Annotated in this window: 52 protein-coding genes; 19 read left to right on the forward strand and 33 right to left on the reverse strand. The window is 40.7% G+C overall.

Translation table 11 applies throughout. From position 1 onward, the window contains the following. The coding region (locus M23134_RS20390; RefSeq protein WP_157558566.1) for a hypothetical protein at positions 1-691 on the reverse strand (691 nt) is incomplete at its 3' end. A gap of 601 nt (positions 692-1,292) precedes the next feature. Between M23134_RS20390 and M23134_RS20395 the strand changes: the two genes are divergently transcribed. The 3 genes from M23134_RS20395 to M23134_RS20405 all read left to right on the forward strand — a co-directional run bounded on the left by M23134_RS20395 (position 1,293) and on the right by M23134_RS20405 (position 3,724). Continuing rightward, positions 1,293-1,772, forward strand: coding sequence for a nuclear transport factor 2 family protein (locus tag M23134_RS20395; RefSeq protein WP_002699365.1), 480 nt, complete (start codon positions 1,293-1,295; stop codon positions 1,770-1,772). Between the two features lie 207 nt (positions 1,773-1,979). After that, positions 1,980-2,780, forward strand: coding sequence for a hypothetical protein (locus M23134_RS20400; protein ID WP_045113989.1), 801 nt, complete (start codon positions 1,980-1,982; stop codon positions 2,778-2,780). Positions 2,781-2,962: 182 nt separating this feature from the next. Continuing rightward, entirely contained in the window at positions 2,963-3,724 is a 762-nt protein-coding gene (locus tag M23134_RS20405) for an enoyl-CoA hydratase/isomerase family protein (protein ID WP_002699370.1), read from the forward strand. Positions 3,725-4,274: 550 nt separating this feature from the next. Here the strand turns inward: M23134_RS20405 and modB are convergent. The 4 genes from modB to M23134_RS38560 all read right to left on the reverse strand — a co-directional run bounded on the left by modB (position 4,275) and on the right by M23134_RS38560 (position 7,590). Then, positions 4,275-4,937, reverse strand: coding sequence for a molybdate ABC transporter permease subunit (gene modB, locus M23134_RS20410; RefSeq protein WP_002699374.1), 663 nt, complete (start codon positions 4,935-4,937; stop codon positions 4,275-4,277). Continuing rightward, positions 4,934-5,335 carry a TOBE domain-containing protein gene (locus tag M23134_RS20415; protein WP_002699375.1) on the reverse strand — a complete coding sequence of 134 codons (402 nt, stop codon included), beginning with the start codon at positions 5,333-5,335 and terminating at the stop codon, positions 4,934-4,936. Before M23134_RS20415 ends, modB begins: the two co-directional genes overlap by 4 nt. Next, positions 5,332-6,117: a molybdate ABC transporter substrate-binding protein gene (gene modA / locus M23134_RS20420; protein ID WP_002699376.1), complete on the reverse strand. Its 786-nt coding sequence runs from the start codon at positions 6,115-6,117 to the stop codon at positions 5,332-5,334. Before modA ends, M23134_RS20415 begins: the two co-directional genes overlap by 4 nt. Before the next feature lie 618 nt (positions 6,118-6,735). After that, on the reverse strand, positions 6,736-7,590 hold the full coding sequence (locus tag M23134_RS38560; RefSeq protein WP_198145060.1) for a response regulator: 855 nt from the start codon (positions 7,588-7,590) through the stop codon (positions 6,736-6,738). 559 nt (positions 7,591-8,149) lie between these two features. Between M23134_RS38560 and M23134_RS20430 the strand changes: the two genes are divergently transcribed. Next, complete coding sequence (locus M23134_RS20430) at positions 8,150-8,470, forward strand: hypothetical protein (RefSeq protein ID WP_045113990.1); 321 nt, start codon at positions 8,150-8,152, stop codon at positions 8,468-8,470. A 174-nt stretch (positions 8,471-8,644) separates the two neighbouring features. Here M23134_RS20430 and typA read toward each other — a convergent pair whose 3' ends face one another. Beyond that, the gene (typA, locus tag M23134_RS20435) at positions 8,645-10,447 is read right to left on the reverse strand and encodes a translational GTPase TypA (RefSeq protein ID WP_002699383.1); all 1,803 of its coding nucleotides are present in this window, start codon (positions 10,445-10,447) and stop codon (positions 8,645-8,647) included. 592 nt (positions 10,448-11,039) lie between these two features. Here typA and M23134_RS20440 point away from each other — a divergent pair. Then, complete coding sequence (locus tag M23134_RS20440; protein WP_002699386.1) at positions 11,040-13,457, forward strand: TonB-dependent receptor domain-containing protein; 2,418 nt, start codon at positions 11,040-11,042, stop codon at positions 13,455-13,457. Between the two features lie 500 nt (positions 13,458-13,957). On the opposite strand, the gene M23134_RS20450 is transcribed toward M23134_RS20440, so the two are convergent. The 3 genes from M23134_RS20450 to M23134_RS42180 all read right to left on the reverse strand — a co-directional run bounded on the left by M23134_RS20450 (position 13,958) and on the right by M23134_RS42180 (position 17,512). Continuing rightward, positions 13,958-14,401 (reverse strand): hypothetical protein, encoded by a 444-nt coding sequence (locus M23134_RS20450; RefSeq protein ID WP_002699388.1) that lies wholly within the window; start codon positions 14,399-14,401, stop codon positions 13,958-13,960. A gap of 321 nt (positions 14,402-14,722) precedes the next feature. Continuing rightward, positions 14,723-15,436 carry a tetratricopeptide repeat protein gene (locus tag M23134_RS20455; protein WP_045113993.1) on the reverse strand — a complete coding sequence of 238 codons (714 nt, stop codon included), beginning with the start codon at positions 15,434-15,436 and terminating at the stop codon, positions 14,723-14,725. Between the two features lie 6 nt (positions 15,437-15,442). Next, positions 15,443-17,512 (reverse strand): sodium:solute symporter family protein, encoded by a 2,070-nt coding sequence (locus tag M23134_RS42180; RefSeq protein WP_002699392.1) that lies wholly within the window; start codon positions 17,510-17,512, stop codon positions 15,443-15,445. Positions 17,513-17,855: 343 nt separating this feature from the next. On the opposite strand from M23134_RS42180, the gene M23134_RS38565 reads away from it, so the two are divergent. From M23134_RS38565 to M23134_RS20480, 4 genes are all read left to right on the forward strand, one after another. Next, positions 17,856-20,876, forward strand: coding sequence for a sensor histidine kinase (locus tag M23134_RS38565; protein WP_198145061.1), 3,021 nt, complete (start codon positions 17,856-17,858; stop codon positions 20,874-20,876). Between the two features lie 133 nt (positions 20,877-21,009). Then, entirely contained in the window at positions 21,010-21,756 is a 747-nt protein-coding gene (locus tag M23134_RS20470; protein ID WP_002699396.1) for a LytR/AlgR family response regulator transcription factor, read from the forward strand. Between the two features lie 520 nt (positions 21,757-22,276). Continuing rightward, positions 22,277-22,624: a hypothetical protein gene (locus M23134_RS20475; protein ID WP_045113994.1), complete on the forward strand. Its 348-nt coding sequence runs from the start codon at positions 22,277-22,279 to the stop codon at positions 22,622-22,624. A 37-nt stretch (positions 22,625-22,661) separates the two neighbouring features. Then, a complete protein-coding gene (locus tag M23134_RS20480; RefSeq protein WP_002699400.1) occupies positions 22,662-23,144 on the forward strand; it encodes a hypothetical protein in 483 nt (160 codons plus the stop codon). Positions 23,145-23,291: 147 nt separating this feature from the next. On the opposite strand, the gene M23134_RS20485 is transcribed toward M23134_RS20480, so the two are convergent. Continuing rightward, on the reverse strand, positions 23,292-24,155 hold the full coding sequence (locus tag M23134_RS20485; RefSeq protein ID WP_002699402.1) for a hypothetical protein: 864 nt from the start codon (positions 24,153-24,155) through the stop codon (positions 23,292-23,294). Positions 24,156-24,246: 91 nt separating this feature from the next. Between M23134_RS20485 and M23134_RS20490 the strand changes: the two genes are divergently transcribed. The 7 genes from M23134_RS20490 (at position 24,247) to M23134_RS20520 (ending at position 33,126) form a co-directional block, all read left to right on the forward strand. After that, positions 24,247-25,227 carry a radical SAM protein gene (locus M23134_RS20490; protein ID WP_002699404.1) on the forward strand — a complete coding sequence of 327 codons (981 nt, stop codon included), beginning with the start codon at positions 24,247-24,249 and terminating at the stop codon, positions 25,225-25,227. A 1,504-nt stretch (positions 25,228-26,731) separates the two neighbouring features. Continuing rightward, positions 26,732-28,063 carry a tetratricopeptide repeat protein gene (locus tag M23134_RS20495; RefSeq protein WP_002699406.1) on the forward strand — a complete coding sequence of 444 codons (1,332 nt, stop codon included), beginning with the start codon at positions 26,732-26,734 and terminating at the stop codon, positions 28,061-28,063. A 197-nt stretch (positions 28,064-28,260) separates the two neighbouring features. Next, on the forward strand, positions 28,261-28,662 hold the full coding sequence (locus M23134_RS20500) for a hypothetical protein (protein WP_045113996.1): 402 nt from the start codon (positions 28,261-28,263) through the stop codon (positions 28,660-28,662). 13 nt (positions 28,663-28,675) lie between these two features. Next, the gene (locus M23134_RS20505) at positions 28,676-29,266 is read left to right on the forward strand and encodes a hypothetical protein (protein WP_002699410.1); all 591 of its coding nucleotides are present in this window, start codon (positions 28,676-28,678) and stop codon (positions 29,264-29,266) included. A 145-nt stretch (positions 29,267-29,411) separates the two neighbouring features. Then, positions 29,412-31,550: a methylmalonyl-CoA mutase gene (gene scpA / locus M23134_RS20510; RefSeq protein WP_002699412.1), complete on the forward strand. Its 2,139-nt coding sequence runs from the start codon at positions 29,412-29,414 to the stop codon at positions 31,548-31,550. Between the two features lie 232 nt (positions 31,551-31,782). Next, positions 31,783-32,598, forward strand: a complete 816-nt coding sequence (locus tag M23134_RS20515; protein ID WP_002699414.1) for a crotonase/enoyl-CoA hydratase family protein — start codon at positions 31,783-31,785, stop codon at positions 32,596-32,598. 138 nt (positions 32,599-32,736) lie between these two features. Continuing rightward, positions 32,737-33,126: a DUF1987 domain-containing protein gene (locus M23134_RS20520; protein ID WP_002699416.1), complete on the forward strand. Its 390-nt coding sequence runs from the start codon at positions 32,737-32,739 to the stop codon at positions 33,124-33,126. Between the two features lie 143 nt (positions 33,127-33,269). Here the strand turns inward: M23134_RS20520 and M23134_RS20525 are convergent, their stop codons facing one another. Together M23134_RS20525 and M23134_RS20530 are read right to left on the reverse strand one after the other, a co-directional pair. Next, entirely contained in the window at positions 33,270-34,703 is a 1,434-nt protein-coding gene (locus M23134_RS20525) for an outer membrane beta-barrel protein (protein ID WP_002699418.1), read from the reverse strand. Beyond that, positions 34,687-35,250, reverse strand: a complete 564-nt coding sequence (locus M23134_RS20530; protein WP_002699420.1) for an RNA polymerase sigma factor — start codon at positions 35,248-35,250, stop codon at positions 34,687-34,689. The genes M23134_RS20525 and M23134_RS20530 overlap by 17 nt, the downstream gene beginning before the upstream one ends. Positions 35,251-36,428: 1,178 nt before the next feature. Between M23134_RS20530 and M23134_RS20540 the strand changes: the two genes are divergently transcribed. Continuing rightward, the gene (locus tag M23134_RS20540; RefSeq protein ID WP_002699423.1) at positions 36,429-37,793 is read left to right on the forward strand and encodes a Gfo/Idh/MocA family protein; all 1,365 of its coding nucleotides are present in this window, start codon (positions 36,429-36,431) and stop codon (positions 37,791-37,793) included. A gap of 255 nt (positions 37,794-38,048) precedes the next feature. On the opposite strand, the gene M23134_RS20545 is transcribed toward M23134_RS20540, so the two are convergent. The 14 genes from M23134_RS20545 to M23134_RS20580 form a co-directional block, all read right to left on the reverse strand. Further along, positions 38,049-39,236, reverse strand: a complete 1,188-nt coding sequence (locus tag M23134_RS20545) for an anhydro-N-acetylmuramic acid kinase (RefSeq protein WP_002699425.1) — start codon at positions 39,234-39,236, stop codon at positions 38,049-38,051. Between the two features lie 265 nt (positions 39,237-39,501). Beyond that, complete coding sequence (gene gwsS, locus M23134_RS20550; RefSeq protein ID WP_045113997.1) at positions 39,502-40,542, reverse strand: grasp-with-spasm system SPASM domain peptide maturase; 1,041 nt, start codon at positions 40,540-40,542, stop codon at positions 39,502-39,504. Beyond that, on the reverse strand, positions 40,529-40,771 hold the full coding sequence (locus M23134_RS20555; RefSeq protein ID WP_002699429.1) for a hypothetical protein: 243 nt from the start codon (positions 40,769-40,771) through the stop codon (positions 40,529-40,531). Before M23134_RS20555 ends, gwsS begins: the two co-directional genes overlap by 14 nt. Positions 40,772-40,971: 200 nt before the next feature. Next, positions 40,972-41,952 (reverse strand): grasp-with-spasm system ATP-grasp peptide maturase, encoded by a 981-nt coding sequence (gene gwsG / locus M23134_RS38570; RefSeq protein ID WP_002699432.1) that lies wholly within the window; start codon positions 41,950-41,952, stop codon positions 40,972-40,974. Between the two features lie 244 nt (positions 41,953-42,196). Beyond that, positions 42,197-42,358 (reverse strand): grasp-with-spasm system A modified peptide, encoded by a 162-nt coding sequence (locus M23134_RS39975; RefSeq protein WP_002699434.1) that lies wholly within the window; start codon positions 42,356-42,358, stop codon positions 42,197-42,199. A 51-nt stretch (positions 42,359-42,409) separates the two neighbouring features. Then, positions 42,410-42,559, reverse strand: coding sequence for a grasp-with-spasm system A modified peptide (locus M23134_RS39980; RefSeq protein WP_002699435.1), 150 nt, complete (start codon positions 42,557-42,559; stop codon positions 42,410-42,412). Between the two features lie 53 nt (positions 42,560-42,612). After that, positions 42,613-42,762 carry a grasp-with-spasm system A modified peptide gene (locus M23134_RS39985; protein ID WP_002699436.1) on the reverse strand — a complete coding sequence of 50 codons (150 nt, stop codon included), beginning with the start codon at positions 42,760-42,762 and terminating at the stop codon, positions 42,613-42,615. A 51-nt stretch (positions 42,763-42,813) separates the two neighbouring features. Then, positions 42,814-42,963, reverse strand: coding sequence for a grasp-with-spasm system A modified peptide (locus tag M23134_RS39990; RefSeq protein WP_002699437.1), 150 nt, complete (start codon positions 42,961-42,963; stop codon positions 42,814-42,816). A gap of 52 nt (positions 42,964-43,015) precedes the next feature. After that, positions 43,016-43,165: a grasp-with-spasm system A modified peptide gene (locus M23134_RS39995; RefSeq protein WP_002699438.1), complete on the reverse strand. Its 150-nt coding sequence runs from the start codon at positions 43,163-43,165 to the stop codon at positions 43,016-43,018. A gap of 50 nt (positions 43,166-43,215) precedes the next feature. Then, entirely contained in the window at positions 43,216-43,377 is a 162-nt protein-coding gene (locus M23134_RS40000; RefSeq protein WP_002699441.1) for a grasp-with-spasm system A modified peptide, read from the reverse strand. A gap of 692 nt (positions 43,378-44,069) precedes the next feature. Further along, entirely contained in the window at positions 44,070-45,617 is a 1,548-nt protein-coding gene (locus M23134_RS20565) for a glycoside hydrolase family 10 protein (RefSeq protein WP_157558569.1), read from the reverse strand. Between the two features lie 260 nt (positions 45,618-45,877). Continuing rightward, a complete protein-coding gene (locus M23134_RS20570) occupies positions 45,878-46,342 on the reverse strand; it encodes a hypothetical protein (protein WP_002699445.1) in 465 nt (154 codons plus the stop codon). A gap of 247 nt (positions 46,343-46,589) precedes the next feature. Beyond that, positions 46,590-47,198, reverse strand: a complete 609-nt coding sequence (locus M23134_RS20575; RefSeq protein ID WP_002699446.1) for an aminotransferase class IV — start codon at positions 47,196-47,198, stop codon at positions 46,590-46,592. Continuing rightward, positions 47,167-48,159, reverse strand: a complete 993-nt coding sequence (locus M23134_RS20580) for an aminodeoxychorismate synthase component I (protein ID WP_002699447.1) — start codon at positions 48,157-48,159, stop codon at positions 47,167-47,169. The genes M23134_RS20575 and M23134_RS20580 overlap by 32 nt, the downstream gene beginning before the upstream one ends. Positions 48,160-48,197: 38 nt before the next feature. On the opposite strand from M23134_RS20580, the gene M23134_RS20585 reads away from it, so the two are divergent. Then, on the forward strand, positions 48,198-48,824 hold the full coding sequence (locus tag M23134_RS20585; RefSeq protein WP_002699448.1) for an anthranilate synthase component II: 627 nt from the start codon (positions 48,198-48,200) through the stop codon (positions 48,822-48,824). A gap of 1,883 nt (positions 48,825-50,707) precedes the next feature. Next, positions 50,708-50,956 (forward strand): hypothetical protein, encoded by a 249-nt coding sequence (locus tag M23134_RS20590; RefSeq protein WP_002699451.1) that lies wholly within the window; start codon positions 50,708-50,710, stop codon positions 50,954-50,956. 276 nt (positions 50,957-51,232) lie between these two features. Here M23134_RS20590 and M23134_RS20595 read toward each other — a convergent pair whose 3' ends face one another. The 7 genes from M23134_RS20595 to M23134_RS20625 all read right to left on the reverse strand — a co-directional run bounded on the left by M23134_RS20595 (position 51,233) and on the right by M23134_RS20625 (position 56,215). Next, complete coding sequence (locus M23134_RS20595; protein WP_053337340.1) at positions 51,233-52,081, reverse strand: peptidoglycan DD-metalloendopeptidase family protein; 849 nt, start codon at positions 52,079-52,081, stop codon at positions 51,233-51,235. Positions 52,082-52,118: 37 nt separating this feature from the next. After that, a complete protein-coding gene (locus tag M23134_RS20600; RefSeq protein ID WP_198145062.1) occupies positions 52,119-53,222 on the reverse strand; it encodes a M28 family peptidase in 1,104 nt (367 codons plus the stop codon). A gap of 91 nt (positions 53,223-53,313) precedes the next feature. Further along, positions 53,314-53,667 (reverse strand): hypothetical protein, encoded by a 354-nt coding sequence (locus tag M23134_RS20605; RefSeq protein WP_045113999.1) that lies wholly within the window; start codon positions 53,665-53,667, stop codon positions 53,314-53,316. 17 nt (positions 53,668-53,684) lie between these two features. Continuing rightward, complete coding sequence (locus M23134_RS20610; protein WP_045114000.1) at positions 53,685-54,044, reverse strand: hypothetical protein; 360 nt, start codon at positions 54,042-54,044, stop codon at positions 53,685-53,687. A gap of 7 nt (positions 54,045-54,051) precedes the next feature. Beyond that, complete coding sequence (locus M23134_RS20615) at positions 54,052-54,408, reverse strand: hypothetical protein (RefSeq protein ID WP_002699467.1); 357 nt, start codon at positions 54,406-54,408, stop codon at positions 54,052-54,054. A 7-nt stretch (positions 54,409-54,415) separates the two neighbouring features. Next, positions 54,416-54,775 (reverse strand): hypothetical protein, encoded by a 360-nt coding sequence (locus M23134_RS20620; RefSeq protein ID WP_002699468.1) that lies wholly within the window; start codon positions 54,773-54,775, stop codon positions 54,416-54,418. A gap of 138 nt (positions 54,776-54,913) precedes the next feature. Further along, positions 54,914-56,215 carry an AAA family ATPase gene (locus tag M23134_RS20625; protein ID WP_002699472.1) on the reverse strand — a complete coding sequence of 434 codons (1,302 nt, stop codon included), beginning with the start codon at positions 56,213-56,215 and terminating at the stop codon, positions 54,914-54,916. Positions 56,216-57,671: the final 1,456 nt, after the last annotated feature.

The following is a 57,671-nucleotide window of genomic DNA, read 5'->3' on the forward strand; positions in this document are numbered from 1 at the left end:
GTTTCTTGCAGGTAGTACACTCACTGTCCAATACAATTTTCATTGATTCATATTTCTGCGCAGGTCTGATCAACACAATGTCTTTGTTGATTGATTGCACCTCTTGCTCTTTGGCAAAACGACGGTTAGGCGCAGCCATTTGAGCTGCTTCTTCGGCCGCAATAAATTTATACAAATCTTTTATTTTGTCAGCGTTTACTACAAAAACCCCCTCTACAGTGTACTTGTATACTTTGTTGCCTACTTGTACTTCGCGTTGCTCATTAAGCACAGAAGCAAAGAAAGGGTCAGCAATCAAAGCATCCTCATCGTCTATGCCTTGAGGATTGCTCAATGCACGTGCTGTAGGGTACATTTTGTTGAGCTTATCGTGTTCAGTGATTTTACGTTGTTCGGTACGGCTGACATAAGCCGATGAGTTTTGTCCACGTTCAGGCTGTAGTGAGCGAAATCCCTTTTGCTCCATAGCGTTGATTTGGCTTAAGTACTCGCTATTAAAGTTGGCTTTTTTGGCATAAGCCATAAATTGTTTAAAGGCATCTTCGTTGGCAAATACTGCTCTGCCATTTTTTACATTCACTTGTGCACCGCCAGCAACTGGGGCAAGTGCGTTGTCTTTTTTGGCGCAAGCCACCATTACAAGCCCTAGTACCAAGGCTAGTAATACTTTGTTAAGGTTCATTAAATTCATGTTTAAACTATGTTTTTGCAGGTAAGTGATCTGGAAAAAATAAGATGTGCCAATTCAAGAAAATATACTGTTCTCAAACGATTCAAAAAAAACGGTGCATAGCCAAAGCTATGAAACTTTTTTTTGAGAAGAATGAAGGCAATAGATACACTTTAACAGCTCAAATTATTTATGAAAGATCACTAATTAAAAATATAACTTTATTTAGGTAGAGGTATACTCATATACTGACCTAAACAAGCGGCGCGAAACTATCAAAGCTTTTTAAAAATCCTTACCAAGAACGTTTTTCTGCTATTTAAATCCGAATTTTTTTTCTGACTTTATGACTATTTTTATATGGTTTTGAATGATTAAAGCTATTGTAATATACAAATACTGTGAGTGTATAAACTAAAAGGCTTAGATGCACCAGATTTTGAGTTGGTGCGCATGATTTAGGAATGGGTCAAAATTGAGGTGCTATTTGGGTGATGGGATAAGATAGCTTGTCCAGTACCTTGAAAAATATTCATAATTGTATTAATTAGCAGGGTCAATATTGACACAAAGCCATGGTTGGGTCACAACCAGAGCGCTAAAGTATAACCATTGAAAATATATGAAAAACCAACTTTTAAACCTCAGTTACCTGCTAGGTATACTGATGTTGTCGCAATTAAGCTTTGCCCAATCTAACCCACCGGTTAGCCACCATAAAGACTCGTTGGTTGCATTGACCAAAAAATATTACCAACTCAACATTAAGGTGTTTCAAACCGGGTCTACCTTGGCAGACATAGAGGCTATTTTTGAGCTATTTAGCCCTGATTTTACCTACGTGCACCCCAAGTATGGAGGAGTATATACCCGTAAGAGTCTCTACAATGGTTATGTAAATAATCAGAAAAAAGGCAACTACAATGGCAGAGAAGCCGATGTAAAGGTGACGAAAATGATTGTGGGGCTCAATGCAGTAGCCGTAAAAAGAGCCTTTATTATCAGAGATGCAAAAACGGGCAAGTTAAGCGAAGGCGAGCGCAAAATGACCTTGTTTGAGTTTAAGGATGGAAAAATTAGCCGGATTTATGAGTATTGGTAAGCCGGTATTCAGGCGTACCATTGCTTGACAATTCTACAAGGTTACAGTTAAAAAGGGGAGCGTTCAAAAAATTGTGTCTAAAAATTTTAACCCGCTGATTATCAGTATTTATTTTTCAAAAAGCACAATTTAAATGAACGCTCCCTTAAAAAGCGCCACCCTTGCTTGCACTTATGGCTGTAGTCTTGTAGCTTGTCGCCCAAAAAAATGCCCCGTCTACACTTATTCGAAATAGAAGATTTTCCCTGGTATCCAGCTGTCATTCGCGAAGGCCAAACCGATTTTTTACGGTTTATGATGCAGACCTTTGACGTGTTTCGTGCCGTGATTCCGCATTTGCGCGAAGCCCAGCAAAAAAGTGACCGTCATCACCTGGTAGATTTTTGTTCGGGTGGGGGTGGCTCTATGCTCCTCATTAGAAAACACCTCAAACAAGATTCTAAAACACCTTTTCGGGCAACCCTCAGTGATTTGTATCCCAATATCAAAGCTTTTGAATATGTACAGAAAGCTTCTAATGGTGACATTGATTTTAAAACCACGCCTGTAGATGCTGCCAACCCCCCAGCAGATACTCCCCAAGGCTTTTGGACGATCTTTAATGGGTTTCATCACTTTCGCCCTGCCCAAGCCCAGCAAATACTTGCCACTGCCGTGGAACGAAAAACTCCCATTGGCATTTTTGAACCTATAGACAAGTCCTTATTTCAAATCATTATCAACACTATAGTGTTATTGGTATTGATGTTAGTACTCACCCCTTTTGTGCGTCCTTTTAAGTGGAGTCGATTATTATTTACCTACCTTGTTCCTGTCATCCCCTTATGCACTATTTGGGACGGGTTTGTGTCGGTGTTGCGGCTGTACACGCCCAAAGACTTGAGGCAAATGGTGAGCGCCATTCCGGAAACAGAAGCGTATGAATGGAAAATAGGCAAAGCCCGCCACATGTTTGGTACTGTGATTTACCTTATTGGCTATAGCAAGCCTGCCAAATTACCCATGTAAAGTGCGAAGTTTCGATCGGGCGTGGAGACACTGCCCTCCGAGGGCAAGCTCGGAGCAGGCGAGGCGGAATACCAAGCGAAAATAGTATATTTGCAAATGTGAGAATATAAAGCGAGTTGCCCTGCTTAAGTCTACAGTAAGGAAGGGCTAATTGCTGCGATAAAGAACTAAAAATAAATAATATGGAAACACTACAAACAACCCTGAAAAACGGTTATGCCATTGTAACTTTAGACAGGGGAAGAGCCAATGCAATGAATGCCCAAATGGTGACTGAGTTACGCCAAATAATCAAAGAGTATAGCGAAGACACCAAGGTAGGAGGGGTGATTTTAAACGGCAAAGAAAACTTCTTTTCGGCAGGTTTAGACGTGATAGAGTTGTACAACTATGACAGCGAAGAGATCAAAGCCTTTTGGGAGAGTTTTTTTGGTATGATTTACGAAATGGCCGCTTTTCGTAAGCCCCTGGTGGCAGCTATTACCGGGCACAGTCCGGCGGGTGGTTGTGTGCTGGCGGTTTGTTGTGACTATAGAGTAATGGCAGAAGGCAAATACCAAATCGGCTTGAACGAGGTACCAGTAGGCATTCTTATCAACGAAAGTATATCGAGCCTGTATGCCATGTGGTTAGGCGAACGCCGGGCTTATCAGTTTTTGATGGAAGGCAAACTCCTGAACGTGCAAGAGGCTGCCGAGTATGGGTTGGTCGACGAGGTGGTTGCACCAGAGAAAGTGTTGGAGACTGCCGAAGCCAAAATGCAGCAATACCTACAGTTTGGCAAAGATGTATGGCAAACCAGCAAGTTATTGTTACGCTACGAGGTATTAGATAGAATAAAACGTCAGGAAGAGGCCAAACTGGAAGCTACTCTTAACCAATGGTGGAATCCTGCCACCAGGCAGGTATTAGAGCAGATGATTGCCCGCTTGACTAAGAAATAGTGGGTTGAGTTTTGCACCATAAGACTCCAACAACAAGCGGCAAGTATCAAGCGTATTTGCCGTTTGTTGTTTTCACAACTCACCTGTTTTCATCTATCATCATTGCCTGGCAAAGCCTGGATAGAAAAAGTGCTTGGGAACACCTTCCGCCTCGCCTGCTCCGAGCTTGCCCTCGGAGGGCAGTGTCTCCACGCCCGAACGAAACCTCGTGTTTTTGCAAGCTTCAGAGAGGTTGCTCATTTTTTATAAGAAAGCCCTACCATCATTATTGCCTGGCAAAGCCTGGATATGAAAATGTATCTGTGAGCATCTCAGTACTCAAGTTACCTAATGCTTCCCCTTTACAATACTCCGCAGTGATTTTAGTCAAAGTTGTTTGCTGGTTCTCAGTTATTTACGAATTTAAAAACTATTTAATTGGGTGTTTGGGCGTAAAACCGACACACTTTTAAAAATAAAGTGAGTAAGCAGTCTTAATATAAAATACTGGCTTACAGCATTTAACAAGGTAAACATTTACTCGAATCAGCTATCGACTAAATACTATGGACTATTGCTTTAAATACCCCCCGTTGATGGTATATACTGCCAGCAAAATAAGAAATGCTACCACCAGCAAAAACAAGGAGTAGGCATTGGCTGTGGCATAGTTGAGGGCTTCTACCTCGTCGTAAATGGCAATAGATGCCACCTTGGTTTTGCCCGGAATGTTGCCCCCAATCATTAACACTACCCCAAACTCGCCAATGGTGTGGGCAAAAGCCAACACAACACCTGTAAGCAACGAAGGGCGCAAGTTGGGGAGCAATACCCTCAATAAAGTGGTACGCTTTGACTTGCCCATAGTGTAGGCGGCTTCGGTAAGCGACAGAGGCAAGTTGCTAAAGCCTGCCTGAATAGGTTGCACCATAAACGGTAAACTGTACAGCATAGAAGCAATGACTAATCCCTCGAAAGAGAAAATAAGCCGTAGCCCGACGCCTTCCAGCAGCCCCCCTAAAGCGGACTGAGGGCTGAGCGCCAACAGCAAATAAAACCCCAATACAGTGGGGGGGAGTACCAGGGGCATGCTTACCAGGGTTTCTATCACTGGCTTAAGTCGCGAGCGGGTAGTTGCCAGCCAGTATGCCAGGGGCAACGATACCAACAGCAGCAAAACAGTAGTAACCAGCGCCAACTGAAACGTCAATATGATGGGAGTCCAGTCGATCATGAGGCCAACATGATTTCGTTTGCTTTGACCATAGCCACCACTTGTTGCCCCAAGGCTAGTTGCATTTGTTGTAGGGCAGGGGTGGTTACTACCGAGGTAATGCGGTATCCGGCAAAATCAAGTGATACTTTGCTCAATAAGGTATCTTCTACTATAGCTTGTACGGTACACGGCAATTGATTAGGCACGCTTATATTTCCCGAAAGGGGCGCCAAAGCAAGCAATACTTCGGTTTCTTTAAACAATAACTCGATGTTTTGTCCCGTTTGCAGGTACTCTGCAGTTTGTGGAGTGTCTATCAGCAACACCTGCAAAGTGTGTTGAGCTACCAGTACTTGCACTAACGACAGGTGCGCTTGACTGTTGATGGAGGTGATATTTCCGGTAAGTTGGTTCATTTGACTAATGAGCGAGTGGTATATCCGTACTGTTGTAAAATATGTTGGGCAGCAGGAGTAAACAAAAATTTTTCAAAGGCTTTGGCATTCTCCAGGTTGCGTTGTACCTCGACTTTGTGTTGCTTGCCTTTAGGTAAGATTACAGCAATGCCTTGGGCTATAGGCGGGTACAAAGTAGGGGCGATATCAATCCATTTGCCCTTGTTTTTGAGCCGAGGCGACAACACCACCGCTTTGGCGGTAAACCCAACGTCGGCAGTTTGAGAAATAATAAATTGATTGGTTTGGGCAATGCTTTCGCCGTATACCAGCTTCGGTTTTATTTGGTCATACACGCCTTGTTGTTTGAGCACTGCCACAGCCGCTGCTCCATAAGGGGCTGTTTTGGGGTTGGCTATTGCCAAATGGCGAATGCCTTGCTGTGTGAGCGTACCCAGGTGGAGCTTAAGGTCAGGTTTTTGAGTCCAAAGCACCAGTTTGCCCCAGGCATAAGTTTTGGGGGCACTACTCAAGCCTGCTTTATACAAAGTCTGAGGGTATTTCATGTCTGCAGATACCAATACTTGATAAGGAGCTCCCTCTTTTATTTGTGCGGTGAGCTTTCCTGAAGACCCCACCACTACCCTGCAGTCAATTTTAAACTTCTGTTTGAACGCTTTGGTAAGTGCTTGCATAGCAAACTGCATATTGGCAGCCGTGGCAATGGTGATGCCCTCGTAAGGCTTGGTTTGGCAACCAGTAAAACATACCCAAAGCAGGCTTATGAAAGTGATTTTCTTCATCTATTATTCTCTTCTTGGTGATAGGCTTAGGAATGGTGTAAAAATAAAGTTCTATAGTAACGCCAAAATATTTTGTTGTCAGGAGAGGCAGGGCAATATCCAGTGGATATTGAGCCAGCCCTGCGGGACGGCGTCATAGCAGCGCTACGTCAAGTTTTTTTAACGAATTCTGTCAGCGAAAGATGACGTTAAAAATGTAAATTTATTTTGGTACTATTCCTTATAATCGCTTGCCATCACGAGCCCGTTGCTTATAGTATCAATACTATGCAGTGATTTTAGTCAAAGTTGTTTGCTGGTTCTCAGTTATTTACGAATTTAAAAACTATTTAATTGGGTGTTTGGGCGTAAAACCGACACACTTTTAAAAATAAATTGAGTAAGCAATCTTAATATAAAATACTGGTTTACAGTATTTAACAAGGTAAACATTTACTCGAATCAGCTATCGACTATCGACTAAATACTATGGACTATTGAGTATAATATACACCGCAACAATCGCTTTCTTATGACAAAGCACTTGCAAAACTACAAATATCAAGTAGATAAAAAATAGCTTGGGCTTAAGCAATAGCAATGAGCGGCTCTCTCATTCGTAATTTAAAACGCTTCGTCCTAACCCATTTGAAGAATAAAATCCACCAACTTTTGTTCACCTGTCATGCCAATTTTTTTCTTGATTCTATAATGATGGGTAATCACACTGGACGCCGAAATATTAAAAATATGGGCAATTTCTTTGTTCGACAAACCAATTTTCAAATAAGCACAATGCCTTTGGTCATTCAGGCTCAAGCCAGGGTAACGTTGCTGTAAATCTTCAAAAAAATGAGGGTGTACATTCTCAAAATGCAAGCGAAAAACATCCCATTCATTGTCGAGACTCAAGTTACTTTTAATCAATTTTTCTATTTGTCTTACTTCTTGTTTGAGCTCTCCCCGGAGCTTATAAGCCACTGTTTGTACCTTCTCTTGAATCGCATGGAGCAATTGATTCTTTTGTGTAAGCTGAATTGTTTGTGTACTTAGCTCCCGGTTTTTTTGGTCTTCAATAATGACCTGTTGCCGTTTGATGGTGCGCATTGCCTTATAGGTACTCAATGCTGAACCAATGCGGGCATATAGCTCCAGGTGGTTTACTGGCTTACGAATATAATCCACTGCACCAGCTTCAAAAGCTATCTGAAGGTTTTGATGGTCAGTGTTTACTCCAGTAATAATAATTACCGGAATATCGGCAGTACTGGGCTGGGTTTTTAACTGTCTTATCAGCTCAATGCCATTCATTAAAGGCATGTCCCAATCGGTAATGATCAGGTCGGGCAATCGCTTTTGTAGCACCCGCATAGCCACCAGGCCATTGGGTGCACTTAAAAAATGGTAATGCTTGTTTTTGCTTTCCAAATAGTGGATCACAACCTGCAAATTATCCTTATCATCGTCTACCACCAAAATAGTGTCTTCGTTCATAGGCATTATGGGTACTAAAACATCATTTAAATGGCTGTGTTTTTTTGGGGCGACATATTTCAAAACAGCCTCCCCTTGAATCAAACCCAGGTTTTTGGATAAAGTTTTAACAATGTAACAGTGAAGCAAAAAAATAGATAAAACCAGCGTTTAGTAACAGTTAATTTACATGTTTTTGGGGAGTTTTGTACTCTCCCCAGCTTTTAACTTCGTTGAGCTCAGCATAGTAAAACTGTAGCTTCGGTTTTTCAAAAGTACTGTCATCGCCTCAGCTCGTGTCTCCACCATAGCCGTCAGGTTAAGAGAAGTATAATAAAAAATGTAGAAAATTCACTCAAAAATACCGTCACCGCCTCAGCGAGTGTCCCCACGCGCTGATCGAATCGCCAAAACTTGGTCACTGAAAGATGTTTTACGGAGTGAAAAAAAAATTAGCCTGACGGCTATGGTGTCTCCACGAGCTGACTGGAACTCTGAAAAACACTATTTACAGGCGCTACGACGAGGCGATTTGTGAAGACACAAACCGAGGCGAAAAAATAGTAGGGTAGAGTAAGCCATGTTACTAACACCTATTATTTATGCGCAGAAAAACAGTTATACTCTTGAAGAGTACATGCAGCAAACCAATTTTAGTGGGCTCACTGTGTCTCCTAATGGACGTTACATAGTGGTAGTTACTCGAAAAAATAACCTGAAAAAAGATAAAGTAGCCTATCAGATGTGGAGGGTTACCTTAGATAAGGCAGGAAATAAGCAAGAGATGACTCCTTTGACTAAAGTGTCTTTTAGTTCTTTTTATTCATTGAAATGGGCACCCAATTGTTCCCCAAAGAAGGTCATTTCTGGCAGTCACCAGCCAACCAGTTTACAAAAATAAAAATAGAGATGAACTGGTTGAATCATTATTTGAAAGGCAAGCCGTTGGTAAAATAAAGCTGGTAAACATTCAAGGCTATGTAGCACTAGCACTTGAAAAGCAAAACCCCGTTGAATCATCTGCTCAACGGGGTTTTTAAATTTATATAATTTGAAGGTATTGATACCTTATTTTTTACATTTTTTGCGCCATTTTTTTACGCTCGTGTTCGTTGAGGTAAATCTTACGCAAACGAATATTTTCAGGAGTAATCTCTACATATTCGTCTTTTTGGATGTACTCAAGCGACTCTTCCAGCGAGAAAGTTTTCTTAGGAGCAATCTTGGTATTGTCGTCAGTACCCGATGCACGCATGTTGGTCAATTTCTTACCCTTCTGTACGTTTACCATCAAGTCGTTCATTCGGCTATGCTCACCAATTACTTGTCCAGTATATACTACATCGCCTGGCTCAATAAAGAAAATACCACGATCTTGCAGTTTGTCGAGCGAGTAACCTTTTGTCATACCGTCTTCCATAGAGATCAACGAACCATTGATTCGTGTTTCTATTTCACCTTTATAAGGCTTGTATTCGTCAAAGCGGTGGTTCATTACTGCCTCACCTGCAGTTGCCGTTAAAATGTCATTACGCAAACCGATCAGACCACGGGCAGGAATACTAAACTCAAGATGTTGCCAGCTGCCTTTGCTTTCCATAATCAACAACTCACCTTTACGTTTGGTAGCAAGCTCAATGGCTTTTCCGGAAGATACTTCAGGAACATCAATTACCAAAGTCTCAAACGGCTCGTGTTTTTTACCGTCTACTTCTTTGAACAATACCTGGGGCTGTCCTACCTGAAACTCGTATCCTTCGCGACGCATAGTTTCAATCAATACCGACAAGTGCAGGATACCACGTCCATACACCAAAAACTTATCTTCGCTGTCGGTTGCCTCAATCTTAAGTGCCAGGTTTTTTTCAGTTTCTTTATACAAACGGTCACGCAAGTGACGAGAAGTTACAAACTTACCTTCTTTGCCAAAAAACGGAGAGTTGTTAATTGTAAACAACATACTCATGGTAGGCTCATCGATGGCAATACGTGGCAATGGTTCTGGGTTTTCCCAGTCGGTGATGGTGTCACCAATGTCAAAACCTTCGATACCAGTAATGGCACAGATTTCGCCAGATTTTACTTCTTGAACTTTGGCTTTGCCTAAACCTTCAAATACGTGTAGCTCCTTGATACGTACCTTCTTTACCTCGCCGTTGTTTTTGCACAACGCCATAAACTCACCTTCCTTCAAAGTACCTCTAAACACACGTCCGATAGCAATACGCCCTACAAACGAAGAAAAGTCTAAAGAAGTAATTTGCATTTGAGGGGTACCTTCGTTGCTTGGGGCAGGAGGTATAATATCTACAATTGCCCCAAGCAATGGCTCGATAGTATCAGTTGGTTTTTCCCATTGTGTATCCATCCAACCCATTTTAGCCGAACCATAAATAGTATGGAAGTCTAACTGTTCTTCGGTGGCATCCAGGCTAAACATCAAGTCAAATACCATCTCGTGCACCTCATCGGGGCGACAGTTTTCTTTGTCTACTTTGTTTACTACCACAATTGGCTTAAGCCCCAACGCCAAAGCTTTGCTCAACACAAAACGGGTTTGTGGCATAGGCCCTTCAAATGCATCAACCAAAAGTAATACACCATCTGCCATTTTAAGCACACGTTCAACTTCTCCTCCAAAGTCGGCGTGACCAGGAGTATCAATAATGTTGATTTTGGTGTCTTTATAACGTACAGACACGTTTTTGGAAACAATGGTAATTCCACGTTCACGTTCCAGGTCGTTGTTATCAAGAATAAGCTCTCCAAATTCCTGATTCTCGCGGAAAAGTTGAGAGAAGTGAATAATTTTATCTACCAACGTAGTTTTACCGTGGTCTACGTGGGCAATGATGGCAATATTTCTAATGTTTTGCATGAGTACTTTTCGTAATAAAGTACAAAAGTATAGAAAAGGACTGTAGGAAAGAACAAAATAGTTAAGAAATCAATCATTCTTAACTTTGACTTAAAAAAAAGTACAATGAAACAAAGGTAGTGATAAGTATATAGAGCCTTTATATGCCAGAATTAAGTATTAGGGAATGCTTTTTATGTGAAATATAATTTGCTGAAAAAGCTTTTTGTTAATATCGTTGTGCTAACTTACCAAGCGGTGTTTTCTAGGAATAGTTATAAAGTATCAGTGTATTGTTTTAAATGATAATGGAAAGTTTAAAAACTTTTTGGAAACATTGTAATAAAAACCTGCCCAAGACGACTCATACCACAAATACCATGAAAATTTGACAAAGAAAATTGAAAAAAATACCCAAGGGTACAACTAATAACGAACTATAAACATCCAAATAAAAAAATCTGACTTTTTCTGTAACGAAAATTGCTTTAGCAAGTCTATATCTTGAGCGAAGCTGACATAAAAAATAGCAAAGTAAGCCAGATAATCTCACCCAGCAGCACTTTGCCATGTACTGAATACAATAATTTTAATTATAAAACCATATAACCAAATGTTTAGGAATTTACTATTACTTTTTATGGGCGTACTGCTCATGGCAAACCAGGCTATTGCCCAGGCTGATGTAACGGGCAAAATCAAAGATAAAGATGGAGAACCTGTAATTGCAGCAGTAGTAGCACTGTTAACTTCGCCAGGCGACAAAATGGTGAAGGCAGCCGTGGCTAAAAATGACGGAACTTTTACCATAAAAATGGTGAAAGCAGGTAGCTATAAGTTGCAAATAAGGGTGTTGGGTTACAAAGATTATAGCTCTAAGGCCTTTACCGTAAGCGGCAATGCTACCAAAGCATTGGATGCCATAACTTTAGAAAACGATATAGAGTCGCTGGGCGAGGTAGTAGTAAAAGCCGAAAAGCCCCTGGTACAGGTATTGGCTGACAAAACGGTGTTTAATGTAGACAATACAGTAGGTACTACGGGTAGCTCAGGGTTTGACCTTTTGCGCAAAGCACCAGGGGTAATCGTAGATAACAACGACAATGTAATGGTAGAAGGCAAGTCAGGGGTATTGTTTTATATCAATGGCAAACCATCGGTATTGCGGGGCGAAGACTTGGTCAACTACCTCAAAACCTTGCAAGCAACCGATATAGAAGCCATTGAAATTATCACCCAACCATCGTCTAAATACGATGCAGAAGGCAATGCTGGAATCATAAACATTAAGTTAAAGCGTGATAAGTCATTAGGAACCAATGGTACGGTATCATTGGGGCTGATTGCCGGACAGTATAATCGCTATACAAGCTCTTTGTCTTTTAACAACCGTACCAAAAAAACAAGTTTGTATGGCGCTTATAGCAACCGTATAGGCAGAAGCTTCAATTTCATCAACTTTTATCGTATCCAAAACGGAACTACTTTTGATTCTCGCTCCAGAACAGTGCGTGACCGAAATGGGCATAACCTGCGTTTGGGTTTTGACTATTACTTGAGCAAAAAATCAACTTTGGGTGCCATCGTGACCGGAAGCTTTAACGAAATGTTTGCCAACAACGACTCTCGCACTCCTATTATCCCCAATGGTGCTACTACGCCCTCGCAGGTCTTGGTAGCCGAAAGCGATGCCCACAACAAAACATTTAATGGGTATGCCAATGTAAACTACAAATATGAAGGTGACAAGGGGCGTTCGTTAAACATAGACGTAGACTATGGGCAGTACATTAGCGACCGCACCAACCTGCAACCCAACCGCTTTTTTGATGGCGACGAAGCAATCATCGTGAGCGAAAACATCACTTTCTTTGACACACCAGTAAATATTGGGGTGTTTTCGGCACAGTTAAATTATACCCAAAACTTTTTGAAAGGTGTGCTTGGGATAGGAGGGAAGTATGCACTGGTTAGTACTGATAATAATTTTCAGTTTTATGATCGAGTAGGAGGGGTAGATATATTGAATATTGCTCAAACCAATGAGTTTTTTTATGATGAGCAAGTCACTGCTGCTTACTTTAACTATAACCGAAAGTTTAAAAAACTGAATATACAATTTGGGTTGCGAATGGAGCACACCGCCTCTGACGGACGCTTGGAAAGTATGCAGGCAAACGCCGACAATCAGGTAAAACGCGACTATGTAAACTGGTTTCCGAGCGGTGGACTTACTTACAACCTCAACCGAACAAATACCTTGGCACTGAACTACAGCCGTCGTATTCGCCGACCCAATTATCAGGTATTAAATCCATTTGAGTACAGAATAGATGGACTGTCTTTTCGCAAAGGGAACCCGTTTTTACAACCTCAATATACCGATAATGTGAAGTTGTCGCATACTTATAAATACACCTTGACTACTTCGTTGAGCTACAGCTTTACTTCAGACTATTTTGCGCAAGTAACCGAGGCTTTGCCAGATAATCGTAACTTTTTGATGACCCGTAATGTAGCAAATCGCAGGGTAATTAACCTGGGCATTGCTTATCCTACCCGTTTGACCAAATGGTGGAGCATCTACTTTAGTTTAAACGCCTACCGTAGTATTTTTGAAGCAACTAATCCCGCCTTTATTGGTATTTCTCAAAATGCCATGAGCCTTTATGCGCAAAATACTTTCAAGTTGCCTGGTGGGCTTACTGCCGAAATATCGGGTTGGTATAGCTCTCCTTCATTGTGGGGAGGAACTTACCAGGTCAAGAGTTTAGGTGCGTTGAATTTTGCTTTCCAGAAAAAACTTTTGGGCAATAAAATAACGGCAAGGCTTGCCTTTAACGACGTTTTGTATACTTCTCCGTGGAGAGGCGATACTTTTTTTCCAAACCTTAGTATTTATGGCAGTGGTGGTTGGGACAGCCGTCAGGTGCGTTTCTCGTTGTCTTATAACTTTGGTCGTAAAGAAATCAAGCGGGCAAGAAAGCGTAAAACCAGTATTGAAAATGAAAAAGGACGAATGGGGAATTAGTTGGTAGCCCTGACAAGGGTTTTAGGTACTAGGTACCCCCTGTTCTATGAGTAGTTCACAAACTTATAGTATGTTTATTTTCAGTAACTTATGAGTTTTTTGGGTTGGAGGTTTCGGCGCCCTTAAGTCCTTAGATACCAATAACTATAAATTATACACTCCATCAGAGTAGGGCAACAGCCTGGGCTTTGGTGGAGTTTTTTTGTGTTATAAAATGTGGGTGGGTTGGGGAAGGAGTAAATCAATTGCCAAAAATCACTTCATTAATCTTCTTACGAATTTCCATTGCCTCGGGCAGTGTCTGCACGCCCGATCGAAAACCTCGAACCTTTCAAGTTTCAGAGGTTTTTTTTTATAAGAAAGTCCTATTGCTAGATAATAAATCTCTTCAGTATTGTATATTTCTTCTTGCGATATGATTAAAGATGGGTGTGGTTTAAACAATCCATTGGGCAACTCAAAGTTTACTTCTACAATATCTCTTTGCTGGTATTTCATTATTATAGATTCTCTAAACGTTTAGCAGTTCTTCTTTTACTTTTGCGGCTTTGCCCTTTGTGTAGCATTTTGAGCATGTAATGTTCGGCTTCTGTTGAAGACATTTCACCAGCCGCAATTTTTGGCAGTATATCGAGGTATGGGCTGGCTTGTAAACTTAGTTGATTTAATGTACTCAAAAGCTCGTTCTTTTCATTGGCATTATATGGAGTAAAAGGAAGCCTCAAAAGCGAGGTAAAAGCCAGCAGGTGCAGTAAAAGTTGGGCGTCTTCTTGGGTAAGTTGGGCTATGTCAAGCTTAAACGCCTTTACTTCTTCCAAGCTTATTTCTTTTAAGTCATCGAGCAGCTCAAAAAGGTTAGAAGGAGTTGAAGAAAAACGATGTAAATACCTTGTCGAAGATTTTTCAAACTTGGTGTTGTTAAATATCAATTGTAGGCTACTCATAACTCTTTTTTAATAAAGATAACGAAAATATCAGCCACGTGTATGTGTCAAATCATCGTTTTACTATCCATCAATATTTTAAAGAACTAAAAAACACAAATGAAAATTGCTATCGCAACCAATTACATCCATTGCAAGTTTTTTAATCAAGCGCTCTACCTCGTTTTTAATTTCCCAAAAATTTTAAATAAACCAATTCCTCTACCTTGGGAAGCGTCCTTACTTTCCGACCAGTACCCTTAGCCTCTTATGTTTTAGGGCTGTTAATTGAATAAGGTAAGTTTAGAAGTTTTCCGCAGGCTGTTACGAATGATATATTCCTTAATCTTTACAAACAGATTTAAGGCTTTTAGGTATTTGTTCACCCAGCTTTCTTGCTGTATTGAGGTCTTGACATGCCTTATTTTTTTTGCCTATATCTAAGTAAATATAACCACGTAAAAAATAAGCAATGGCATGTTTAGGGTTTAGTCGAATAGTCTTTGTATAGTCATCTATTGCAAGTTGGTGGGCTTTTGTTTCTTCAAAGGAAGCTGCACGACTCATATACAAGGAAGGTAGTGAGTCATTTAATTTTATAGCTTTGGAATAGTTTACGATGGATTGACCTGTTTGTCCAATAGTAGCTTGCAATTGACCAAGATTAAAAAAAACTCGGTAGTCTTTTTTATTAAGCTCTATAGTTTCTAAAAAAAGTTTTTCTGACCTAGTATAGTCCTTTAAATGAAAATAAGTAATTCCTAGTAACAAATAGTTTTCGTAGTTCTTAGGGTTCACTTTGATGGCTGTTTTGAGGTATTTTTGTGCTTTCGAATAATTTTCAAGGTTTGACTCAATCATTCCTAACATTTCGTTGGCAAAAATATCGCGCTCATTTTTTAAGAGCATCTGTCTACAAATTTTACTCGCCTCACCATACTTTTGATGATTATATAGCTCAATAACTTCATTTTTTTCTTTGATATCTGACGCCTTATTATCTGCGCAAGCAGAAACCAGCATAATAATAAATATTAGTACAAAGCCTTGTCTCATAATGCTCTACCTTGTTCTTAATTTCCCCCAAATTTTAAATAAACCAATTCCTCCGGCAATGGCTACCAAAGTAAGCACCAGGGCAGGGGTGGTTTGACTGTATAGCCAAAAACCAGTGGCAAACAAGGCACTGTATACGGTAAAACATCCCACTACCATTCCCAAAATTTCAAGTGGCAACTGCCAATCATTAGAGGAGCTATCCAGAGTTGTTTCGGCGCTTTTTATTTGTTGACGTACCTTTTTCCAACCTGGTCCCCCCGGAGTAGTAAGTAAGTAAAAGCTTTGCAGCGTTTTGGCGTCAGTGGGGCGGGTGATAAGCGTAGTAACCACCCAGGCAACTGTAGTCAATGCCACGCCCAGTACCAGCTGAATATGCGAAGGAATGGGGGCAAAACCCAAAGCAGTATGGACAATTTGGAAGTAAATGGCAAGAAAGAAAGAAAAGAACATCGCCACTATTTCGGTGTAGGCATTGATGCGCCACCAAAACCAACGTAGGATGAAAATAAGCCCGGTACCTGCCCCAATTTGTAGTAAAATATTGAAGGCTTGCAAGGCATTTTCGAGCAAAAGGGCAAATACCGCTGCAAATACCATGAGCACTACTGTAGACACTCGCCCTACTGAAACCAGTTCTTTGTCTTTGGCTTCGGGTTTTACAAAACGTTTGTAAAAATCATTGACAATATAAGAAGACCCCCAGTTGAGGTGGGTAGAAATGGTAGACATAAACGCGGCAATGAGCGAGGCAATGACCAAACCCAATAAGCCCGTGGGCAAAAAAGTAAGCATGCCAGAGTAAGACAAGTCTTGCCCTAATTTATTGATAGGAACGTGGGGGAATTTTAGCTGTAAAGCTACCAAAGAATTGAATTTGAGCGGGTCGGAATTTTCTTTGTTTGTCCTGTAGTCTACCTTATTGAGGTAGGCAAGTGACTTTACCTTAAGGTCATTGCGGTGAGCTGCTACATATTGCCCCAGTTGGGCGTAGCTTTGAGCGTTTTTGTTGTTATCTTCCTGGGCTTTTCTTTGTTTAACCGCAATGCGGTTGATCAAAAAATCTACGTCTTTTGCCTGCACCTCCTTGTCGAGCATTTTGACCGCCAATGGGCTTACTTTCATTTTTTGGTCATTGTCAATACTCATCGGGAAAATGACCAACGAAGCCAACGCAATGATGATCCAAGGCCAGGGGCGTAAAGCATAATGGGCAAGGTTAAAAAACAAGGTGGCTCCCATGGCGTGTTTTTCTGACTTAGCCGAAAGCATGCGTTGGGCAATATAGCCACCCCCTCCCGGCTCAGCCCCTGGGTACCACACGCTCCACCATTGTACCGCCAAAGGCAAAATCAACACTGGGATGAGCACGTTCATATCTGAGAAATCGGGTAAAACATTCAATTTACCCTTGACATTCTCGTGGGCAAGCAATTGGTCGAGCCCGCCTACTTCGGGCATACTGAGCACTACATAAGCAGCCCAAATGGCGCCAATCATAGCAATCGCAAATTGTACAAAATCGGTAATGATGACCCCTCGCAAGCCCCCCAGTGAGCTATAAGCTACTGTTACCACTGAGGCAATGAGTAGGGTTTGTACCGGTGTAAGCCCCAGCATTACCCCACCTATTTTGATGGCAGCAAGCGAAACCGCTGCCATAATCATAATATTGAAAAATACCCCCAGGTAAATGGCACGAAAGCCCCGCAAAAACGCCGCTGCCTTGCCACTATAGCGTAGCTCATAAAACTCGAGGTCGGTCATTACCTTTGAGCGCCGCCAAAGCTTGGCGTACACAAATACGGTGAGCATACCTGTAAGCAAAAACGCCCACCAAACCCAGTTACCCGAAACTCCATTTTGGCGTACAATGTCGGTGACCAGATTGGGTGTATCAGCCGAAAAAGTAGTAGCTACCATAGACACCCCCAACAACCACCAGGGCATATTTCTGCCTGACAGAAAAAACTCTGTGGCACTCGACCCGGCTTTGCGCGATACCCACATACCTATGGCAAGCGTGACTACAAAAAAAGCGACTATAATTGCCCAATCTATTTGGTCTAAGATCATTGTGTAATAAATTTGATTGATTGCTGTGAAATTTCGAGGTTGAAATATCTACAAAAAGGAGGGTTTTAACAAATACACAGCTACTTTAAGCAAGGGCAGGGCAAGAAGATAGTGGATACATACTTGCTGTATGGTGCCATTTTCGGTTGTTTAAGAGGTGGTTTTGGGCGGTGGTATTTCTTAGAAGCTAAACATATAGGTCTGCTGATTTTTATTATATTTGATCAAATCAACTCTGTGGTAGGTTCAAACTGTTTGGCCACCTATCAATTTATTTAAATGTAACAATACTTTGTTAAACTACTGCCTTAAAATTATATGCTGTGGATTGTGGATGTTTGCAGTGCACACTCAATTATATGCCCAACACCCTCCTGCCTGGCAAATCACTGATGAAGATGGCTTGCCCAGTATGGAGGTGTATGGAGTATACCAAGATACCAAAGGGTACATTTGGTTTGCTACCGAGCTCGGGGTATGCCGCTACGATGGCAACTCATTCAAAACCTACCCAACTCCTACTGCCCGAAGCAAAGGAATGTCTAATTTGCGTGAAGACAAAAGAGGTAGGATTTGGTTTATGAATTTTTCAAATCAGGTTTTTTATATTGAAAAAGGCCAGGCAAAAGAACTCAAAATACCCAAGCACATCAAGATATATAGAGTACAAGAAGTACAGGTAAACATTAAAAATAGCAAAGTCTACATTCAAGACAGCCACCAAATACTTGAGTACAACCCAGCCAACCAACAATGGCAAACCTTTCAATTAGACCCAAAACTGTCTACAATCACAGGGCTTACTCAAGACAACTATGCCAACATGTGGTATCTTGAGGGAGGGCGAGTTTTGTGGAAACACCCTCATAACGGCAAACCAGTAAAGGTAAAAAGAATGCCCGCTTTTTTTGGAGAGAAAATGATGTTTTTGGGTGACTTATGGGGGATGGGCAAGCGTGGTGACGAAATAAGGAGAGTCAAGAATGGGAAGATTGAAGCGGCCTTCTCTCAACATCATTCACAGCTCAAAGACCTGGTAATTACCAGATTTAAACGCGATCGTGAAGGCAATTACTGGATTTTGGGTTTCAATGGTGGTTATTGTTTTACGGCAGACTTTAAGCCTTTTCGAGGAGGCTTACATTTGTTTGAAGGTACAGTGGTTTCGGACGTGCTACAAGACCGTGAAGGAAACTATTGGTTTACTACACTGCGTAGTGGGGTATACTTTATGCCATCAAAAGAGGTGTTGTATTACAATGAAGATAACTCTGCCTTGGAAGATAAGCGTATCAATGCGTTGGCTATGAACACCAAAGGAGACTTATTTTTGGGAGGAACCAATGGCAAGGTATCAGTGTTTGACCCACACACCCGACGCATCAAGTTTCAGCATGACATAGGGCAAATAAAAGAGGTAGAGGCTATGCTATACAACCCTCATCAACAACAGTTGTATGTAAGCAGTAATGGTCTTAATATATTTAAGGAAGGGCAATCCAACAAATGGGACTTTTATACCAAACCAAACTATAAAGAAAGTCCTATGACAGTTATGCCAGACGCAGGAGTGGCGGGCAGTGCCCCAAAAAATTACGCTTTTTTTGGCAAAGACCACATCGTTTCGGCTTCATCGGTAGGCATAGATGTAATAAGGCTGGCTCCACGCCCCAATGAGCTGCCTCCACTCACGCCAGTGTTTAGGGCTAACAACCGAACGTACCAAGTGACTCCCAACAAAATACCCTATGTGCATTATCTACCTTATTTTCTTCGTTTGCGTTCGGGCAGGGCAAGAGCGGTGTGGGGCGATACTGTCAATCAAAGAATATGGGCGGGATACCACGATGGGTTGTATTATTACAACGCTCAAGGGAAAGCCAACCAACTGATAGACCAACAAAACAACCACGGTATTTATGCTCTTAGCATTACTCAAACCCCTAACGGCTTGGTATGGATAGGCACCATAGAGCATGGCTTGTACGGTATCAGAGATACCACCATTGTGTATCATTACGACATGGGCAGTGGATTGGTGAGTAATTATTGTAAAGTATTGCGCCCTGACGGTAATAAGCTATGGGTGGGTACTGCACAGGGGATTCAATTGGTAGATCCTGCCAAGTCTACTTTTGAGTTGTTTAATCAGCAAGATGGTTTGGTCACCAACGAGGTAAGAGACTTACTCATTAAAGGCAATCAGGTGTGGGTGGCTACTACCAAGGGATTGTTGGTGTTTAATAAAACAGAAATGCGCAAGAATACCAGTTTTCCTCCCATTTATATTACAGGGGTTTCTATTTGGGACAAAGAGGTGCCGCTAAAAGAAGCCTATGAACTGGCCTACGACCAAAACAACTTAAGGGTAGAGTTCAAGGGGTTGGCTTATCGTAGCCGGGGAAGGTTTTTGTATAAGTATCGTATGATAGGTCTCGACAGTACTTGGACAACCATCAATAGTACCAACAGCTTTGCCCGTTATTCATCTATTCCGTATGGCACCTACGAGTTTGAAGTAAAAGCAGTAAACGAAGATGGCGTAGAAAGCGAAGGCATTGCTGTGTTGCAAGTTACTGTGCACAAGCACTATACTCAAACCTGGTGGTTTATTCTATTGGTAGTATTAGGCGCCCTATCTGTCCTGAGTGCATTCTTTTTATTGCGTATTCAAAACCTCAAGCGCGAAAATCACATCAAGCAAGCACTCCGAAACTCTCAATTATCGGCACTCAAGGTGCAAATGAACCCTCACTTTATTTTTAATGCTCTTAACTCTATCCAAGAATTTATTTTGCTCAATGAAAAGCGACTTGCCAATGCTTTTTTGGGTAAATTTGCCGACCTTATGCGACTTACACTAGATATGTCAAACGAAAAACAGGTAGGACTGGTAGAAGAACTAAAGGTACTTAGGCTATATTTAGAACTAGAAGCCATCAGGTTTGAAGATACGTTTGAGTATCAGATTAAAGTAGACGATAGCATTGACCCTGAGGAGGTTTCTATTCCATCAATGCTTATTCAGCCTTATGTAGAAAATGCCATCAAACACGGTTTGTTGCATAAAAAAGACCATAGAAAGTTGTTCATTAGTTTTACCAAAAGCGATGAAGGCGATTTGCTTTGTTGTCAGGTAGAAGACAATGGCATTGGGCGCAAAAAATCTTGGGAGCTTAAGGCAAAAAGAAAAACTTACCATAAGTCGTTTGCCATGAGTGCCACCCAAAAAAGACTGGAGCTGCTCAATCATGGGCGCAAAGCTTCTATTATGGTCAGTATTATTGATTTAGAAAATGAAGCAGGGCAAGCCTTGGGAACCAGTGTTCATTTAAAAATTCCTATTGACAGTACTTTTAATTAGTATAGATACTCAGGCAGTTGTTTTAGTATGTATATATTGCCTGATATGTTGACGTACTGAGTCAGTATTTAAATATAGCCAACATACTATGAATCATTTGTAATTACTTACACTCATAAAGTTTTACTTAATAATGTTGAAAGCACTTATCATTGACGACGAAGCTAAAGCCAGACGTATTTTACAGGAACTGCTCAAAGAGTATTGCCCACAAATAGAGATAGTAGGTGAGGCAGATGACGTACCCAATGCAGTAAAAGCAATACATAAATACCAACCCAACCTGGTTTTTTTAGATATAGAAATGCCTGGTTATACAGGGTTTCAACTGCTTGACTTTTTCGATACTATCAACTTTGAAATCATTTTTACTACTGCTTACCGGGAGTACGCCATTCAAGCTTTTCAAGTGTCGGCCATTGACTATTTGCTTAAGCCAATACAAATAGAGTTGTTGATAAAAGCCATAGAAAAAGTAGAAGGACAATTGAGTGAACCACAGATAAACGAGCGGATAGATACTCTCAAAAGCAATCTAAGTCAAGAGTACATCACCCGCATTGCCTTGCCGGTAGCCGAGGGGCTGCTATTTATAGAAGTCGACCAGATAGTGTATCTCAATGCAGAGGGAGCCTATACGCAGATTTTTCTTGAAGGAGGTAAAAAGGTGTTGGTATCTAAAAAAATTAAAAGTTTTGAAAAGGTACTCGATCACCCCAGTTTTTTCAGAACACACCGCTCTTATTTGATTAACCTAAACCGGGTAAAGCAATACGTAAGACAAGATGGTGGGTACATAGTCATGGACAATAACGACTCGGTAAACCTTGCCCGTGAGCGTAAAGAAGATTTTTTGAAGGCATACTCTACCCCCCGTTAGTACTTATACCATTCCGTTGTCTTTGGTCAGAAACCTTAGGTTTATAAGCATACATACTTGCCCTACATTTTTTGTCTGAACTACTGTAGGGCTTTATCATCATCTTTAAAAAAACGGCTGTGAACACTTCTTGTTTGGTGCTAAAATACGCACTTGACCAATGATGCCCATGTGATGTCACCTCTTTGTTTTTTTATAAATATTAGGGTATTGCCAGCGCTTTAGCACAAAGTTTTTATAAACTCATATCAACCATTCATCTTTGTAAAATCCCCGTTTATGAAATGCCTTGAACTTTAGACAAGTATTTGAGTTATTTTTATCCTATAAACTATTTAGAAAAGCTATACATGATCTGATACTTGTTAACCCTTTTGGGCACAAGTGTATAAAAAAGTGTGAAGACTTAATGAAAGTCATGGCACTATCTAACGTTGAAGTATCATATAGGTGATTGCCTATTATAATACTTACCAATTATTTATGTGTTTAATCTATATTTATTAAAACCCGCGTCATTATGACACATTACAAGATTGAGGGATATGTCTTGGCGGGAGTGCTCTGTATGATGTGTTTACTCTCTTCTTTGACACAAGCGTATGCTGCTGTTGTTCCGCAAGAAGACAAGGTTACATTTTATATTAAAAATGACCTTGATCATGCTGTTTTACTCAAGCTAGGCACAAGTACTGTCACGCTAGACATAGGAACTACCAAAAAGTTTCACCGTTTGCCCAACTCAGTGATTTACCTTGCCCAACCCCACATTATGGCTTTTAGCCCTGAAAAAGGAAAAGAAATACTTAAAGTGGAACGTTCTATTCAAGGAAAAAAAATATTACTATCAAAAATTGTTGATGAGTGACAATGGCGCCAGACAAGCCATTGTCTTTTAGGGAATTATGAGAAAAAAAATAAAGATGCTCATCTGGTGTTTAATACTACTGTGGGCACACTGGGGGTGTACACCTTACCAACCGCCCAAGTTCGACAAGCTGGTGTTGAGGTACCAAGATAGCTCAGTGCCCCCAAAATACCATCGAAGCTACACCATTACTGTTTCGCCAGAGCAAAGCATAGTGGTAGTAGATGTATATGGAAAAAGCCTTGCCAATAAAACCTATAAACTGAAAGCATCTACCTTTGAAAAAATAAAAATGTTGGCGGAAGAGGTACAGGCTCCTGGCAACTACAACGAGCAAGCCAATGGAGGCGTAAGCCAAACCCTTAAACTAGTCCACGGCGAACGGATAGTATATGCTTTGTTATGGGACAATAACCAAAAGCTAAAGTCTGCCACCAGCGACTTAGTAAAGGCAGTAAAAATATTGGTGCCCGACCTGGATAGGCTTTTGAAAACACCGTATGATAGCAATTTGGGATAGTTGGGCAGTTTATCACCTAAAAAGGAGTTTTCTTGTGACCACCCCCACTGTTTTTGATAAATTTTGAAGATTGCCAAGGGTATAAGTCCGAACTTGATTCGGGGAAGCAAAATAGTAATTACGTATTTAGTGTTTAGAGCACCAAACTTACTGCTCTACTGTCAGCTGCATCCCCCGAATACCCATATCTACCACTTCTTCGTTGAGGTCTACATCCCATTTGCCATTGGCGTTGCCATCCTTCCATTCAAAGCTTTGGTTGGTAGACAAACGCACCGTAATGACAATGTCCTGGGTTTCGCTACCCGTAATTTGTAAAGGAGTGTCAAACCTGCCTGTAACCACACAAGAACCTGCCGGAATAGGCGAAGTAGCCGCTATAGGGTTGGGTACTGTAGTAGCAGGAGCTTGCCCGGTGTTGGTGCTAAAGTCAGTTTCAAAACCCCAATACCCCTGCAACTTATTGGCATTTACACTCACTTTTTTTGTTTTGATGGTATAATCCTTCAAATAGGTGTTGAAGCCCACAAAAGAGGCCAAGGTACCACTTAGTTCGTTGCCCTGAAAATTGAATTTTACTGCATAGTTTTGGTAAGACAATGACACCCGCAAATAGGCATAACTTCCCGCTTGAATACTGCTCAAGGGTACTTCTAGGTAAGTTTCATTGCCTGCCTTTAAAATACTCTGTTCAAAATCAATGGCTTTGCCGCCACCACTCGTTACTTCAGGAGCCTGGTACAACACCTGCCCGTTGCCAAACTGGGTGGTGGCAGTAGGGGTAAGCTCAAAATAATGCGCCCCAATTAAATTAAACTGAGGTGATTGCCCGGCATTGCCTGTAGGCACCGGATAAGGTTGCCCAAAATTGTTTAAACGAGGTTGAGTAGGGTCAAACACGAACTTAAACACTACTTTAGGGGTATTGACTGCCTGAGGGCTTTCCGCTTTTTTTTGGCAGCCACCCATCAGCAGGCTTGTAGATAATAAGAATAGGAATATTTTTTTCATTGATAAGTTTTTAATGTTTCATTAGTTTTATTGTTTCGCCTTCGGCTAATGGGATATATTGGCGCGAATACTCTAACAATTACCAAAAATCATGCGATTAAGAAAAAAACCTGTATTGTGTAATTACTATGTCACCTATCGTTGCAATGCACGTTGTGGGTTTTGCGATATTTGGGAGCGTCCCTCTCCTTATGTTACCCTCGAAAACGCCCAACGCAATTTTGAAGGCCTTAAGCGCCTGGGAGTAAAGATCATTGATTTTACCGGGGGTGAACCTTTACTGCATAGACAGCTCCCCGAATTACTGGAAATGGCGCAAAATCTGGGGTTCATTACCACGGTGACCACCAATGGATTGCTATACCCCAAACAAGCCGAAAAACTGCAGGGTAAGATAGACATGTTACACCTGTCGCTTGACTCGCCCAATAAAGCCGAACACGACAAAAGCAGAGGTGTAGCCTGTTATGATTTTGTAATGGAGTCGATCAAAATAGCCAAGACGTTGGGCGAACGCCCCGATATTTTGTTTACTGTGTTTGAGCACAACGTAGAGCAAATTAAAGAAGTGTACCACAAGGTATGCTTGCCCAATGACTTACTGCTTATCTTAAACCCGGTGTTTGACTACAACAACGTAGATACCGGGCTACAGCTAAGCCCCCAAAGCCTAAAGGCACTCAAGCAATGGAGTAAGAAAAAATATGTATACCTCAACGAGGGTTTTATCGCCTTGCGGCAAGATGGTGGCAACCACATCGACCGCCCGGTATGCAAGGCAGGCAGTACTACCTTGGTCATTTCGCCCGATAACAAACTGGTATTGCCTTGTTATCATTTGGGGCTAGAGGAGGTGCCCATCAATGGCGATTTATACAATGTGTACCGCTCAGAAAAAGTACAAAAACTCATTGCATTGGAAGGACGACTACCCGAATGTGAAGGATGTGTAATTAATTGCTATATGCAACCCTCGTTTGCGGTAGAACTTAACAAGTATTGGTGGAAGGCATTGCCCAGCACGCTTAAGTATAACTACCTCAAGGGCACTTGGAAGGCTATGTTTCGGTAGCTACTAAAGCCTCAAGGTACGAGCTACGAGTCGAGATTTACCTCCTGCGAAGGCCTTATCTTACCGCAGGGTGACCTGAGCAATGCGAACCCAAAACTCACAAAACAACTTATTTTTGAAAACACCTCATCGCTAGCTTTATGGTTGGCAAGTATTGGTCTGGCTTGCGCCTTAAGACCAATACGGGAGGTTATTTTTTAGGTTGAACTGTCTACAATGGCACACGCGAGGACGACGTGCACTAGCAAGAGAATTAGTTACCTCCTGCTCAAGTCTTACCTTCAGTACCGTCATCGCCTCAGCTCGTGTCTCCACGAGCTGATCGAAACCTTGAAAAGCATTGCTCCCAGACTCTGTGACGGGGCGATTTAGCTTTGCTGAGCACCGACATTCATTGGTATTTAAGGGCTCGTAAACTCGGTTGTGGCGACACAAACCAAGGCGAAAGGCTGTTTTTTAAGGTTACCCTAAAATCACCATCTCCTGCGAAGGTCTTACCGCAGGGTGACCTTCGCAATGCGAACCCAAAACTCACAAAACAACTTATTTTTGAAAACCCTTTTTGGGCTTGAACTGTCTTCAAAAACCTACCAGGATTTTTTAGCGTCATCAATGCTCACTGGTTGCATACTCGTAATTATATTCGAGAAATTCCCTTGTTTGTGATTAGCTTCGCAGAGCTCCCTATGGTCGGTTCGTAATTAAACTGTCTTACCGTAGGGCGACCTGAGCAACGCTACCCCAAAACTTGCAAAACGACTTGTGTACGGGGTTTTGGGTTAGCATGCGTTGGTCTGGCTAAAGCCCTAAGACCAACACGGGGAAGTTATTTTTTGGGCTGGCAAGTGTTCCTTCATTCGTCGGAATGGTTGGGCTCATTGGTCAGGCTAAAGACCTAAGACCAACACAGGGAGGTTATTTTTTTTGTTTGAATTGCCTTCAAAAACCTACCAGGATTTTTTAGCGTCATCAATGCTCACTGGTTGCATACTCGTAATTAGCTTCGAGAAATCCCCTTGTCTGTGATTAGCTTCGCAGAGCTCCCTATGGTCGGTTCGTAATAAACTGTCTTACCGTAGGGCGACCTGAGCAATGCTACCCCAAAACTTGCAAAACGACACTTGTGTACGGGGTTTTGGGTTAGCATGCGTTGGTCTGGCTAAAGCCCTAAGACCAACACGGGGAAGTTATTTTTTGGGCTGGCAAGTGTTCCTTCATTCGTCGGAATGGTTGGGCTCATTGGTCAGGCTAAAGCCTTCTAAATATCAAATTCATAAGCCGTTGATAATAAGTATACTATGAATTTGTTAGTTACCTATGGAACAGGACGCAACTTGAAGCTTGTTGCTTTTGCCCCTTGTCGCTTGTTCCTTGTGGCTGTAGTAGCTCCTGACTAATAAAAAAATCTCTCTTCCTCACTACAATAATGTGAAGGCATTTTTTTAGATTGCAAAAGAGGCGAGAATTTGGCTCTGTTTTATCATTTTAAACTTTTTTTGAATCTATGGAAGAACCCGCAATACAGGATAAAATCAGCGAATTAGAGGCTAAACTAGATAAATTGCCGTCGGAATCAGCTGATGAAGCAACACAAAAAGAACTGTATTTGGAGTTGGGAGATGCTTACCTGGATGCCAACGAATCCGCAAAAGCAAAACAGTTGTACCAGAAGCTGTTAACTGAAACCAACGAAGCTTATTATGCTGCTGCCTATTATGAATTGGGCAAAATAGCCCTTGATGAAAATGATTTTGCTACTGCACAGCAAAATCTGCAATTAGCCATAGAGTGGGGGCAAAAAACCAACGATGAAAATACCCAGGCTAAAGCACACCATGCTTATGCTTTTATTATGCTACAAACCCAAGATAGTGCTGCCGAAGAGAGTAAGGCTTGCCTTGACCATATTATGACAGCAGTGGCTTTGTTTAGCAAAAATAAAAAATACGATAATCTGGGCAAAGCTTTTATGCTGCTTACAGGATTTACCCAGGCGAGGCTCACTACCAACAAGGCCATTGCTTATTTTAAACAGTTGTTGGAACAGCACGAAGAGGCTACTGATCTACTTGGTTTTATTCATTATCACCTGGCTGCTTATTACGAAGCCGACGAAAACTCTAAAGAAGCTTTTAGACACTTTGAGCAGGCTTTGCATTACAAAAACAAGTTGAATATTGGCTCAGAACTAGGCGAAACTTATTACCACCTGGGGTTGCTACACGATGAACAGGGCAATAGTGACAAAGCTTTTGAGTATAACGTGATTGCTTTGCGTCACATGCTGTCTCTCGATGACATATCTACTTATGCAAGCATGGCGGTTATTTTTGTACAAGGGGGCATAGAAGATTGCACAAATGCCACCCTCAAGCAAGAAGCCAAAACTCTATTGGAGCAAGCCCAAAAGCTGGACTTATTGCCCCACGCCGATGCTGAAGGAGCTACAGAGGATAACGATGGCTTTGTGTATGACCATTCTTATACAGGCAATTTGCTGGAGCAAACCCGTGAAGAACAGGAACAAGCCAAAGTAAGCGAGCTGGAAGAGCTAAAAAATGATTTTGCCAAAAAGAAAGCGGCTTTGCCTGACAGCGCCGAGGATTTTGCGCAAGCAGCTTATGACTTATTGTCTAAGTTGAATGAAGGCATTGATCGTTCGTTGTTTTCGTTTTTGGCACGCAAGAAAAACAAAACCCGTAAGGTGGAAGTCAATAACATTTTGAACGATAGTCAAGAGTCTCTCAAACAAGCTATAGCCAATGCTGACGATGATGACCTAAAGACTGTGCTAGAAACCTGGAAAGGCAAACTGGACGATAATTTTAGGGGATAAACACATTTGCCTAAAACCTTTTTAAAAAATAAAATCCCTGAAAATAACACTTTTGGGGATTTTTTTTATGCTGGCATGAACGCTATCTTGGCATTTTGAGTAAAACAAAAAACACGCTATCCATAAAATTTATCAGGAAACCTTCTCATTTTTTTATATTTGTAAAAAAATGGCAGAACAAAACCATTAGAAAAGATATGAATCCCGAAAATTTAGAAACATATAACTCAGAATTGGGCAACGATCCCGAATTGGATGGCAAATACCTGGGTACCATTACCAAAGATTTTGTAAAGGTAGCCAAAGTGCTCAAGGAAGCTTCTTATCAACTACGCTCGCGTGGTTTCGAATATCCTATTTTTCCGGTGGCAAAATATAAAATACCTGTAGGTGAGCTATTGTTTGAAGGCAATGACCTGGGGCTTGAGTGGAACTACTTTGTATCGTACCGCGATATTTTTGTGCAAAACAAACTCATTACCAAGCCCACTAAGTTTGAATCGGCCTACAAAAACCCAGAAGAGTTTTGTTGCCTTTTTGTGGTAGACGAACCTTACTCGAGCTTTATGTTTGTGCCTTACCCTGACGAAGAGGATTAAAAATACGTAAATTATGTTCCGAAAATTGTTTTCAGGCGGAAGCAATGATCCTGTTACTCAAGAGCTCATTGACTATAAAAATAAACTACAGGAAATGTCGAGCATGTTGCTCATCAATAGTAGTCGGTTGATTGATGGTGACTTTGCCGAAAGTGCTTTTATATACCATATCTGGAAGCTCAACGAAGGTGACAAGGATAATTTGGTAGATTGGGAGTTTAAAAAACTGATAGAAGAAGCACAAAAAGAACTGAAATTGATCTATGCCTCTTTTAATAACCTAACGATTGCCAACCCCAAGTTACAAAAAGCACCAGTAAGAAAGCTTTGCGAACGTTGGGAAATCTTGTTTCAATGGTTACGGGGCAATCAAATAAGCGTCATAGAGTTGAGCGAAAGCGGTATAGAAGACCTTTTTAGTGTGGCCGATATTTCGCCTCTGGAGAGTTATGAACCTTTGCCTGCTGAACTGGAACAACAAAAACGTTTTTTAGATTTACCTTTTCGATTTGCTATCGATACTCCTGCCCATGAGGTGGGGATTTTGGGCAAAATTCAAAACATCAAAGCCGAAATCAGACGCTTTATGGAGCGCAAGTATTGACTAGTAATAAGCAGTAAGCCATCAGCTACAACAATGCCCGAATATTTTATATTTTAGCAGGAATGCTGTAGTTTTACAAAGAAAAAGGATAATAATAGTTGCCGTATACTATGGGACGGTTCACCAAGGACTAAAACAATAAAGAATGAAGCCCGATTTTAGCAAAATAGATTTTTCTACCACAGGTACTCAAGTTTCGGATGAGGCTGATACTGACCAAAAAAACTGGAAAACTGCCGAACGCATAGAGGTAAAACCTTACTATACTGCTCAAGACCTCGAAGGAATAGAGCATTTGGGTTTTGTGGCGGGTATCCCTCCTTACTTGCGTGGTCCCTACGCCACTATGTATGTGCAACGTCCCTGGACAATTCGCCAGTATGCCGGGTTTTCAACCGCCGAAGAGTCCAACGCCTTTTATCGTCGTAACCTTGCCGCAGGACAAAAAGGACTTTCGGTAGCCTTTGACCTTGCCACCCACCGAGGCTACGACTCTGACCATCCTCGGGTAGTGGGCGATGTAGGAAAAGCTGGGGTAGCTATAGACTCAGTACTAGATATGAAAATTTTGTTTGATGGTATTCCTTTAGACAAAATGTCGGTATCGATGACGATGAATGGAGCGGTGATTCCTATCATGGCTTTTTATATAGTGGCAGCCGAAGAGCAAGGGGTAAAACCTGAACTTTTGAGTGGCACTATCCAAAACGATATTTTGAAAGAGTTTATGGTGCGCAATACCTACATTTACCCACCATTGCCCAGTATGCGCATCATTGCCGATATTTTTGAGTACACCTCGAATCACATGCCCAAGTTTAACTCTATCAGTATAAGCGGCTACCACATGCAAGAGGCAGGCGCTACGGCTGATATTGAGCTTGCTTATACACTTGCTGACGGGCTAGACTACATACGCACCGGGCTAAAAGCAGGCATGGACATTGACACGTTTGCGCCACGTTTGTCGTTTTTTTGGGCAATTGGTATGAATCATTTCATGGAAATTGCCAAGATGCGCGCTGGGCGTTTACTTTGGTCAAAAATTGTCAAACAGTTTCACCCCAAAAACCCTAAATCGTTGGCGTTGCGTACCCACTGCCAAACTTCGGGTTGGAGTCTGACCGAGCAAGACCCCTTCAATAATGTGGCGCGTACTTGTGTAGAAGCAATGGGTGCAGTTTTGGGGCACACCCAATCGTTGCATACCAACTCACTGGATGAGGCGATTGCTTTACCTACCGACTTTTCGGCGCGCATTGCCCGCAATACGCAGTTGTATTTACAAGACGAAACCAACATTACAAAAGTGGTGGACCCCTGGGGAGGATCTTATTATGTAGAACGCCTCACCCATGACCTGATGCACCGTGCCTGGGAGCTTATTCAAGAGGTAGAAGAACTGGGCGGAATGGCAAAGGCCATAGAAACCGGATTGCCCAAAATGCGCATAGAAGAGGCCGCCGCCCGAAAACAAGCCAGAATTGACGCGGGCAAAGACGTGATTTTGGGGGTAAACAAATACCGCCCCGATGAAGAGAAAGAAATAGAACTACTAGAGGTAGACAATACTGCGGTGCTCAAGTCGCAACTGGCACGTTTAGCAAAACTCAAGCAAGAGCGCAACCAGGCAGATGTAGACGCAGCACTTGCGGCCATTTCCAAAGCTGCTGAAACAGGCGAAGGCAACTTGCTTGACCTTGCTGTAAAAGCAGCCAGGGTACGTGCCAGCCTGGGAGAAATTTCGCAGGCAATGGAAAAAGTATTCGGACGACACAAGGCAACAATTCGTGCTATTTCGGGCATTTATTCGGGAGAAGTGTCTGACGATGAAAATTTTAAGAAAGCCCTCGACATGGCAGATCAATTTGCCCAGTTAGAAGGACGCCGTCCCCGTATTTTGGTGGCAAAAATGGGGCAAGACGGGCACGATCGAGGAGCCAAGGTCATTGCTACTAGTTTTGCCGATTTGGGATTTGATGTAGACATAGGGTCTTTGTTTCAAACCCCCGATGAGGTGGCACGCCAGGCTATAGAAAACGACGTACACATTGTAGGTGTTTCGAGTCTGGCAGCTGGACACAAAACTTTAGTGCCTGCCCTTATCAACGAATTGAAAAAATACGACCGTGAAGATATTATGGTCATTGCCGGAGGAGTGATTCCACCCAAAGACTATGACTTTTTGTACGAAGCAGGCGTTTCAGGTGTATTTGGTCCTGGTACCGTTATTTCGGTAGCTGCCCAGAAGATTCTGGAAGAATTGATGAAAGAAGAGGCATAAGCTTGTACAGAGGTACATTCCAAAACGGTTGATTGGATCAATATCTGATCCGCCGTTTTTTATTGCTTACACTTTGCTATTCAAACCAAAAAATCATTGGATTTGGCGGATGATGGCTAAACTTTATTCATGTAATTAATGGATTTACCCCATAAAATTACTTTTATTTGTAGTGAAAGTATTTTATATATACAAGGGAATAAGTCCCTCACTTATCATTTAAACACGCCCAATGGAATTTGAAACTTTACTACTATCTATAGAGGGGCATGTAGCCACCGTAAAAATTAATGTGCCCAAAAAAGCCAACGCTATGACCCAGGCTTTTTGGAAAGAAATCAAAGAAGTGATGCAAGCCCTCGATCAGAATGAAGATGTAAGGGTGATTGTATTGGAAGGAGAAGGCAAACACTTTACCTCAGGTATAGACCTTACCATGTTTATGCAACTTAAGGCAGAACTTGACAAAAGCGATTGCCCAGCGCGTTCACGCGAAAAACTTCGCCATACTATTCTTACCTTACAAGAGTCTTTCAATGCCATAGAAAAATGCCGTAAACCTGTACTTGCTGCCATTCATGGGGCTTGTATTGGTGGTGGTATAGACATGATTTCTGCCTGTGACATGCGCTATTGCTCAACAGATGCCTATTTTACTGTCAAAGAGATTGACCTGGGAATGGTGGCTGATGTAGGTACCCTACAACGCTTACCCAAAATCATTGGCGAAGGCATCGCCAGAGAACTTGCCTATACAGGGCGCAAGTTTTCGGGTGAAGAAGCCAAAACAATGCAATTGGTGAATCAATGTTATGACTCACGCGAGACAATGCTTAAAGAGGTATATAACATTGCTCAAACCATTGCGGCTAAGTCTCCGTTGGCGATTAGGGGTACCAAAGAAATGTTTCTATATACCCGCGATCATTCGGTAGAAGAAGGACTCAACTACATAGCTACCTGGAACGCTGGCATGTTATTTTCAAAAGATTTGCAGGAAGCAGCAATGGCTGGAATGCAAAAACGAACTCCTAACTTTGCCAATTAGCACACAGTGGTGTATACCTCACGCTTGGGGTATATTTTTAGTATTCTTTGGTTTTGGTCAAAGATTTGCAGCAATAAATTTTCAACAATCATAGTGAGCATGTCGTCCTAAGTACACAGGAAGAAAACCAATTTAACAATGAAGAATATTTTTTTGGAGGAGACAGATGATGGACCTCAACTAAATTTCAATTTTAACGATGGAGTCTTCGAAGTAAAGGGCACCTCAATGCCTGAACACCCCGACGAATATTATCGTGAAGTGCTTACTCATTTGCAAATTTATGTAGATGATCCTACCGCCAGCAAAACTACTATGGTGTTTAAGTTTTTGTATTTCAACACAGGAACCAATCCCATTATTATGCGTTTGTTAGAAACCCTCGAAAAACTCATGGACAAATCTCACAAAGTAGAAGTGCAGTGGGTATACGAACATGACGATATGGACATGAAAGAGGTAGGAGAGTATTTTAATGCACTTACCCAACTTGACATTAAGTTGTTTCCTATTGAAAGTATAGATTAGCCTGCTGGTAGTCATAGTCAAAAAAGCCTGCTGTTGTTATTCAGAAGCAGGCTTTTTTTGGTTAACATTTAGTAAGTACCAAAAAAAAGCGAAACTCGTAAAACACGAGCTTCGCTCAAAGGTGGTTATGAATAAAAATATAATTAATGGCGACGTACTTCGCCAAAATTACAGCGTAAATTGATGCCTGCCGAGCCAAACCTTAGCTCTTCTTTGGTCAATGAGTTAAGTGGGTACTTGATGTAGGGCTCAATGAGTATTTGCATATTCTTGGCTACCATATACTTCATTCCCATAGAAACATTCAACATTTTGGCAAAATCAAAACGACTCAATGCTTCGGGTTGTGACTTACTGTTGGTTTCTATTACTGTAGTCTCTAATCGTTCGAGTTGGCTTCCCACGCCTCCTTTATAATAAGCCTTGGCAATGGTTTCGCGGGTATTATGAGTGTAACGTTCCTCTAAATAAGCCAAAGACGACAATCCTACTGATACATATAAACCCCGATTAGTGTTTCTACTTAAATGGTATTGCAGGTTTACTGGGATGTCTAGCCCTACAAACTGCATGTTGATTGACTTTTGTTGTCCCAACGAACGACTCTCGGTGGTACCGCTTGTCGTAATTTTTTGCATCGTAGCAATGGTAGGTAAACTTGCCGACTGTCTCATGTTGAGCGATTGTCTGGTAAGCAATACCCCAGAAGTAACACTGAGCCTTTTGCCCAGTCTGATTTCAGACATTACTCCCCCTCCAAGGTTGACTTTTGAGTCTTTTTCACCTCTTTTAGAGTAATTTACCAATGATGAAAGCATTACACCAAATTTCATTCTTTTGCCTTTAGGCAAAACAGCAGCGTTGTTATATCGAGCTACTTTATTAGTAGTAACTTCTCTAAAAGAAGCCTGCTCAATCATTGCTACTCTATTAGTTGGGTGGATAGCTTCATAACTGGCTTCTTTCATAGCCAGGGTATGCATATCAAACTTTACTGCTTTATTATCTGGGTTCAACAATACACCATTTGATGGGTGCTTTGTCAGGCGATTGTTAGCTGCTATTTTATTTGCATAAATATTTTTATCTTTTTCAGTGTTTTCAATTAAACCTTTGTCAGCTATAGTATTTGTTGTTACTGTAGGCAATATACCATATTGCTTACTTGCAGCAGTATTTTGATTAGTTGAGAGTTTTTTTCGGTTGTTTTGGATATTGGTCACCTTGTTATTACCATGTGTTGTATTAGTAATAGATGGAGGCAAAACCTTTACTCCCTCAAATCCCTCTTGTTGAATGTGTTTTTTGGCATAGATACCAGCTTGTTGTTGAGTAGGGGTGTTCCCTTCAAAATCACTTTGCAGTGTTTTATAGGTAAAAACTCCTCCCAACACTAAGATAGCTGCCGCTGCAACTTTTGCCGGAATTGATGTCAACAATGCACGCATTTTTCCAGATTTTTGCGCTTTCATTTGTTGCTGCATCATCTCCCAGCCCTGGGCGTTGTAAGGCTCTTCATGTTTGTCAAAAGTCTGACGTATTTTTTGACTTAGCCTTTCATCAAACAGCTCTTTCATACTCTATCTCGTAGTCAAAATTTTGATGAAATAAAACTCGTAATTTTTTCTTTGCCCTGGCCAGGTTTGTACGCGAAGTACTCTCTGGGATTTCGAGCATTTCGGCTATTTCTTTATGAGAATAACCCTCAATTTCATATAAGTTAAAGATTATGCGGTATTGGTTGGGGAGCTCATTTAACAGTTTTAGAATGTCATTTACCGACAAATCATCTATGATATCCAAACGGCACTCTTCATTTCTTGCCATTTCAATATTGAGCGTATGACGGTGTTTCTGGTTTTTACGATAATAATCAATGGATGTGTTAATAATGATTCGGCGTAGCCAACTCTTAAACGATAAGTTCTCGTTGTATTTCATGATGTTTTTGAACACCTTCATAAAACTATCGTTGAGTATTTCCAATGCCTCATCTTTTGAATAAGAATATCGTAAGCAGATACTCATAGCGTAGCCATAAAAATGCTTATACAGCATTTCCTGCGACTTTGACTTCTTCTTTCGGCATCCTTTAATTATTTCTTTTTCTAGCGACTTATCCACAGGCTTATCTAATAATTATAGTTCCGACTGTTGTTTAATTTTAGAGCAAAGTGCAGTGAACAGTTTTTGGGCACTGTTCAAACTACAAATTTCCAAAGTTTAAGTGTGAATTATTGCCATAACGAAATAAACTTTGTGAATGTCTCACTATATCACAACAATCTTCAAATTTTACTTGATATTTATTAAGGCAGAGATTCTTACATCTCTTTGTTTTAAATAAAGTTGATACAACTTTGATGATAAGGTCAAGGGTTTGCTGTTAAATTTAGTGATGCTTGCGTTTCACTTTGCTAAATAAGTAACAGCACAAAACGTGGCAAAAGTTCTGTGCTGACTACTTTTCACCTACCAATTCATTTAAGCGATAAGCTTATATGAGCAATTGTATCTACTTCACGTAAAGACAAAAGGAAATGCTACATACCCTTAAATTTTTTCTCTTTTTCTTTGATTTATATCAAAAGTAATAATTTTATAACTTCTGAAGTTTTAAAATATACCAAATCCAAATGATTTTATAGATGTGGTATGTTGGCATAGACAAAGTAAAAGTGTAATTGGTTGTCTACTTGATAAAAAAAATAAAATAGACAAAACAAGCGATGAGTTTCTCACTTTTTTGTATGATGACTCGGAAGAAGGTGAGTTTGAAAACATTATCACCATCTTAGAGACCCTCACCCCCGAAAATATTTTGCTTGGGCAAGAGTTGATGAAGAGTTTATATCCTTTTTTACCTGCTAAGGTCATTCAAGTATTGATCGACTTTATTGCGTATGTTCACCAAAAATGTTGTGCAATTTGTGGATACCCTCTTTATAAACAATACAATTATTCTAGCCAAGCGCTGGGCTTGTCAAGAGTACCTCACTGAAAGAGACGATTGCGAAACTAGGGCAGAAATGGCAATGGAACGTATAATTGCCTTGGAAGTGTTGCCCCTAAAATACGATTGTCCTACACGCGTTGAACATCACATTACGATGCTCTGAGCAGTAGCATTGATAGAAGATATAGAAGTGCTTAACTCATTGATTTTTGTAGACAGTGTGTATGTTGAATAATATGTTTGCTTGGTAATACTAAGCCCTCACCCCAAAACTTTTAACTTTCCTAGTATTTGCTTATACTAGCTATCTCATAAATATTTCAAGAAATAGTAAAATATCACATAGATGCCGATAAAAGATATAAGCCGTCGCTATTTTCTAAAAACTGGTACTATAGCCGGAGTTGGAGTAGGTGTGTTGGGGGCGAACGTAGCCTTTGGAAAAGACGATCGAAAGGTTAAAATTGGTTTTATTGGGGTAGGGCTGAGAGGCCGCGAACACCTGCGCCTTGCCCTGCAACGCAAAGACACTGAAGTAGTGGCTATTTGCGATATTGACCCACAAGCAATCAAAATTTCTCAAGAAATGATTCGCAAAGCCGGGCGAAAAAAAGCAGTGGCATTTTCTGACAATGAACTATCTTACAAAAAATTACTGGAGCGTACCGATATACAAGGGGTGATCATAGCTACCCCCTGGCTATGGCATACCCGCATGGCAGTAGACGTAATGAAGTCGGGCAAGTACGCAGGGGTAGAGGTGTCTGCTGCCAATACACTGCAAGAGTGCTGGGACCTGGTAAACACCTCTGAGGCGACCGGAATGCCGTGTATGATCTTAGAAAATGTGTGCTATCGCCGCGATGTAATGGCAGTACTCAACATGGTGCGTCAAAACATGTTTGGCGAAATGATACACCTCGAATGTGGTTACCAACACGATTTGCGCCATGTAAAGTTTAACAATGGCAAGCAACCTTATGGAGGAGGGGTGGAGTTTGGTGAAAAAGGTTTTTCTGAAGCCAAATGGCGTACTGCTCACTCAGTCAATCGAAACGGAGACTTATACCCTACCCACGGCATAGGGCCAGTGGCAAATTATACCAATATTAACCGGGGTAACCGCTTTTTGTACTTAACTTCTACCGCCACCAAGTCGCGCGGACTGCATAACTACATCGTAGAAAAGGGAGGTAAAGATCATCCCAATGCCAAAGTACGCTTCAAGCTAGGTGATATTATCACTACTGTGATCAAAACAGCCAATGGAGAGTCTATTATTGTAAGCCATGATACCAACTTACCGCGTCCTTATTCGCTGGGCTTTAGGGTACAAGGCACCAAAGGGCTTTGGATGGCTGTCAACAACTCATTGTTTATCGAAGGTACCAGCCCTAGGGCACATGTTTGGGAAAGTGCTCGAAGCTATTTGAAAAAATACGACCACCCGCTTTGGAAAAAGTATGAAAAAGACGCTACCGGAGCCGGTCATGGTGGCATGGACTATTTTGTGTTGCATGCCTTTGTAGAGTCTATCAAGCGCAAAACCTCTACTCCACTTGACGCTTATGATGCTGCTGCCTGGAGCGCTATTACTCCTCTTTCAGAGCAATCTATTGCCCAAGGCAGCCAACCAGCTCATTTCCCCGATTTTACCCGTGGGCGTTGGATGAAACGCAAACCCATATTTGCCTTAAACGACCAGTACTAATTTATAAGGCATTATTATAGACGAATTAGTAGTTGAACAATGGCTAAAATCTAGCTTATGAGGAGAGTTCAGAGAAGCTTTTTAACAAAAAAAGAGAAGTAATACTTTCTACTTCTCTGAACCCTCCTGTTTTATTAGAAGTGAAATGTTTGCAAGGCCTTGGTTGACAATGCAAGCGTTTTGTATACTCATTAAAGGATCACCTGGAAGTTCGCAACCACCGCTGTTTTGTGTAAAGACACAAAGCTAACAACATCAAGCAAAAGACACTTTACCCATTGTAAGCGCGGGTGCCTCGCCCAAAGCATAACCTTCGCCTGCCACACATTCATTGGCAAGCACTGCCATCAACACTGCTTCTTTGGCGTCAGGCACAATGCTACTCAAACTCTCCATGTCAACAAACACACAGTGTGGCAAAAGCTCCTCAAGCCAACCCATCAGGCAAACGTTGTGATAACCTCCACCGCTCACAATCACCTCTGCTTGTGGTATATCTGGAATCCGCAAAATGGCTTCGGCAATCGTTTCGGCAGTAAACCGGGTAAGGGTAGTCACCCAATCTTCGGGGGGGATGTTGATATCAGGTAGTTGTTTTTGAACCTGTGCAATGTATTTTTTGTTGAAAAGCTCTGCACCGGTGGTTTTAGGCAAGTTTTCCGTAAAAAACAAATGACTTTTCAAAGCGTCTAGCAATAACTTATTTACTGTGCCCTGTTGGGCAATGCTGCCACCACGGTCATAAGTTTGAGGCGAGAAAAAATGTTGCATAGCCCAGTCAATCAAACAATTGCCTGGACCTGTATCAGTAGCAAATACCTCTTGGGGAGCCAACGAAGCAGGCAAATAAGTAAAATTGGCAATGCCTCCAATATTCAGTAAAATTCTATTAATGCCTCGTTTACTAAACAGCATATAGTCGGCATAAGGAGCCAATGGAGCACCCTCTAGTCCGGTAGCCATGTGTTTTTGTCTAAAATCACTAATGGTAAGTATCCCGGTTTTGACAGCAAGGTGGTCACCATCGCCCAGTTGAAGCGTAGCATTGGGCAAGGTAAGAAGGTTGTGGAGTCTTTGTGGTGCATGATACACGGTTTGCCCATGACTGGCAAGCAAATCTATTTCGGTAGGGTCAATGCCCCATTGTTCCAATGTTTCTAATACAAACCGGGCGTGAAGCTCAGCAAGCCAGGCGTGCAGTATGGTCACATCCTGTAGCGAGACATCCTCTTGTGATACTACTTCTTTCAAACGATGCTTTTGGGGAGAGGAGTAGGGGTAAGTATAAAACTTGAGTAGTTCTATGCTGGATTGAAGCCCAGTACCTTCTATACGGCAAAGTGCCATATCCAGCCCATCGAGCGAAGTGCCAGACATTAACCCCAGGATAAGTTTCTTTGGTTTTTCGGCAATAGAGTAGAGTTGTTGTAGGTTTTTGTTCATTACTTGCTATTGGGAGTATATTTAAAATTAATTCTTTAATACTCTGGGTAGTACAATTTTGCAAGATAAAAGCTATTGCCATAAAACAATAAAAAAAGGCGCAAAAACCCAAAGGGTCTTTGAGCCTCAGACTGATTATAATTTAAAAGCAAAAGCCTAAGGCGTTAACTTCCAATTATATTACACACTGCAAACTTAGCAGGTATAACTGGGAATAACTGAGTAATAGTGAGTAATAGTGAGTAATGAGGCGGTTTTTGCCTATTTAAGGGTTGGACCAACTCGCGGTGTAAGGATCATAATTGCACTTTGAGGGTTTAGAATATACATTTTCTGGGTTTTGAATGAATGCTCGGCAATCAGTACAAATATGTCTAAATTCACAGTCTTTACAAATTTCTACCTGATTTTTGTTAATCTCCCAAAGTTTTTTGAAATCCTTTTGTAACATCGCCTGATGCAACGATACTTGAGCAATGTTGCCAAAAGATTCGGTTAATGAGGGACAGTTTTTGATTTCTCCCTGGGCATCAATGCCAATTTTTTTGTTAAGACAAGTATTAAACTGGTGAGACTCTGTCATTGTTTTGGTATCAATGCTAAAATAAAAAGGGTCAATCACTCCACAATGATCAGCCGATGTAATCTCATAAGTAAGCAAGATCATTTGCCCCAGCGAAAAGTCGGTACCAGGTTTCATCACAGGTCTTATGTCTGATTCTGGAGCCCCATGAAGCACCAACTTATGAATGCGTGCATTAGAAACAACCAAAGCCTCAGCGGCTGGTATATCAAGCAAATTACCGTACTTTACCACCAGCTCTATTGACTTAAACCTACTTCTTTTGGTGCTTTCTAGGTGATGTTCTAAGGTGTCTTTTGACACATCAGTATAGTACCTCAACTGTATGTGGTCGCAGCCTAACTCTTCGAGCTGGGCAAATATTGCTTTGAAATCATGGGTTGACGCCGCGTCTATGTCAATAATTGCATTGTTGATACTAGAATAGGTCTGCCAGGTCATGTCCAATGGTGGGAAAAACTCTGGAGTATCTGTCCAAAAACCTAACTCGTTTTCAACCAAAAACTCAAAATACTCATCCAGCGTTTCGTCATAGTCATATACTTCTTGTATTTCACTATAGGTTTGGTGCTGGTGCTCTGTAAGTATGGTGTACAGCGAGTTTGGAATAAGCTTTATTTCGCCCCGTTGCATATCACATATAGTACTTCTTACGGCCCCTTTAACAGCTACACAACAGGCAAACAGCTTGAAGTACATCTGTGCTTGTTTAGGATTGGTCATTGTTTAGTACTTTTGGGTCAAAAATTTTTGAAACAGGTTTATTGAGTGGGTATACATCATAAAAATCAGTCTGATGTAAATCAGAGGTTTCATTTTTACGAATTTCATGGTTTTCCTCTGCGTTAGAGGGCATACGTTGCGCCAGTTGGATATAAGGAGGGAGTGTTTGGGCGGTTTCTACACCAAAAATCTTTTCTAATCTTGGAAAAACAGTTTCTTTTTTTTTCATACGTTTTATTTAATTCAATACTCCATAATAATTTTATATTGAAATAAGGTTTTGATAATCAGTGGTTTATGTCTGTTTGAGCATTTGTAATAAAAGCATCAATACTCACATCGGTTTCTAAAACAGGGTTTAGCACCGATATTCATTGGCATCTAAGGACTTGAAGCTTATTGCTTAAATCTTGCCCCTGCCCTAGCAGTTTATGCGTTGCTGTCTGGTTGGTTGTTGAGCAAATAGTCCGCAATTTTTTTCTCCAGATAATAGTTACAAGGAAGCGATACCATACCAAATTGCCCGACGGGGTTTACTTCCAAGAAATAGAATTCATTGTCTTGAGTAACCATAAAATCCAGCGAACCAGTATTAAGTTGAAGCTCATTCATTAACTTATCAATTTTTTCTTCTAAGTCTTGTGGCAGTTGATAAGGCACCGTACGGTTTGGTTTGGTCATGTTATATACCCTAAAATCTACCGCTGTTTGTTGGTCTAACTGAGAGAAAATAGCCATGCTATAACATTTTCCATCCAAATAAAACACCCTCAATTCATACTTCTTGACAATCTTTTCTTGCATCAACGCCGGAAAGAAATTTTCTGGCAAGGTTTGGATAAAATCTTGGGTTACCTCAGTAGTATAAGAGCAATAAGTAGCATCATCAAAAGATATAATGGCCACTTCCGACAAAGCCTTGGTGATTACTTCCAAGTCCAGGTTTAAGGCATCTTCTTTGGCAGTTAGTACAAAAGCCTGAGGAATGGTAAGCCCTATTGCTTGTGCCTGGTGCTGAACAATGAGTTTGTTCAGTGAACTTTTAAAATAATTGCCCAGGTTTCTTTTTTGGGAAAGTAAAAAAAACAAATATTCTTTTACAATCTCCCATTCTTGAGCCAGTTCTGCCGAAATATCTACATGATTTGTATCAAGTTTCATAGAATGAGCAGGGTGGTCAGCAAAAAAAGATTGACCTTTTCGGTGCCAAAAGGCTACAATGTCTTTAAAATATATTTTTTGTTGGTTTACCTGAATAAATGAGCGGTCGGCTCCTTGGCCTGATACAATGTGTAACTGTTGGAGTGCATTTTCTTCATCAACCCTTATCACGGTACCACCTTTTCCATCAATCCAGTCAATGATGTCATTGGTAGAGCTGTCTATTTTACGGGTAGCTATTACAATCATGATTTCTTTATTGGCTAAGTACAGTACACTGTAAAAATAACCTACCTTATTAAAGTAGCATCAAATATATGATTTCTTTGGGTTTTGTTGGCAAGTTACTTTTGAGCGTATGAAGTAATTTGTGGGAAAGTGCTAGAGTTAAAAAGATGGTAGTCACCCCAAACAGAGGTTGACTACCATCAACTCGTAAACATTCAAGCAACAACCAATGGTTGGATCAAGTCGTTGCCTGATACAGACTGTATTATACTACGTCTCCGTCTTTTACGTGTACAGGGCCACCTGGGTAGTCATTATAAATGGTTTTGATACCGCCTTGGTATCCACCTTTACAGCCTTGCTTTTGGATGTTGTTCAGCTTTTGGTTAGAAAACAAATCGCTGTTTAGTTTACTTAATTTTTTCATAATAATTAGATGTTTTGTTTGTTTTGTGATGCGTGTTATGGTTAAAATAGCTTATACAGCGTCCCCGTCTTTTACGTGTACAGGACCGCCTGAGTAGTCATTATAAATGGTTTTGATGCCACCCTTGATGCTTTGTTTCTGGATGCTGTTCAGTTTTTGGTTAGAAAACAAATCGCTGTTTAGTTTACTTAATTTTTTCATAATAATTAGATGTTTTGTTTGTTTTGTGATGCGTGTTATGGTTTAATAATAACTTATGCAGCGTCCCCGTCTTTGATGTCTACCGGGCCACCTGGGTAGTCATTAAAAATAGTTTTGATGCCACCCTTAATGCTTTGTTTTTGGATGCTGTTCAGCTTTTGGTTAGAAAACAAATCGCTGTTTAGTTTACTTAACTTTTTCATAATAATTAGATGTTTTGTTTGTTTTGTGATGCGTGTTATGGTTAAAATAGTTTATACAGCGTCTCCGTCTTTTACGTGTACAGGGCCACCTGAGTAGTCATTATAAATGGTTGTGATGCCGCCCTTGATGCTTTGTTTCTGGATGCTGTTCAGCTTTTGGTTAGAAAACAAATCGCTGTTTAGTTTACTTAACTTTTTCATAATAGTATAGATGTTTTGTTTGTTTTGTGATGCGTGTTATGGTTAGAATAGTTTATACAGCGTCTCCGTCTTTTACGTGTACAGGACCACCTGGGTAGTCATTATAAATGGTTTTGATGCCGCCCTTGATGCTTTGTTTCTGGATGCTGTTCAGCTTTTGGTTAGAAAACAAATCGCTGTTTAGTTTACTTAACTTTTTCATAATAGTATAGATGTTTTGTAATAGTGAATAAAATATAAATTAAAGTGTACTTAGTCTTGAACAAATACTGTGTACATAAAAGTAACCCCACTGTTGGTTTGTCTGGGCTCGCTTTTAGCTGTCATGTCGCCACCTTTGATGCTTTGCTTCTGGATGTTGCTTAACTCTTGGTTAGAAAACAAATCGTTGTTTAGTTTACTTAACTTTTTCATAATAATTAGATGTTTTGTGATGAATAATAATTAGATAAATATATACCAACAGATAAACCGCACATAGTGCGTTATTTATGGTGTTGCAAATTAACTGTGAGGGTATAGTAATCCCCTGCTATATATTAGATTTTAGCTTAGTCTGCTAAAACCCAGAGGTAGTTTATTGTTATCTTATAGTGTATAAGACAAACATTATTTATAAAAGCAAAATTGGACTAATCAAATAAGGCGATGTGTTTGTTTGGTCAATAGTATAGACATAGATCACCTGTTCATACAGTGAATAACTGCTGCGTATACCTTGGTGAAATGGCATAAATATTATGAGACCAAAAACTGAAAAGCCTTAAGTATAATTAGATTAGTGAATGAGGTAATAGAGTTTTAAAGGTTCTAAACAGAGTTTATGAGGGGATAAAATACTATGATTGGTTTGACGATTATAATTTTTCATGGTAATGGGTTTTATGGTGTTAGTATAATTGGTTATTGGCATCGCAAACATAGTAACTTGCAATGCAATGTACAAGTGATTTGGCTATTTTTTAAGAAAAAATATATAACTTTTTTAATGTATATCCGATAGTTTTATTGGGCTTAAGTGGCAAACACCGACTTAAGTAGTTGATTTTCAGTTTTAAGAAGCAAAATCTTCCCTTAAGACTCAATGAGTAATGGCTATGTGTTTTTTAGTGAATAAGCACTGGTTTACTCTCATTGTGGTAACGATCTACTGCACTCACCGCGTACCTGTAACGGAGCTTGCTGCGAGGCGGCATAGGTTCAACATAACGTTTATTACGAGTGATTTGACGAATATACCGAGGTTGGGTATAGTCGGGTTTGGTTTGATCAGGAAAACGATACACTACATAATAAGTAGCTGTATCGCCATCTATAGCCGGGCTTGGGGCATTCCATTTGAGCGATATTTTAGACGACGCCCTTACAATGTATACATTTTGAGGAGCTTTAGGGGGCATGCGATTTTTCCAAGGCATGGTTGGAATCAGCGCAGGATATTTATACAGTTGTTGCCGGAGTGTGTCAGTTACTTTTGCTGGGTTTTTTTGCAAAAAATCAGACCTAAAATAGGCATTACCCAAAATACTACGGTATTGTCGAGTCATTCTTACCTGATTGGGTAACTCAGACACCTGTTTCCAATGGTCATCCTTGTCGTTTTTTATTTTATAAAATGCGTGCCCTATATAAATATGACGGCTATAGGCGTGTTTTGCCCACCAAAAGGCCAAAGACTTAAAACTGGCGCGTGGGTGTTCAATACTCCAGTAAAGCTGAGGCACCAGATAGTCTATCCAACCTTTGCGTAACCACTTCAATACATCAGCATATAGGTAGTCATAGCTAGATTGCCCTACCTGGGTATCTGAGCCGTTGGGATCCTCACTTTTATTGCGCCAAACTCCCAAAGGGCTAATGCCAAACTTAAGGTAAGGTTTAATGGACTGAAGTGTATCGTGCACTTCTTTGATGAGTGAATTTACGTTTTGGCGTCGCCAATGGTGTACATCTTTGCTATTGCCCCCATGCTTCATAAAGGTGGACTGATCTGGAAACTCAAGCCTGCCTTTTTTATAAGGATAAAAGTAATCATCAAAATGTATCCCGTCAATGTCATAACGTTGGGCAATATCGGCCACCACTGCCTTAAGGTAGTGTCGTACTGCTGGAATACCAGGGTTAAATTGTTTGTGTTTACCGTATACTACAAACCATTCTGGGTGGCGTTTTGTGATGTGGTTGGGTGCAGTAGCATCGTGCTTTATATTATATACTGCCCGGTAGGGATTAATCCAGGCGTGTAGTTCTATGTTGCGTTTGTGGCATTCTGTCACTAAAAACTCCAGCGGGTCCCACAAAGGTTCAGGGGCTTTTCCCTGTTTGCCCGTCAGCCATTGTGACCATAGTTCAATCTCACTTTTATAAAAAGCATCTGCCGCTGGGCGTACTTGAAAAAAAATAGCGTTGATGCCGCTTTTTTGATGAAAGTCGAGCAGCTTGATAAGTTCTTGCTTATGCTCACTGGGGGGAGCCCCTTTTTCTTTCGGAAAGTCCATGTGGTCAAACGTAGTAAGCCATACTGCCCTAAACTCCCGTTTAAGTTTACGCTTTGTTACCTTCACATTGTTGCTACAGCCGATTAGCCAAGGCAACCATACAAATACAAAGGCTTTTGCCCAATGTTTAGATAAAAAATGAAAGAGTGCGTGCATGACCATCATTTACATTAGTTGAGTTTTTAGATAAGCCACGAATATACAGTTTAGTCAGGAGTTGGGGGGTGTGTAGCGCGTAGTTTTTTGGTGGCTATCAGGTATTGCTCCCTGTGTGACACAACAAAATAACCAAGTGGGGCTGTTCAATGATCATTTGAATGAAAATTGCCTCTGGCAAAAATACCGTTGTATTTTAGTTACCAGAGGCAATGAGGTTATCACTTCACCAAGTCAGCGTAAGCGCAAAAATGCCCTATTTATTGATGGAGCCATTCAATGGCTTCAGTTTCTGACGAGAAAAAGCGAATGTTTACAGATTGAGAGTTTTCTTCTTCGAGAAGTTGATTTACACTCAATTGTGCAATAAACTCTTCGGGATAAATCAACGCCCATTTAGCAATACCTGCTGTAATTAACTGAGGTAACAGCTCATTGTCAAGCCAGGCTTGTTGCTCAGGGCTTATGGGGTAGTTAAAGTTCCGAGAGTCAGAATACAACTTTGAGGCATTGTTTGCTGCAAACAAATGAATTTGTTCTTTACATTCGGCAGTAAACTGATCGGCATTCATAGTAGCGGTGTCACCTTTCCAGGTAGACTTGAGTAAACTTTCTTCTTTTACTATAAAGTGGCTTACAAATTCACTTTCATACAATTTCTCCATGACATAAGTAGCTAATGTTCGTATATTGTTTATTTGTGCCTGATCGTTTGAGATAGGCATAGCAAGTATTGTAAAATACTAAATCTGGATGAATATCATAGCTTAAGCTATTTTCAATTCGTTTTAACTATATACGAGACAAAAAAAATTAAGATCTGGTATTTCAAAGTAGGTATGGCAGTGTTGTGCTCCACCTTGAGCGAAAGCGAATAAGAGCTTGGTTAAATAGAGTGGTTTCTGACGAGTTTTGTGCTTAGATGCATTAAACTGAGCACTGCGTAAGCTAAAATGATCAGAGATCTTTATCCTAAACAAGCAACGACACGTTTTCCATCCATACCTCCTGGCGGTCTTCCCAGCCCATGAGTGCATTAAACAAAGCCAGTTTTTCAAATTGAACAAGGCTTTGGTAATGAATCTCAGCGGTTTGCAATACCCCTAGTTCTAGCAAGCGGGCACGTTGTGTACCTGGTAATAAAGGGCGAGCAGGGGTAAACCACCCTTGACCGTTCCAGGCAGCCACATTACAATAATAAGAATCGGTAATGTACCCATCTTGTATCAACAATACATCGTCGTAAGAGCCTCTTTGGGCAAAAAGCGCCGTCAGCGCGGTGCGATCCATTTTTTTGTATGCATATTCCAGCCCTGAGGCTTCTACCAGTTGTAAGCTTTGAATGGGGCGAATATGGTATGCCTCAAAGCTTATCGATTGCACCTGTTTGCCATACACTACCCTACACTTATAGCGTTGTCCTGGCAACCATTCGGCAGGGGCTTGCAGATGTGTACTTAACAAAAGTTCATCGCTGCATTGCCATACCTCCCGACGTGCCCGATCGAGGCGTTGTTGGTGGGCGTCTATATGGTAAAAATTACCGTTTTCAAACCTGATTGTTTCTAATAATGGGTACATATACCTTGTCCGTTAATTCTTGGTACTCGGCTAGTGCATTGCTAAAAGTAGTAATGCCACCACCACTTTTAAAATACAACTTTCCGTGGATGTTTTCTATAAAACGGATCATTACCCCACTATCGAGCATTTCACCATCAAAATAACCAAAAACCCCCGTGTAATAACCTCTTTCATAGCTTTCTGCTGCCTTGATCACCTCTACTGTTTTCTTTTTTGGAGCTCCACTGATAGAGCCAGCTGGCAATAGTTCAAACAAAATATTGCCAATACGCTGGGCGTAATCAGGAGGTAGGTCTCCTACTACTTTGGAGCTTACCTGTAGCAACGTTTTGTCCTGAGTAGCCACCTCATCTATGTATCTAAATCGGGCAACATGCACATTTTTAGCCACCTTACTCAAATCATTCCTGATGAGATCAACAATAGTGGTATGTTCTGCCATTTCTTTAGGGTTTGCCAAAATCTCGGCGGCGGCATTGGGCAAAGAAGCATCTATGGTGCCCTTCATGGGATAAGATGCAATGCGTTGCTGCTTGATTTGAACAAAAATTTCGGGAGAAAACACCACCCATTCACCCTTGTACCATAGCTTGTAACGTGCTTTACTTTGCCAAAAAATCTCTTGCAACGATAAGTTGGTTTCTATAGGCGTAAGCATCGAAAGGTTGAGTAAATAAGAATAGCCAAAATTGATTTTTGCCAAAGCGTTGTCGAAACTTTGTTTGTATTGAGCAAAGGGTACAGGTTTTTTATTGAAAATCACCTCTTTTTGAGGAGGAATATTGGGTAGAGACAAGGCATTATTCCTTCCTTGAATATCAAATAAAACTTCCTGAGGGTTTATTTCATTCAACGGTAATACCACTGGTTGGTTAGCCTCAAAGTCAATGATAAACAAAAAAGGGGTTTTAGCCGCCCCATATTTGTTCATTTGCTCAATTGCTTGTGCCTTATTCATATATTTGCGTTTTGTTGCGCAAATAAAATAATAAAACCTTGAAAAAGTTGCTCATAGCAGATAGTTATGATTCATTTACCCATAACCTTATTCAGTTGATAGACCAGCACAAGCATTGTGCTTATACCGTAGTAAAAACTGATCAGATAGACCTTGATCAGGTAAAAAAATATGACAAGATTTTGCTGACACCAGGGGCAGGTTTGCCCAAAGAATCGGGTGATTTACTGGAGTTGATCAAGCACTATGCGCCTACCAAAAGCATATTAGGGGTATGTTTGGGGCATCAGGCCATAGCCGAAGCCTTTGGCGCGTGTCTTTACCAGCTACCTCAAGTGTTGCACGGGCTTACCCAAACTATGCAGCAAATGCCTGCGTCAAGCCCCGCCCGTTTGTTTACCGATTTGCCCACCAGTATCCAAATAGGATTGTACCACTCGTGGGTAGTGCACCCCGATAGCTTACCCCAGGGTTTAGAGGTGACCGGAGTGTTGGCAAGCATAGACAGTACTTTGTCTCACTTTAGAGCCTGTCCTATGCCCAACTTTCCGTTGATTATGGCAATGCAACACCGCCAATACGATGTACATGGTATTCAGTTTCACCCTGAGTCGATTATGACCCCACAAGGGCGTACTATCCTGTATAATTGGCTGGATGCTTAGAAACTTTTTTTAATTAAGAATTAGCGCAAAGCGAGGCTGAAGACAATTCAAGCCAAAAAACAACCTCCCTGTTTTGGTCTTAAGGCTTTAGCCAGACCAAAACTTGCCAACCCTAAAGCTGAGGTTTTTCAAAAATAAGTTGTTTTTGAAATTGTCGCACAGCATTGCTCAGCTCAGCCCGTGGTAAGACAGTTGAATTACGAATTTTTCAATTGTTAATTACGCGTATGAACTGGTGATTTTACTGTGTAAGATGTTGATTTACAGTAGATTAAATGGCTGTTTTTCTTGCAAAAGGCGGGTGATTTTACATTAGCGCAAAGCGATGCTGAAGACAATTCAAGCCAAAAAACAACCTCCCTGTTTTGGTCTTAAGGCTTTAGCCAGACCAAAACTTGCCAACCCTAAAGCTGAGGTTTTTCAAAAATAAGTTGTTTTTGAAATTGTCGCACAGCATTGCTCAGCTCACCCTGTGGCAAGACAGTTGAATTACGAATTTTTCAATTGTTAATTACGCGTATGAACTAGTGATTTTATTGTGTAAGGTGTTGATTTACAGTAGATTAAATTGCTCTTTTTTGCAAAAGGCGGGTGATTTTACATTAGCGCAAAGCGAGGCTGAAGACAATTCAAGCCAAAAAACACCCCCCCTGTTTTGGTCTTAAGGCTTTAGCCAGACCAAAACTTGCCAACCCTAAAGCTGAGGTTTTTCAAAAATAAGTTGTTTTTGAAATTGTCGCACAGCATTGCTCAGCTCACCCTGTGGTAAGGCGGTTTAATTACGCGTGAAACTAGTAACTTTACTATGCAAGATGTTGATTTACAGTAAATTAAACTAATTGTTTTCTTGCAAAAGGCGGGTAATTTTACATTAGCGCAAAGCGATGCTGAAGACAATTCAAGCCAAAAAACAACCTCCCTGTTTTGGTCTTAAGGCTTTAGCCAGACCAAAACTAAAGCTGAGGTTTTTCAAAAATAAGTTGTTTTTGAAATTGTCGAGCAGCATTGCTCAGTTCACCCTGTGGTAAGACAGTTTAATTACGAATTTTTCAATTGTTAATTACGCGTATGAACTAGTGATTTTATTGTGTAAGATGTTGATTTACAGTAGATTAAATTGCTCTTTTTTGCAAAAGGCGGGTGATTTTACATTAGCGCAAAGCGAGGCTCTTTTAATTAAGAACTGACCATCGGGAGCTCTTCGAAGGTAATTAGCGCAAAGCGATGCTGAAGACAATTCAAGCCAAAAAACAACCTCCCTGTTTTGGTCTTAAGGCTTTAGCCAGACCAAAACTTGCCAACCCTAAAGCTGAGGTTTTTCAAAAATAAGTTGTTTTTGAAATTGTCGCACAGCATTGCTCAGCTCAGCCCGTGGTAAGACAGTTTAATTACGAATTTTTCAATTGTTAATTACGCGTATGAACTAGCGATTTTACTGTATAAGATATTGATTTACAGTAGGTTAAACTGCTATTTCTTGCAAAAGGCGGGTAATTTTACATTAGCGCAAAGCGATGCTGAAGACAATTCAAGCCAAAAAACAACCTCCCTGTTTTGGTCTTTAGCCAGACCAAAACTTGCCAACCCTAAAGCTGAGGTTTTTCAAAAATAAGTTGTTTTTGAAATTGTCGCACAGCATTGCTCAGCTCACCCTGTGGCAAGATGGTTTAATTACGAATTTCCCAATTGTTAATTACGCATATGAAACTAGTGATTTTACTATATAAGATGTTGATTTACAGTAGATTAAACTGCTATTTTTCTTGCAAAAGGCGGGTGATTTTACTATATTTGCCTATACTTTCACGGTGAAAGTAAGCCCAAGAGGTGTAAGTTTGGACACTCTCCTCAAGGGCTTTTTTGCAAAATATTAATCTTACAAGATGCAAGATATTAATTTAAACTCAGAGGTACAAAACATTGCCATTCCTCAATCAATGGTCAACCTATTTGCTCAAAGCATATACGCCCATTTAGAGGCATTAGCACTTGACACCAACGCTTCGCTAGAATTGTTCGAAAATCAAGAATATACTCAGGTAAAAACCTTTCTACAGGCAAACATCCAACAAATGCAATATGCACTCAACAACATAGAAATACTGGGTAGGATGAAACAAGAACAAGCCTAAAACACCAAAGCCCTGGCGCAATCAGGGCTTTTCTTATTTGAGTTGAATTTGCTACAATAAGCATTCAAATAACGAGCGTACAACCTGTCAGAATTTTATGACGACGTTAAAAAATCTCCTAAATCTTAACTTCTAACTACGCTTTTTGTAAGTTGCTGAAAATCAAAATGATACAAAAGTGTAGTTACTTGTGGAACAGGGTCTAGCACCGATATTCATCGGTATCTAAGGACTTGCAACTTGTCGCTTGAAGCTTGCCCCTGTTGGGGCTTCTAACTAAAAACTCTTACACTTCAACAAGTCCTGATATAAATCTTCAGGAGGCAGTGAACCATCTGGTTTTACCTTAAGGTAAGTAATATGCAAATGGGTAGGCGAACGTTTCTCAGAAGCGCTCTTGCCAGTGCGTCCGATATGGGCAATGCGTTGTCCTGGTTTTACAATGTCTCCTGGTTTTACAAATAGCTTACTGTTGTGGGCATAATAAAAAATGCCTTGGGTACCAGGGTCATAAACCCATAGATAATGACCACCCTCTAGTGCACTGCCCGGTTTCCAGGCTGGGTCATAAGCTACCACAATGCCGCTGCCCATCGAGAGCGTATTTACTGGCTTGCCTGTGTTGTCATCCAGGTTGTCCTGATTGCGGTCATATATAAAAATATCGTGTGAAGGATGTCCTCCGTGTTCATTGCCATCAAAGTAGTTGTAACCATTGGGCACATAGCCTTCCCCGTTTTTACCTCCAATAAAATGCTTGTTATACCCTTGAATGGGAAATACCCATTGCTTACGCCCGTAGTTTATACCTCCATTTTGGTAAAAATATTTTGCCACCAATGGCAACAACTTTTTAATGCTATCTTTAGCCGCTGAGCGCTTTATTTTACCATCCCGCACCAGTGTATTCAATTGGTCGAACCGCTCACAAGGCGAAAGTATTTTAGTTGCTTTGATAGGTTTGTTTTGGGCAACCTGAGCCAAGGTAACCGTAGGAGGCAAAGCCACTTGTTGGGTAGTGGGCGGCTTTTGGTCGCAAGCCAGCAAAAGCAACGATAATAAACAATAAAAAACTCCTCCTGCAGCTACAGGAAGAGTCTTTGTTTTGGGAGTGAATGTTTGCATAGAAAAGTTTGGTTTTAAAAACATCTTTACTACCTCTTTATTTTGCTAACCCACTGCTACTGCTGCTTGTGGCGGCTTTTTCGGCGTCACTACTTGCCGCAGTGTTATATACATATTGTAGTACAGTTTGCCCTACAGCCTCTAGGGTGTTTTTGTCAATAATAGACATGTTATCCGCGTGGGTATGGTGGTACTTAGCAAAGTAAGCTGTTTCATTGGTAGGGTCAAACTCAATAATATCAATCATAGGTATATTGGTATGTTTATTTACATACGTATGGTCATCTACAATTTCAGGAGCATTCTTAGGAATAAATACATTGCCATAACCCAGTTTGGCAGCAATGGCCCATACCTCATTTACTGTTTCGCCCGCCGTTCGTACCGAAAAACCTTCTTTGTACATTTTGGCTCCTTTGGCACCCACCATATCCAGCAAAATACCATAATAATAACTGCCAGGGTTATTTTTAGCCCAGTATTGTGAGCCCAAACACCAAGTATCGGCTTTTTTGTGCTCATCTTTAGCAGATTCAGGGTAGCCCAGGTCTTCGCTGTCAAACAATACAATGTCGATATTTACTGTTGGCTTTTTGGGCGATGTGTGAATGGTGCGGGCAATCTCTAACAAAACACCCACCCCACTGGCGCCGTCATTGGCACCATCAATGGGTTTGTCAGTATCTTTGGTGTCTTTGTCGGCAACGTGACGGGTGTCCCAGTGTGCTGCCAGCAACACGGTGCGTTTGGCCGCAGCAGCAGCGGGTGCCTTATAGCTGGCAATAATGTTACGCGATTTGAGCACTACACCATCATAACGAATGGCGTCAAAACCTTGTGCCTTTACTTCCCAACCATAAGATTTGAGTTTATCTAAAAAATAATTTCCACACTGTACGTGAGCGTCAGTATTGGGAACCCTTGGACCAAACTCGACTTGTTTTTTTACAAAGGCATACGCTGAGTCGGCATTGATTTTTGGGGCATCAACCAGTACCAAGGGCTTAGGTGGGGGAGGAGTAGAGTTTTTTACAGTACTCCCTCCATTGGGTTTGTCACCGCTACAACCTGGCAAAGACAGCAGGGTAATAGCAGACAACAAGCAATATATAATGAATGTATTGATAACAAGTTTTTTCATTTTCATTGATGTTTTTTCAGTAGTTGAGAACAAATATACCAAGTTTGAGAACCGATGCAATGAAAAGCAAGTGCTTGTGAACGTAATAGAGTTAATTGTTCTTATATAGTTGAATCAGCAACAATGGCAAAATGGCAATGCCAAGCACGATAAGGTAAGTGCCATAGTTTTTGGTAGAACTGGTCACCATGTCGAAAAATATAAAAAGAGCAGCAATGATCGCGTATGCTTGTGAGAAAATTTTTAAGACTTTGCTGTTTCTAACAATACCAATAATGGCCGTAACAATAGGCAAACCAAAAAGGATGATGGTTGCAGCAATAAAAACCAGGGTTATTTTTATGAAGCCTCCTACCAAAGCTTCTACGACGTCTTTTGCCAAGAGTGGCGAAGTAACCAAAAGCAATAGTAAGGTAGTAAGTAATATTCTTTGAAAATTTTTCATGGGAAAAGTTAGAGGAATCAATTTTTATTTTTGTAGAGTTGTAAAATAATGAGTGGTAAAGCACCTGCCAATGTAAGGATTAAAAAAGGTGTTAAAATTTTGATTGAACCAACACTAATAACAAAGCTACTAAGGGCAGCAGTAATGAGCGCAATTGAGAATCCCTCAGATACCATTTTTAATTTTTGATTGTTTTTAACTACCCCAAGTATTGCTGTGACAATAGGAGTAAGCAAAACGAAGGCAAATGCAAATACTACTATCAATATTGAGACAATCCCATCAATTATACCTGTGGGATTATTTGCCTTTGATGGAGTGACAATGCTCCACCAAAAAAGCAAGGTAAGAACAAATACTTTTGGAGTACTTTTCATAAAATAGTTAGCGTTGCTTTTTCCTGGCTTCTAAAATAACGAGTGGTAATGCGGCAATCAAAAAAATAATGAGATGAAATAGCCAAGGCTTAAGATCATTGTATACCGCATTGGTTGCAATGATCCCCAATACTACAAAAGAGTATGCTTTAGAAAAAGCTTTGAGTTTCCTGTTGTTCTTTTGTATCCCTACAATTGCTGTAACGATAGGAATGAGCAAAACCACGGAGGAGGCCAAGGCTATAAAGATCAATACTTGGGCAACTCCATCAACTATACCCATTGGGTTGCCTGCCTTTGATGGAGTAACAATACTCCACCAAAAAAGCAGGGTAAGAACAAATACTTTTGGGGTGCTTTTCATAAAAAAATTAGTTTTGCTTTTTCCTGGCTTCTAAAATAACGAGTGGTAATGCGGCAATCAAAAAAATAATGAGATGAAATAGCCAAGGCTTAAGATCATTGTACACCGCATTGACTACCACGAGTCCCAATGCTACAAAGGAATATATTTTAGAAAAAACTATGAGCTTCTGATTGTTCTTTTTTACCCCTACAATTGCCGTGATAATAGGAATGAGTAAAAGTACAAACCCAACAACGGCTATTGCTAACAACACTTCAAATAGTCCGTCAAGGGAATGTAACAGGAGGCTTTTTGCCATGAGAGGAGCAGTAGCAAGTCCTCCAAGCAATATGGTAAAAACAAGTCTTTTATAAGTATGTTTCATAGGTCGTTTTTTTGTGCAAAAATATCCCCTGACAATGGTGTACATCATCAGGGGAAGGGTACCAAATGGTATAATAAGCTACTACTCTACTTAACAAATATGGCTTGAGGTATTGACATTGAAGTACCACACCAATTTTTAGTAACTGATGTCAAAATCTTCGGGCTCAAACACCGTCATTTCTGCTTCAGTTACATAATCTTTAGTACCCAGGCGATCGGCTTGTTTCATATACACCTTTTCAAATAGGTTACGTACACCACGTCCATTGCCAAATTTGGCGGCATCGGTACCAAACGACTTCATGATCAACTTGCGAGCGTGTAGCTTGGCGGCATCGGTGAGCTCATAGCCCCGGTCGTGGCACATTTTTTCAAAAATTTGTGTAAGCTCATCCAGGTTATAATCATCAAAATGGATTACTTCAGAAAAACGAGAACTCAACCCTTGGTTGGCCGCCAAAAAACGCTCCATGTCCTTGGTGTATCCAGCAGCTATCACTATGAGGTTTTCGCGATAGTTTTCCATGAGAGGGGTCAAAGTATCAATCGCTTCAGGACCAAAGTCTTGGGTGCCACCATTGGTAAGGGCGTAAGCTTCGTCTATAAAAAGCACCCCCCCCAAAGCATTCATCACTACTTCTTCTACTTTTTTGGCGGTATGTCCTACATATTTTTCTACCAGGTCTGAGCGTCGGGCTTCTACCAGGTGCCCCCGCGAGAGTAGCCCTATTTCCTGAAAAATTTCGGCAATCAGGCGTGCTACCTCTGTTTTGCCGGTGCCAGGGTTGCCCATAAACACCAGGTGCAACGAGGGCATCATTACGTTCATCCCCTTGTCCTTTCGCATTTTGTGCATTTTTACAAAATTGGTCAATACCTTTATTTTGCGTTTTACTTTATCTAGCCCAATCATCTCATTAAGGCGTTTCTCGGCACTTTCGTATTGTGCGGCTATCAAGTGTATCAGTTTGGCAATTACCTCAGCATCAGTACGATATTTCTCCTTATCGTCAATGCTGTAAATTAGCTGATTATCGATGATAATTTCGTCGTTGCTGGTTTCAAACACAAACTTATCACCTCTCAAGTGGGCATCTTTAATAATAGCCCAAGAAATAAACTTGTCGAAGCTATGGCTGCTACTTTCTGCTACAATAGAAATACCTTTATCGGTAAAAACAACACTGTGATTGGAGGGAAAAAGAATTGGTAAAAACCAAGGCTGATCGGTTTCTATCAAAAAATAAATTTCTTCATTAAAAGGCAGGTTATGCAACATGCGGGCATTTTCCCTTTCTTCTACACTCAAGCCCTTTACTCCTTCTATTTTTTGGGTAAATGACGCATTGCCATACCCATGTATAAATACAGTACGATGGTTTGTGAAATGGTTACAAAGGTTGGGATTTTGCTCTAATACCTCTCTTACTTTACTCATAATTTTATTTACAATATTTCGGATCAACTGTTAAAGTATACCCTGAATTGGCAGGTAAAGTTATTGCCACCATCTTTTCTTTCGTGTGGGTGCTCTGTGGTGACAATATATAATTCTCAATATAGCACCTGTTAGCAAGATAGAGAAACATACGACAAAAAAATATATTTTACTTACCTCCCTTGTTTAAGTATGCTACTTAGGCACTTATTGGGCTAGCTACATGCCAGGAAGGATTTTTATTGTTGTTATATACAACTATATTTTATATCACAAAAAAATGCCTCTTATATGAGTGATTCACATTAGCTCAACAAATGTAATTTGTAGCTTAAATTGGTTGAATTTGCCTGATAAATGGGTGAAAAAAAATGTGTTGAAAAAAACGTTGTTTTGAGAAGATAAGCTGGGTTTATGAGGTATTTTGGGTAAAGAAGAAAAAAAAACAGGCAATTTTTAAGGCAAATCATTGCTATCCCAAAAAAAATCCTAACTTTGCACCTTAAGTTTGATCACTTATTTTCCGGACAGTGCTCACCAATATTGGGGGGCATTGTCTTTTTTATTTTATACCCTTCTCTTATACTCCTATCCTCTTTTTATTTCTCACACTATCACGCTGACGCAATGCTTTTTATGGTTGTATTGTGCAACTATATTATAAACCATTAAAATATAGCATTCTTAGCGAAACAGAAAATTTTATCCTACTTTGATCGTTTAGAACGTAAGTTTTGCTGCACAACCAAGTATGGGGGCATTTTATGAAATATAATAATGAGTGGAGTTTTTTTCAGCTGCTCGGCTAATCAACGGGTTTTGCACACCACCTTAATTTATTAAGTATCATCAGTACATTCACCTCATCACATGACTTACTATAACAACACCTGAGTTTTTGATACTTAACAACACCCAACATACTGTTTTTACTACCTGACACAAATTACCCCTAAAAAATAAGTAGTCTTGAATCAAACGTTTGGTGATAATTGCTTATAATAGACAAATGGTAAATAAACAATGTAAAGTTCAGTAAATCAGGTTACTTTGGCACGATTACTTAACAAGTGAAAAACTTGTAATATTCTTTTTTTTTCTTTTGGTTTAAAAATTGAATATATTTTATCCTGCTGTTTTTCGCGTGGATGTATATCTTCACAAACTATCTGATCATCAAGCTTCAAACAGTAGTTTACTTTAAGGCGTTGGTCAGTTTATAAGCATACAACTCTCTGAGGGCAAACTTGGGGCGCTAGGTAGCATAAGTTGAGTACTTGGATAATAAATAAAATTAAAGGCAAATAGTTTTAACCCTATAAAAAGGTTTACCAAAAAATGTTTTAAGTCAGTGTGTTTGAGCACGGTCAGTGGGTCTGGCAAGGTTTTGTCAATGGTACCCTTACATCAGTTCTTTTTAAAACGCCAGCCGCTGTGGGTTGGGTAAATAAAGGTA

It is taken from the genome of Microscilla marina ATCC 23134 (assembly GCF_000169175.1).
GTDB lineage: Bacteria > Bacteroidota > Bacteroidia > Cytophagales > Microscillaceae > Microscilla > Microscilla marina.

Excerpts from the sequence above, each read along its gene's own strand:
- M23134_RS20395 (WP_002699365.1), top strand. The coding sequence starts at position 1,293 with ATGAAAAACCAACTTTTAAACCTCAGTTACCTGCTAGGTATACTGATG.
- M23134_RS20400 (WP_045113989.1), top strand. The coding sequence starts at position 1,980 with ATGCCCCGTCTACACTTATTCGAAATAGAAGATTTTCCCTGGTATCCA.
- M23134_RS20405 (WP_002699370.1), top strand. The coding sequence starts at position 2,963 with ATGGAAACACTACAAACAACCCTGAAAAACGGTTATGCCATTGTAACT.
- modB (WP_002699374.1), bottom strand. The coding sequence starts at position 4,937 with ATGATCGACTGGACTCCCATCATATTGACGTTTCAGTTGGCGCTGGTT.
- M23134_RS20415 (WP_002699375.1), bottom strand. The coding sequence starts at position 5,335 with ATGAACCAACTTACCGGAAATATCACCTCCATCAACAGTCAAGCGCAC.
- modA (WP_002699376.1), bottom strand. The coding sequence starts at position 6,117 with ATGAAGAAAATCACTTTCATAAGCCTGCTTTGGGTATGTTTTACTGGT.
- M23134_RS38560 (WP_198145060.1), bottom strand. The coding sequence starts at position 7,590 with ATGAACGAAGACACTATTTTGGTGGTAGACGATGATAAGGATAATTTG.
- M23134_RS20430 (WP_045113990.1), top strand. The coding sequence starts at position 8,150 with ATGTTACTAACACCTATTATTTATGCGCAGAAAAACAGTTATACTCTT.
- typA (WP_002699383.1), bottom strand. The coding sequence starts at position 10,447 with ATGCAAAACATTAGAAATATTGCCATCATTGCCCACGTAGACCACGGT.
- M23134_RS20440 (WP_002699386.1), top strand. The coding sequence starts at position 11,040 with ATGTTTAGGAATTTACTATTACTTTTTATGGGCGTACTGCTCATGGCA.
- M23134_RS20450 (WP_002699388.1), bottom strand. The coding sequence starts at position 14,401 with ATGAGTAGCCTACAATTGATATTTAACAACACCAAGTTTGAAAAATCT.
- M23134_RS20455 (WP_045113993.1), bottom strand. The coding sequence starts at position 15,436 with ATGAGACAAGGCTTTGTACTAATATTTATTATTATGCTGGTTTCTGCT.
- M23134_RS42180 (WP_002699392.1), bottom strand. The coding sequence starts at position 17,512 with ATGATCTTAGACCAAATAGATTGGGCAATTATAGTCGCTTTTTTTGTA.
- M23134_RS20470 (WP_002699396.1), top strand. The coding sequence starts at position 21,010 with ATGTTGAAAGCACTTATCATTGACGACGAAGCTAAAGCCAGACGTATT.
- M23134_RS20475 (WP_045113994.1), top strand. The coding sequence starts at position 22,277 with ATGACACATTACAAGATTGAGGGATATGTCTTGGCGGGAGTGCTCTGT.
- M23134_RS20480 (WP_002699400.1), top strand. The coding sequence starts at position 22,662 with ATGAGAAAAAAAATAAAGATGCTCATCTGGTGTTTAATACTACTGTGG.
- M23134_RS20485 (WP_002699402.1), bottom strand. The coding sequence starts at position 24,155 with ATGAAAAAAATATTCCTATTCTTATTATCTACAAGCCTGCTGATGGGT.
- M23134_RS20490 (WP_002699404.1), top strand. The coding sequence starts at position 24,247 with ATGCGATTAAGAAAAAAACCTGTATTGTGTAATTACTATGTCACCTAT.
- M23134_RS20495 (WP_002699406.1), top strand. The coding sequence starts at position 26,732 with ATGGAAGAACCCGCAATACAGGATAAAATCAGCGAATTAGAGGCTAAA.
- M23134_RS20500 (WP_045113996.1), top strand. The coding sequence starts at position 28,261 with ATGAATCCCGAAAATTTAGAAACATATAACTCAGAATTGGGCAACGAT.
- M23134_RS20505 (WP_002699410.1), top strand. The coding sequence starts at position 28,676 with ATGTTCCGAAAATTGTTTTCAGGCGGAAGCAATGATCCTGTTACTCAA.
- scpA (WP_002699412.1), top strand. The coding sequence starts at position 29,412 with ATGAAGCCCGATTTTAGCAAAATAGATTTTTCTACCACAGGTACTCAA.
- M23134_RS20515 (WP_002699414.1), top strand. The coding sequence starts at position 31,783 with ATGGAATTTGAAACTTTACTACTATCTATAGAGGGGCATGTAGCCACC.
- M23134_RS20520 (WP_002699416.1), top strand. The coding sequence starts at position 32,737 with ATGAAGAATATTTTTTTGGAGGAGACAGATGATGGACCTCAACTAAAT.
- M23134_RS20525 (WP_002699418.1), bottom strand. The coding sequence starts at position 34,703 with ATGAAAGAGCTGTTTGATGAAAGGCTAAGTCAAAAAATACGTCAGACT.
- M23134_RS20540 (WP_002699423.1), top strand. The coding sequence starts at position 36,429 with ATGCCGATAAAAGATATAAGCCGTCGCTATTTTCTAAAAACTGGTACT.
- M23134_RS20545 (WP_002699425.1), bottom strand. The coding sequence starts at position 39,236 with ATGAACAAAAACCTACAACAACTCTACTCTATTGCCGAAAAACCAAAG.
- gwsS (WP_045113997.1), bottom strand. The coding sequence starts at position 40,542 with ATGACCAATCCTAAACAAGCACAGATGTACTTCAAGCTGTTTGCCTGT.
- M23134_RS20555 (WP_002699429.1), bottom strand. The coding sequence starts at position 40,771 with ATGAAAAAAAAAGAAACTGTTTTTCCAAGATTAGAAAAGATTTTTGGT.
- gwsG (WP_002699432.1), bottom strand. The coding sequence starts at position 41,952 with ATGATTGTAATAGCTACCCGTAAAATAGACAGCTCTACCAATGACATC.
- M23134_RS39975 (WP_002699434.1), bottom strand. The coding sequence starts at position 42,358 with ATGAAAAAATTAAGTAAACTAAACAGCGATTTGTTTTCTAACCAAAAG.
- M23134_RS39980 (WP_002699435.1), bottom strand. The coding sequence starts at position 42,559 with ATGAAAAAATTAAGTAAACTAAACAGCGATTTGTTTTCTAACCAAAAA.
- M23134_RS39985 (WP_002699436.1), bottom strand. The coding sequence starts at position 42,762 with ATGAAAAAGTTAAGTAAACTAAACAGCGATTTGTTTTCTAACCAAAAG.
- M23134_RS39990 (WP_002699437.1), bottom strand. The coding sequence starts at position 42,963 with ATGAAAAAGTTAAGTAAACTAAACAGCGATTTGTTTTCTAACCAAAAG.
- M23134_RS39995 (WP_002699438.1), bottom strand. The coding sequence starts at position 43,165 with ATGAAAAAGTTAAGTAAACTAAACAGCGATTTGTTTTCTAACCAAAAG.
- M23134_RS40000 (WP_002699441.1), bottom strand. The coding sequence starts at position 43,377 with ATGAAAAAGTTAAGTAAACTAAACAACGATTTGTTTTCTAACCAAGAG.
- M23134_RS20565 (WP_157558569.1), bottom strand. The coding sequence starts at position 45,617 with ATGCACGCACTCTTTCATTTTTTATCTAAACATTGGGCAAAAGCCTTT.
- M23134_RS20570 (WP_002699445.1), bottom strand. The coding sequence starts at position 46,342 with ATGCCTATCTCAAACGATCAGGCACAAATAAACAATATACGAACATTA.
- M23134_RS20575 (WP_002699446.1), bottom strand. The coding sequence starts at position 47,198 with ATGTACCCATTATTAGAAACAATCAGGTTTGAAAACGGTAATTTTTAC.
- M23134_RS20580 (WP_002699447.1), bottom strand. The coding sequence starts at position 48,159 with ATGAATAAGGCACAAGCAATTGAGCAAATGAACAAATATGGGGCGGCT.
- M23134_RS20590 (WP_002699451.1), top strand. The coding sequence starts at position 50,708 with ATGCAAGATATTAATTTAAACTCAGAGGTACAAAACATTGCCATTCCT.
- M23134_RS20595 (WP_053337340.1), bottom strand. The coding sequence starts at position 52,081 with ATGCAAACATTCACTCCCAAAACAAAGACTCTTCCTGTAGCTGCAGGA.
- M23134_RS20600 (WP_198145062.1), bottom strand. The coding sequence starts at position 53,222 with ATGAAAAAACTTGTTATCAATACATTCATTATATATTGCTTGTTGTCT.
- M23134_RS20605 (WP_045113999.1), bottom strand. The coding sequence starts at position 53,667 with ATGAAAAATTTTCAAAGAATATTACTTACTACCTTACTATTGCTTTTG.
- M23134_RS20610 (WP_045114000.1), bottom strand. The coding sequence starts at position 54,044 with ATGAAAAGTACTCCAAAAGTATTTGTTCTTACCTTGCTTTTTTGGTGG.
- M23134_RS20615 (WP_002699467.1), bottom strand. The coding sequence starts at position 54,408 with ATGAAAAGCACCCCAAAAGTATTTGTTCTTACCCTGCTTTTTTGGTGG.
- M23134_RS20620 (WP_002699468.1), bottom strand. The coding sequence starts at position 54,775 with ATGAAACATACTTATAAAAGACTTGTTTTTACCATATTGCTTGGAGGA.
- M23134_RS20625 (WP_002699472.1), bottom strand. The coding sequence starts at position 56,215 with ATGAGTAAAGTAAGAGAGGTATTAGAGCAAAATCCCAACCTTTGTAAC.